General features: G+C 63.9%; 44 protein-coding genes and 1 pseudogene (1 of these 45 running past the window's edge). 22 read left to right on the forward strand and 23 right to left on the reverse strand.

Annotated features, from left to right (window positions below; all coding sequences use genetic code 11):
- Positions 1-262: pseudogene (locus YUU_RS60855) on the forward strand (IS481 family transposase); the annotation flags it as partial.
- 149 nt (positions 263-411) lie between these two features.
- Here YUU_RS60855 and YUU_RS0123795 read toward each other — a convergent pair.
- The 4 genes from YUU_RS0123795 to YUU_RS61305 all read right to left on the reverse strand — a co-directional run bounded on the left by YUU_RS0123795 (position 412) and on the right by YUU_RS61305 (position 5,861).
- Positions 412-1,956, reverse strand: a complete 1,545-nt coding sequence (locus YUU_RS0123795) for a SpoVR family protein (protein WP_027524654.1) — start codon at positions 1,954-1,956, stop codon at positions 412-414.
- Positions 1,953-3,230, reverse strand: a complete 1,278-nt coding sequence (locus YUU_RS0123800; RefSeq protein ID WP_027524655.1) for a YeaH/YhbH family protein — start codon at positions 3,228-3,230, stop codon at positions 1,953-1,955. Before YUU_RS0123800 ends, YUU_RS0123795 begins: the two co-directional genes overlap by 4 nt.
- A 13-nt stretch (positions 3,231-3,243) precedes the next feature.
- Positions 3,244-5,187: a PrkA family serine protein kinase gene (locus tag YUU_RS0123805; RefSeq protein ID WP_027524656.1), complete on the reverse strand. Its 1,944-nt coding sequence runs from the start codon at positions 5,185-5,187 to the stop codon at positions 3,244-3,246.
- 302 nt (positions 5,188-5,489) lie between these two features.
- Entirely contained in the window at positions 5,490-5,861 is a 372-nt protein-coding gene (locus YUU_RS61305) for a hypothetical protein (RefSeq protein WP_245288076.1), read from the reverse strand.
- A gap of 581 nt (positions 5,862-6,442) precedes the next feature.
- On the opposite strand from YUU_RS61305, the gene YUU_RS0123815 reads away from it, so the two are divergent.
- The 7 genes from YUU_RS0123815 to YUU_RS0123845 all read left to right on the forward strand — a co-directional run bounded on the left by YUU_RS0123815 (position 6,443) and on the right by YUU_RS0123845 (position 15,209).
- Entirely contained in the window at positions 6,443-9,292 is a 2,850-nt protein-coding gene (locus YUU_RS0123815) for a bifunctional transaldolase/phosoglucose isomerase (protein ID WP_027524657.1), read from the forward strand.
- A gap of 14 nt (positions 9,293-9,306) precedes the next feature.
- On the forward strand, positions 9,307-10,308 hold the full coding sequence (gnd, locus tag YUU_RS0123820) for a phosphogluconate dehydrogenase (NAD(+)-dependent, decarboxylating) (protein ID WP_027524658.1): 1,002 nt from the start codon (positions 9,307-9,309) through the stop codon (positions 10,306-10,308).
- A 13-nt stretch (positions 10,309-10,321) separates the two neighbouring features.
- On the forward strand, positions 10,322-11,836 hold the full coding sequence (zwf, locus tag YUU_RS0123825) for a glucose-6-phosphate dehydrogenase (protein WP_027524659.1): 1,515 nt from the start codon (positions 10,322-10,324) through the stop codon (positions 11,834-11,836).
- A complete protein-coding gene (gene pgl, locus YUU_RS0123830; RefSeq protein WP_027524660.1) occupies positions 11,836-12,585 on the forward strand; it encodes a 6-phosphogluconolactonase in 750 nt (249 codons plus the stop codon). The genes zwf and pgl overlap by 1 nt, the downstream gene beginning before the upstream one ends.
- The gene (locus YUU_RS0123835; protein ID WP_027524661.1) at positions 12,572-13,114 is read left to right on the forward strand and encodes a gluconokinase; all 543 of its coding nucleotides are present in this window, start codon (positions 12,572-12,574) and stop codon (positions 13,112-13,114) included. The genes pgl and YUU_RS0123835 overlap by 14 nt, the downstream gene beginning before the upstream one ends.
- Positions 13,111-13,923 (forward strand): Cof-type HAD-IIB family hydrolase, encoded by an 813-nt coding sequence (locus tag YUU_RS0123840; RefSeq protein WP_027524662.1) that lies wholly within the window; start codon positions 13,111-13,113, stop codon positions 13,921-13,923. The genes YUU_RS0123835 and YUU_RS0123840 overlap by 4 nt, the downstream gene beginning before the upstream one ends.
- Before the next feature lie 233 nt (positions 13,924-14,156).
- Entirely contained in the window at positions 14,157-15,209 is a 1,053-nt protein-coding gene (locus YUU_RS0123845; RefSeq protein WP_027524663.1) for a medium chain dehydrogenase/reductase family protein, read from the forward strand.
- A 22-nt stretch (positions 15,210-15,231) separates the two neighbouring features.
- Here the strand turns inward: YUU_RS0123845 and YUU_RS0123850 are convergent, their stop codons facing one another.
- Complete coding sequence (locus tag YUU_RS0123850; protein WP_027524664.1) at positions 15,232-17,037, reverse strand: glycoside hydrolase family 15 protein; 1,806 nt, start codon at positions 17,035-17,037, stop codon at positions 15,232-15,234.
- A gap of 37 nt (positions 17,038-17,074) precedes the next feature.
- Complete coding sequence (malQ, locus tag YUU_RS0123855; protein ID WP_027524665.1) at positions 17,075-19,030, reverse strand: 4-alpha-glucanotransferase; 1,956 nt, start codon at positions 19,028-19,030, stop codon at positions 17,075-17,077.
- A gap of 204 nt (positions 19,031-19,234) precedes the next feature.
- Between malQ and YUU_RS0123860 the strand changes: the two genes are divergently transcribed.
- Genes YUU_RS0123860 through treY form a run of 6 tightly spaced genes read left to right on the forward strand, consistent with a single transcriptional unit; the run spans position 19,235 to position 33,236 of the window.
- Positions 19,235-21,175, forward strand: a complete 1,941-nt coding sequence (locus tag YUU_RS0123860) for a maltotransferase domain-containing protein (protein WP_027524666.1) — start codon at positions 19,235-19,237, stop codon at positions 21,173-21,175.
- Between the two features lie 11 nt (positions 21,176-21,186).
- Positions 21,187-24,480, forward strand: a complete 3,294-nt coding sequence (gene treS / locus YUU_RS0123865) for a maltose alpha-D-glucosyltransferase (RefSeq protein WP_027524667.1) — start codon at positions 21,187-21,189, stop codon at positions 24,478-24,480.
- Complete coding sequence (glgB, locus tag YUU_RS0123870) at positions 24,473-26,620, forward strand: 1,4-alpha-glucan branching protein GlgB (RefSeq protein WP_027524668.1); 2,148 nt, start codon at positions 24,473-24,475, stop codon at positions 26,618-26,620. Before treS ends, glgB begins: the two co-directional genes overlap by 8 nt.
- 3 nt (positions 26,621-26,623) lie before the next feature.
- Complete coding sequence (gene glgX, locus YUU_RS0123875; RefSeq protein ID WP_027524669.1) at positions 26,624-28,699, forward strand: glycogen debranching protein GlgX; 2,076 nt, start codon at positions 26,624-26,626, stop codon at positions 28,697-28,699.
- Positions 28,696-30,450, forward strand: a complete 1,755-nt coding sequence (gene treZ, locus YUU_RS0123880; RefSeq protein WP_027524670.1) for a malto-oligosyltrehalose trehalohydrolase — start codon at positions 28,696-28,698, stop codon at positions 30,448-30,450. The genes glgX and treZ overlap by 4 nt, the downstream gene beginning before the upstream one ends.
- 2 nt (positions 30,451-30,452) lie before the next feature.
- Positions 30,453-33,236: a malto-oligosyltrehalose synthase gene (treY, locus tag YUU_RS0123885; protein ID WP_027524671.1), complete on the forward strand. Its 2,784-nt coding sequence runs from the start codon at positions 30,453-30,455 to the stop codon at positions 33,234-33,236.
- A gap of 9 nt (positions 33,237-33,245) precedes the next feature.
- Here the strand turns inward: treY and YUU_RS0123890 are convergent, their stop codons facing one another.
- On the reverse strand, positions 33,246-33,563 hold the full coding sequence (locus YUU_RS0123890) for a polyhydroxyalkanoic acid system family protein (RefSeq protein WP_027524672.1): 318 nt from the start codon (positions 33,561-33,563) through the stop codon (positions 33,246-33,248).
- 173 nt (positions 33,564-33,736) lie between these two features.
- Between YUU_RS0123890 and YUU_RS56540 the strand changes: the two genes are divergently transcribed.
- The gene (locus YUU_RS56540; protein WP_084801522.1) at positions 33,737-33,898 is read left to right on the forward strand and encodes a DUF3309 family protein; all 162 of its coding nucleotides are present in this window, start codon (positions 33,737-33,739) and stop codon (positions 33,896-33,898) included.
- A 161-nt stretch (positions 33,899-34,059) separates the two neighbouring features.
- Here the strand turns inward: YUU_RS56540 and ligD are convergent, their stop codons facing one another.
- Positions 34,060-36,711, reverse strand: coding sequence for a DNA ligase D (gene ligD, locus YUU_RS0123900; protein WP_027524673.1), 2,652 nt, complete (start codon positions 36,709-36,711; stop codon positions 34,060-34,062).
- A 120-nt stretch (positions 36,712-36,831) separates the two neighbouring features.
- Between ligD and YUU_RS0123905 the strand changes: the two genes are divergently transcribed.
- Complete coding sequence (locus YUU_RS0123905) at positions 36,832-37,716, forward strand: Ku protein (protein ID WP_027524674.1); 885 nt, start codon at positions 36,832-36,834, stop codon at positions 37,714-37,716.
- 69 nt (positions 37,717-37,785) lie between these two features.
- On the opposite strand, the gene YUU_RS0123910 is transcribed toward YUU_RS0123905, so the two are convergent.
- The 6 genes from YUU_RS0123910 to YUU_RS51535 all read right to left on the reverse strand — a co-directional run bounded on the left by YUU_RS0123910 (position 37,786) and on the right by YUU_RS51535 (position 46,000).
- Positions 37,786-38,475, reverse strand: a complete 690-nt coding sequence (locus YUU_RS0123910; RefSeq protein ID WP_027524675.1) for a response regulator — start codon at positions 38,473-38,475, stop codon at positions 37,786-37,788.
- Positions 38,472-41,195, reverse strand: a complete 2,724-nt coding sequence (locus tag YUU_RS0123915; protein WP_027524676.1) for a sensor histidine kinase KdpD — start codon at positions 41,193-41,195, stop codon at positions 38,472-38,474. The genes YUU_RS0123910 and YUU_RS0123915 overlap by 4 nt, the downstream gene beginning before the upstream one ends.
- Positions 41,196-41,235: 40 nt before the next feature.
- A complete protein-coding gene (locus YUU_RS0123920) occupies positions 41,236-41,838 on the reverse strand; it encodes a K(+)-transporting ATPase subunit C (protein ID WP_027524677.1) in 603 nt (200 codons plus the stop codon).
- A gap of 102 nt (positions 41,839-41,940) precedes the next feature.
- Positions 41,941-44,055, reverse strand: a complete 2,115-nt coding sequence (kdpB, locus tag YUU_RS0123925; RefSeq protein WP_027524678.1) for a potassium-transporting ATPase subunit KdpB — start codon at positions 44,053-44,055, stop codon at positions 41,941-41,943.
- Positions 44,056-44,094: 39 nt separating this feature from the next.
- Positions 44,095-45,798, reverse strand: a complete 1,704-nt coding sequence (gene kdpA, locus YUU_RS0123930) for a potassium-transporting ATPase subunit KdpA (RefSeq protein ID WP_027524679.1) — start codon at positions 45,796-45,798, stop codon at positions 44,095-44,097.
- Positions 45,799-45,910: 112 nt separating this feature from the next.
- On the reverse strand, positions 45,911-46,000 hold the full coding sequence (locus YUU_RS51535) for a K(+)-transporting ATPase subunit F (RefSeq protein ID WP_018454042.1): 90 nt from the start codon (positions 45,998-46,000) through the stop codon (positions 45,911-45,913).
- A 431-nt stretch (positions 46,001-46,431) separates the two neighbouring features.
- Here YUU_RS51535 and YUU_RS0123950 point away from each other — a divergent pair, with 431 nt between their 5' ends.
- The 6 genes from YUU_RS0123950 (at position 46,432) to YUU_RS0123980 (ending at position 50,271) form a co-directional block, all read left to right on the forward strand.
- The gene (locus tag YUU_RS0123950) at positions 46,432-46,899 is read left to right on the forward strand and encodes a hypothetical protein (protein ID WP_027524680.1); all 468 of its coding nucleotides are present in this window, start codon (positions 46,432-46,434) and stop codon (positions 46,897-46,899) included.
- A 33-nt stretch (positions 46,900-46,932) separates the two neighbouring features.
- Positions 46,933-47,136, forward strand: coding sequence for a hypothetical protein (locus tag YUU_RS0123955; RefSeq protein WP_027524681.1), 204 nt, complete (start codon positions 46,933-46,935; stop codon positions 47,134-47,136).
- A 132-nt stretch (positions 47,137-47,268) separates the two neighbouring features.
- Positions 47,269-47,661, forward strand: a complete 393-nt coding sequence (locus YUU_RS0123960; RefSeq protein ID WP_027524682.1) for a hypothetical protein — start codon at positions 47,269-47,271, stop codon at positions 47,659-47,661.
- Positions 47,662-47,770: 109 nt separating this feature from the next.
- Positions 47,771-47,899 carry a hypothetical protein gene (locus YUU_RS62380; RefSeq protein WP_256375295.1) on the forward strand — a complete coding sequence of 43 codons (129 nt, stop codon included), beginning with the start codon at positions 47,771-47,773 and terminating at the stop codon, positions 47,897-47,899.
- Positions 47,900-48,029: 130 nt separating this feature from the next.
- Positions 48,030-48,665, forward strand: a complete 636-nt coding sequence (gene upp, locus YUU_RS0123975; protein WP_027524683.1) for a uracil phosphoribosyltransferase — start codon at positions 48,030-48,032, stop codon at positions 48,663-48,665.
- Between the two features lie 34 nt (positions 48,666-48,699).
- Entirely contained in the window at positions 48,700-50,271 is a 1,572-nt protein-coding gene (locus YUU_RS0123980; protein WP_027524684.1) for an AMP-binding protein, read from the forward strand.
- Between the two features lie 6 nt (positions 50,272-50,277).
- Here YUU_RS0123980 and YUU_RS0123985 read toward each other — a convergent pair whose 3' ends face one another.
- The 9 genes from YUU_RS0123985 to fliD all read right to left on the reverse strand — a co-directional run.
- Positions 50,278-51,189 (reverse strand): flagellin, encoded by a 912-nt coding sequence (locus tag YUU_RS0123985; protein WP_027524685.1) that lies wholly within the window; start codon positions 51,187-51,189, stop codon positions 50,278-50,280.
- Positions 51,190-51,204: 15 nt separating this feature from the next.
- Positions 51,205-52,980: a flagellar hook-associated protein FlgK gene (gene flgK / locus YUU_RS0123990; RefSeq protein ID WP_027524686.1), complete on the reverse strand. Its 1,776-nt coding sequence runs from the start codon at positions 52,978-52,980 to the stop codon at positions 51,205-51,207.
- Between the two features lie 22 nt (positions 52,981-53,002).
- Complete coding sequence (locus tag YUU_RS0123995) at positions 53,003-53,458, reverse strand: hypothetical protein (protein ID WP_027524687.1); 456 nt, start codon at positions 53,456-53,458, stop codon at positions 53,003-53,005.
- A gap of 19 nt (positions 53,459-53,477) precedes the next feature.
- On the reverse strand, positions 53,478-53,735 hold the full coding sequence (locus YUU_RS0124000; RefSeq protein WP_027524688.1) for a hypothetical protein: 258 nt from the start codon (positions 53,733-53,735) through the stop codon (positions 53,478-53,480).
- Between the two features lie 3 nt (positions 53,736-53,738).
- The gene (gene flgE, locus YUU_RS0124005; RefSeq protein ID WP_027524689.1) at positions 53,739-55,004 is read right to left on the reverse strand and encodes a flagellar hook protein FlgE; all 1,266 of its coding nucleotides are present in this window, start codon (positions 55,002-55,004) and stop codon (positions 53,739-53,741) included.
- A gap of 18 nt (positions 55,005-55,022) precedes the next feature.
- Positions 55,023-55,688, reverse strand: a complete 666-nt coding sequence (locus tag YUU_RS0124010; protein ID WP_027524690.1) for a flagellar hook assembly protein FlgD — start codon at positions 55,686-55,688, stop codon at positions 55,023-55,025.
- Positions 55,689-56,131: 443 nt separating this feature from the next.
- Positions 56,132-56,401, reverse strand: coding sequence for a hypothetical protein (locus YUU_RS0124015; protein ID WP_027524691.1), 270 nt, complete (start codon positions 56,399-56,401; stop codon positions 56,132-56,134).
- 190 nt (positions 56,402-56,591) lie between these two features.
- Complete coding sequence (gene fliS, locus YUU_RS0124020) at positions 56,592-57,020, reverse strand: flagellar export chaperone FliS (protein ID WP_027524692.1); 429 nt, start codon at positions 57,018-57,020, stop codon at positions 56,592-56,594.
- A protein-coding gene (gene fliD, locus YUU_RS0124025) for a flagellar filament capping protein FliD (protein ID WP_027524693.1) crosses the window boundary here: on the reverse strand, positions 57,020-57,671 show its 3' end. 1,049 nt of this gene lie beyond the right edge of the window; the window shows 652 of its 1,701 coding nt (coding positions 1,050-1,701); its start codon lies beyond the right edge, outside the window; its stop codon occupies positions 57,020-57,022. Before fliD ends, fliS begins: the two co-directional genes overlap by 1 nt.

Here is a 57,671-nt window from a genome sequence, read left to right on the forward strand (position 1 = left end):
CGCGCGCGTTCCGCAGGTCGAGTATGACAGCAGCGAGACCGTGCGCAGGGTCTCATCGACGAGACCCTACATCTCATTCAAGGGACGGTTCTGGAAAGTCCCCCAGGCCTTCGCTCGCGAGCGCCTGGCCATCCGCCCCCTCGATCGCGATGGCCACTACGGAATCTTCTTTGCCAGCTGGCAGGTCGCAGCAATCGACTTGACCAATGGCCAACCTGTCAGTGATGTGTCCGAACAGGTGTCAGCCATGTCCCCGGACTAAACACTTGACCGGGCGATCCAGTATTCCAGAGGCGCAGAGATTCAGCCGAGAAGCCGCGGCGTGCTGGATGCCCCGGTCAAGCCGGGGCATGACGGCGAAAATGGGGACGCGGCTTGCCGGAATCGCCGTGTACGCTTCACGCATGAGCGTTACGCCGCCGCGGGGATCGGCCGCGGGCTGACTACGTACTCCCGCAAAACCTTGTCGTTGGCATCGACCTCGATCAGCGACACGTCGTAGGTCCAGAGATCGGCGAGATGCTGGAGCACACGCTTGGCGTCGGTCTCGTTGAGCTGCGAGCCCTTGATGACGTGGTGGTGCAGGATCAGCCGGCGGTCGCCGGCGAGGTCGACGTCGACCACCTCGATATTGGCGTCGATGAAGCCGACATCGTGCTGCCGCGCGAGCTCACGGCGGACACGGCGGAAGCCGCGCTCGTCGTGGATGGCGTCGACCCGGATGCCGGCGCGCTCCTCGGGATCGTCGTGGAGATGGAACATGCGCAGGTGCCGCATCAGCCTGGGGCTGAGGAACTGCCCGATGAAGCTCTCATCGCGGTAGTTGGCCCAGACGTCGCGTAGCACGCCCGTGGCGTCGCCCTTGCCGGCAATGTCCGGGAACCACTCGCGGTCCTCGGCCTCGGGATTCGTAGCGATCCGCTCGATATCCTGCATCATCGCAAAACCGAGCGCATAAGGATTAAAGCCGGAGAAGCGCGGATCGTCGAACTCGGGCTGGAACACCACGTTGGTGTGTGACTGGAGGAATTCGAGGAAGTTGCCGTCGGTGATACGGCCCTGCTTATGCAGGGTCGACATGATGCGATAGTGAACGTAGGTCGCCGTCCCCTCGTTCATCACCTTGGTCTGGCTCTGCGGGTAGAAATACTGTGCGATGTGGCGGACGATGCGCAGCAATTCACGCTGCCAGGGCGCCAGCCGCGGCGCGCTCTTTTCCAGGAAGTAGAGCAGGTTTTCCTGCGGCAGGCCAAGCAGCTTGCGACGCCGCTCGATGCTCAGCACCGACCGGCTCTTGCTCGGACCTGTCGGCACGGTGCGCCAGAGGTCGTTGAAGACTTCCTCCTCGTGCTGGCGACGGCGGCCGGCGCGCTTTTCCTCAGCCCGCAGATCGATATTCTTCTTGCCGGGATACCGGTCGATGCCGTGCGACATCAGCGCATGCGCCGCGTCGAGCGTGCGCTCGACCTCGACGCGACCATAGCGCGCCTCGCATTGCGAGACGTAGTTCTTGGCGAAGTCGAGATAGTCCAGAATGCCGTCGGCATCGGTCCACTGCTTGAACAGGTAGTTGTTCTTGAAGAAGTGGTTGTGGCCGAACGCGGCATGCGCAATCACCAGCGTCTGCATCGTCGCCGTGTTCTCCTCCATCAAATAGGAGATGCAGGGCGAAGAATTGATCACGATCTCGTAGGCGAGGCCCATCAGGCCCTTGCGGTAGGAGGCCTCGTGAAACGCAAAATGCTTACCGAAGGACCAGTGCTTGTAGAACAGCGGCATGCCGACGGAGGAGTAGGCGTCCAGCATCTGCTCGGCGGTGATCACCTCGATCTGGTTCGGATAGACGTCGAGGCCGAGCTCCTTCTTCGCGACGTCCTCGCAGGCATCGTGGATACGCTGCAAGGTGAGGAAGTCCCAGTCCGCGCCTTCGAACAATCGCCCGGTCTTGTCCGTCATGGAGCGGCCTTCTCCTGATTTTCGCGGCGCTGGAACAGGTCGTGGAACACCGGGAAGATTTCGCTGCGCTCGCTGACCTTGCGCATCGACAGCGGCGCGCCGCTATTGCGCAGACGCTCATAGAGTGTCCAGAGCGAGGAGTCGGAGAGATCGAAGGCGCTGCCGCCGGACTCGCCGACCTCGAGATAGGCGAAGAACTGGCAAACGGGGAGGATCTTCTCGGTCAGAAGCATGCCTGCGAGCTCGCCGTCGGAATAGGAGTTGTCGCCGTCGGAAGCCTGGGCTGCATAGATGTTCCAGTCCGATGGATTGAAGCGCTCGCGCACGATCTCATGCATCGCCTGGAGCGCGCTCGACACCAGCGTGCCGCCCGAGGCCGGACCATAGAAGAAGGTCTGCTCGTCCACCTCCTCCGCGCGGTCGGTGTGACGGATGAAGACGATCTCGACGTGCTTGTAGCGGCGCTTCAGGAAGACGTAGAGCAGCATGTAGAAGCGCTTGGCCAGGTCCTTCATGTGCTCGGACATCGAGCCGGAGACGTCCATCAGGCAGAACATCACCGCCTGCGCCACCGGTTTCGGCACCGTCTCGAAGCGGCGATAGCGGATGTCGAGCGGATCGATGAAAGGGATGCGCTTGGATTTCGCCTTCAGCCTCTCGAGTTCAGCGACGAGCGCCGCGCGCTCGTCTTCGTCGGTGCATTCGGCAATCCTGGCTTCCAGCTCATCCATCTCGCTCTTGCGCGGACGGCGCAGCGCGATACGGCGAGCGAGCGCGAGCTGGACGGTCCGGTTGACGGAGATGTTCGCAGGTGAGCCAGACGTGGTGTAGCCGGCGCGCTGGAGGCCCTCGCTCTCGGTCTGGGTGATCTTACGCTTGGCGAGATCGGGAAGCTCGAGATCATCGAGGAAGAGATCGACGAACTCGTCGCGGCTCAAGACGAAGCGAAAGGCGTCCTCGCTGTCGCCTTCACCGGGACCGGAGTCCTTGGCGCCGCCCTGCCCCGAACGCTGCAGATAGTCGCCCTCGATGAACTTCTTGTTCCCGGGCAGCACCATGTCGCGTGTGCCGCCTTCGCGGCGGAAGCGCGGCTCGTGCATCCCGTCGAGGGGGATCGTGACCTCCCCTCCCTCCAGGACGTCCTTGATATCGCGTTCCTGCGAGGTCTTCTTGACGGCGCCCTGCACCAGGGATTTGGCTCGACGCAAGAACCGCTGGCGGTTCTCAAGACTCTTGCCGCCCGGATTCAGGCGCCTGTCAATAATGTGGGCCACGTTCTCATCCGCCTCAACCGGCCTGCTTCACACGCATATACCACTCGACGAGCCGGCGAACCTGACGCTCGGTGTAGCCGCGCTCCACCATACGTGCGACAAACTCGCCGTGCTTCTTCTCGGTCTCGCCGTCCTTCTTCGACCCGAACGAGATCACCGGAAGCAGGTCCTCGACCTGAGAGAATATCCGCTTTTCGATCACGTCGCGAATCTTCTCGTAAGAGGTCCAGTTCGGATTCTTGCCGCTATTCTGAGCCCTGGCCCGTAACGAGAATTTGACCACCTCGTTCCGGAAGTCCTTCGGGTTGGCGATGCCGGCGGGCTTCTCGATCTTGGTCAACTCCTGGTTCAAGAGTTCGCGATCCAGGAGCTGTCCCGTATCGGGATCCTTGAAGTCCTGATCCTCGATCCATGCATCGGCATAGTCCACGTAGCGGTCGAACAGGTTCTGGCCGTAATCCGAGTAGGATTCGAGATAGGCCTTCTGGATCTCGTTACCGATGAACTCGGCGTAACGCGGCGCAAGCTCGGCCTTGATGAATTCCAGGTAGCGTTTCTCGGTCTCCTCGGGAAGTTGCTCGCGGCGGATCGCCTGTTCCAGCGCGTACATCAGATGCACGGTATCGGCTGCAACCTCCTGCGGATCGTGGTTGAAGGTCGCGGCCAGGATCTTGAAGGCGAAGCGAGTGGAAACGCCGTCCATGCCCTCATCGACACCGGCGGCATCACGGTATTCCTGGACGCTGCGCGCCTTGGGATCGGATTCCTTCAGGCTTTCGCCATCGTACACCCGCATCTTGGCAAACAGCGTGGAATTTTCATGCCTGCGCAGACGTGACATCACCGAGAACCGCGCCATCGTCTCCAGCGTCGCGGGCGCGCAAGGTGCCGAGGCAAGCTCTGAGCCCTGGATCAGCTTTTCGTATATCTTCTGCTCCTCGGTGTATCGCAGGACATAGGGCACCTTGATCACGCAGATGCGGTCGATGAAGGCTTCGTTGTTCTTGTTGGACTTGAAGCTCGCCCACTCGGCCTCGTTCGAGTGCGCGAGGATGATGCCGGTGAAGGGGATCGCGCCGATGTTCTCGGTGCCGATATAGTTGCCCTCCTGCGTCGCGGTGAGCAGCGGGTGCAGCATCTTGATCGGCGCCTTGAACATCTCGACGAATTCGAGGATGCCCTGGTTGGAGCGGTTGAGGCCACCGGAATAGCTGTACGCATCGGGGTCGTTCTGCGCGTAGGTCTCCAGCTTGCGGATGTCGACCTTGCCGACCAGCGAGGAGATGTCCTGGTTGTTCTCGTCACCGGGCTCGGTCTTGGCGATCGCGATCTGGCGCAGCCGCGACGGCTGGATCTTGGCGACGCGGAATTGCGAGATGTCGCCGCCGAAGGCTTCCAGCCGCTTGTAGCACCACGGGCTCATCAGGCCGGTGAGACGGCGGCGCGGAATGCCGTACTTCTCTTCCAGCATCGGCCCGAGCTGATCGGGATCGAACAGGCTGAGCGGGCTTTCGAACACCGGGCTCAGTTCATCGCCGGCCTTCAGCACATAAATGGGTTGCACTTCCATCAGCGACTTGAGCCGCTCGGCGAGCGAGGATTTGCCGCCGCCGACCGGGCCGAGCAGATAGAGGATCTGCTTGCGTTCTTCGAGGCCTTGCGCGGCATGACGGAAGAAACCAACGATGCGCTCGATCGTTTCTTCCATGCCGTAGAAGCCGGCGAACGCTGGATAGGTGCGGATCGTGCGGTTCAAAAAGATTCGGCCAAGGCGTGGGTCCTTGGCCGTGTCAATCGTCTGGGGTTCACCGATCGCAGCTAGTAGTCGCTCGGCTGAATTCGCGTATTTCATGGGATCGCTTCGACACGATTCCAGATATTCCGCCATCGACATGTCGAGCTGGCTTCTCGCCTCGAACGACCGAGCGAAAGCGTTGAACAAAGAATCGTTGTACATGATCCCTCTCCGCGTGATTTCCGCTTACCCAAGCTGAAACGAAAGCAGTTGCTGGACCGTTCCTCAGCGCCCGTTTCGAATCAGCGTGAGCACATGACGATCATTGGACACCCGGGCGCCTTCTCGGCGCAACGCACTACGTAGGCACCGGGTGAGTTACGAACAGGCACTTGCCTGTTATTTATGCGAATCTATACCCGTACTCGCTAATTTCCAGCAAATGTCGCCCCACCGCAACATCCGGGCATTACCGGGGATGTGTCCATCCGGCAGCGCAGCATAGCCGCCCGCCGACGGCAAACTTATGACGCTTTGACGGCGAAGCTTTGAGCGTCGTGACGGCTCTTCTGTTGCAATGCGGTGCGCCGCTCGCTCGCGTCGTGACAAGCCTGACAGGCTCGCAGGAGCGTCGCGAGGTCCGTCGCCAGCCCGGCCGGATCGATGACGATGAAATCCGTATCGCTCTGTGGCGAGATCGCGCGTCTGCTCCTGACGCAGCGAAGTTGCTGCCGCAGCGCCGGCGTCGGCGTCAGCACAACGGCTCTACATCCGCGGCTTTCGCGCACCGAAACGTCTTCGATCGAGTCCCAGAGCAGGAATTCATTGCCGATACGCAAGTCGCGGATGCCGTAACGGCTGACGATGACGGCCGGCCCCCGCTCGGCCGGCAACATCCATATCAGCCGGCAGGTGACGAGCCCGAACAGCAGGACACCCGCGCAGCCTGCCGCCCGTTCATAGGCGCCGAGTCCACCCCACAACTCGAAGGCAAGCCAGCGCTGAGAAGGGTCATGACAAACCCCAGCGCGATCAGCCCTCCGAGGCGGGAAAAGCTATGGCCGATCTCGAGATCGTCGGACGCTTCAAGCCCGGCAGGAGAGGCCGATCCACGCGGCGTGACGGCAATCGCACGGCCGCCAGAATTTGCGTGCATGCTTATCCCCCAGCATGGCAGTTCATGAATGAACTAACGCCACCCGCCCAACGGACAATGCTTGAGCCCGCGAGACAAAACTCCGTTCAGCGAAGGCTGACGCTACGCTACAGACTCTGGCCGAAACGCTTACGGCCAACGACTTTCACGCAACCGGACAACCAATCGGCTGGATCGCTATGATCTCAACAGAGTTATGCCGAGAGTAGGACGCAACTACCCTTGATTGGTTCCCTCCCAGGGTCATGTTAACACACCATAGCGCGTCAGGACCGGCGCTGGAACCCCTCGCCCGCCACCGGCTCGGAGAAAAGAGAGACCATGAATCCCGTCAAAGAACTGGAAAAGCACGGACAGGCCGTCTGGCTGGACTTCCTGGCCCGCGGCTTCATCGCGAAGGGCGACCTGAAGCAGCTGATCGAGACCGACGGCGTCAAGGGCGTCACCTCCAACCCGTCGATCTTCGAAAAGGCGATCGGCAGCTCGGACGAATATGACGCCCCGATCGGCAAGGCGCTGAAGCGCGGCGACCGTCCGGTCGCCGACCTCTTCGAGCAGCTCGCGGTCGAGGACATCCAGAATGCCGCCGACGTGCTGCGCCCGGTCTATAACCATCTGAAGGGCCAGGACGGCTTCGTCAGCCTGGAGGTGTCGCCCTATCTGGCGATGGACACCAAGGGGACGGTCGCGGAAGCCCGGCGGCTCTGGAAGGATGTCGATCGCAAAAACTTGATGATCAAGGTGCCGGCGACGCCGGAGGGCCTGCCGGCCATCGAGCAGCTCATCGGCGAAGGCATCAGCGTCAACATCACCCTGTTGTTCTCCAAGGAGGTCTATCTGGAGGTTGCCGAGGCCTATCTTGCGGGCCTTGAGAAGTACGTGGCCGGCGGCGGCGATCCGTCGCATGTCGCAAGTGTCGCAAGCTTCTTCGTCAGCCGGATCGACACCGTGGTCGACAAGCAGCTCGACGACAAGATCGCCCGCGCCAATGACCCGAGCGAAAAGGAGCGCCTGTCGGCGCTCAAGGGCAAGGTCGCGATCGCGAATGCAAAACTCGCCTATCAGGACTACAAGCGCCTGTTCTCCGGGCCACGCTGGGACAAGCTCGCCGCCAAGGGCGCGAGGCCACAGCGGATGCTGTGGGCCTCCACCGGCACCAAGAACAAGGACTATAGCGACGTCCTCTATGTCGAGGAGTTGATCGGCCCGAACACCGTCAACACCGTGCCGCCGGCGACGCTCGATGCGTTCCGCGACCACGGCAAGCTGCGCGACAGCCTCGAGGAGAAGGTCGAGGAGGCTGCCCGCGTGCTGGAGGAGCTCGAGCGCTCCGGCATCTCCCTCGCCGAGATCACCGAGGAACTCGTCAAGGACGGCGTGAAGCTGTTTGCCGACGCCGCCGACAAGCTCTATGGCGCGGTCGCCTCCAAGCGCGCCACCGTGCTGGGGACCGCGATCGACCGCCAGCACCTTGCCCTCGGCGAGGGCCTCGGCAAGGCCGTGACCAAGAGCACCGAAGAGTGGCGGGCCTCGGCAAAGATCCGCAGGCTCTGGCAGCACGACAAATCGGTCTGGACCGGCGCGGATGAGAATAAGTGGCTCGGCTGGCTCGACTCTGCGGTGAAGGCCGACATCGCCGACTATGCGGATTACGCTGGCCGTGTGAAGGGCCAGAAATTCTCTGACGCCGTCGTGCTCGGCATGGGGGGATCGAGCCTCGGGCCCGAAGTGCTGGCCGAGACGTTTGCGCGGAAGGCGGGCTTCCCGAAGCTGCATGTGCTCGACTCCACCGACCCGGCGCAGGTACGGGCGATGGAAGCCAAGATCGACATCGCCAACACCGTGTTCATCGTATCCAGCAAGTCCGGCGGCACCACTGAGCCGAACGCGATGAAGGACTATTTCTACGACCGTGTCGCGCAAGCGGTCGGCTCCTCCGTCAAGACCGGCCATCGTTTCATCGCGGTTACCGACCCCGGCTCGTCGCTGGAGAAGGCCGCCAAGACGCTGAACTATGCCCGCATCTTCTACGGCGAGCCCTCGATCGGCGGACGCTATTCGGTGCTCTCGCCCTTTGGCCTCGTGCCGGCCGCGACTGCCGGCATCGATGTCGGAAGCTTCATCAAGCACACGCTCGCCATGGTGCGCTCCTGCGGACCGGACGTGCCGCCGCATGAAAATCCCGGCGTGCAGCTCGGCCTTGCCATGGGGCTCGCCGGCCTCGAGGGCCGCGACAAGGTGACCATCTTCTCGTCGAAGAGGATCGCTGATTTCGGCGCCTGGGCCGAGCAGCTCATCGCGGAATCGACCGGCAAGGAGGGCAAGGGTCTGATCCCGATCGACGGCGAACCGCTCGAAGATCCGCACGTTTACGGCAACGACCGCTTCTTCGTCGATATCCGAACCGAGAGTGAGACAGACGCGGCTCACGACGAGAAGCTCGCCGCGCTCGAGCGCGCGGGTCACCCCGTGGTGCGTATTGTCATGAAGTCGGTCGACCATCTCGGCCAGGAGTTCTTCCGCTTCGAGATGGCGACCGCAGTCGCGGGCTCCGTCCTCGGCATCAACCCGTTCGACCAGCCGGACGTGGAAGCAGCCAAGATCAAGACCCGCGAGCTCACCGCCGCGTTCGAGAAGACCGGCGCGCTGCCGCCCGAAAAGCCGGTCGTCAGCACCGCGGACGCCGATCTCTACACCGACGACACCAATGCGGCGGCGCTCCGTGCCGCCGGCGCGAACGGCGACCTCACCTCGTGGCTGAGAGCGCATCTCGGCCGCTCGGGGCAAGGCGACTATGTCGCGCTGCTCGGCTATATCGCGCGCGACAAGGCCACGATCGAGGCCTTGCAGGCGATGCGGACGGAGGTGCTCGAAAAGCGCCATGTCGCCACCGCCGCGGAATTCGGTCCGCGCTTCCTGCATTCGACCGGACAGGCCTACAAGGGCGGGCCCGACAGCGGCGTATTCCTGCAAATCACGACCGACGACGCCAAGGACCTTCCGGTGCCGGGCCAGAAGGCGAGCTTTGGCGTCATCAAGGCGGCGCAGGCGCGCGGCGACTTCGACGTGCTCACCGAGCGCGGACGGCGCGCGCTCCGCGTGCACCTGAAGGGCGGGCTGAAGAAAGGCCTTGCCGCGCTGAACGCCGCGCTCTCGCAAGCGTTGAACTGAAAGAGGATACGTCAATGCAGCTCGGCATGATCGGCCTCGGCCGGATGGGCGGCAACATTGTCCGACGGCTGATGCGGAATGGCCATTCGGCCGTGGTCTATGACAAGGACGCCAAGGCCGTCGCCGATCTTGCCGCCGACGGCGCGCAAGGCGCGAGCACGCTGGAAGAGTTCGTCGCCAAGCTCGACAAGCCGCGCACCGCCTGGGTGATGCTGCCCGCCGGCCGCATCACCGAGACGACGATCGAGACGCTCGCAAAGCTGATGCAAGCCGGCGACGTCATCATCGACGGCGGCAACACCTTCTGGCAGGACGACGTCCGCCGCGGCAAAGCGCTCAGGGAGCGTGGCATCCACTATGTCGACGTCGGGACCTCCGGCGGCGTCTGGGGGCTTGACCGCGGCTATTGCATGATGATCGGTGGCGACAAGGCCGTCGTCGACCGGCTCGATCCGATCTTCGGCACGCTGGCGCCGGGCGCAGGTGACATTCCGCGCACGCCGGGACGTGAGGGCCGCGATCCCCGCATCGAGCAAGGCTACATCCATGCCGGGCCGATCGGCGCCGGTCATTTCGTCAAGATGATCCACAACGGCATCGAGTACGGCCTGATGCAGGCCTATGCCGAGGGTTTCGACATCCTCAAGAACGCTGACATCGAGGCGCTGCCGGCGGATCATCGTTTCAATTTCGATCTCGCCGACATTGCCGAGGTGTGGCGGCGCGGCAGCGTGATCCCGTCCTGGCTGCTCGACCTCACCTCGACCGCGCTCGCCGACAGCCCGGCCCTGACCGAGTATTCGGGGTTCGTGGAGGATTCCGGCGAAGGGCGCTGGACCGTGAATGCGGCCATCGACGAGGCGGTGCCGGCCGAAGTGCTGACCGCGGCCTTGTTTGCCCGCTTCCGCTCACGCAAGGAGCATACCTTTGCGGAGAAGATCCTCTCCGCCATGCGTGCCGGCTTCGGAGGGCACAAGGAGCCGAAACAACCGGGTGCATCCAAGCCCAAAGCCTGAAGGCCGGCCATTCGTGACAAAAGATCCGCAGCCCCAACGCAAACCCGAAAATTGCGCCTTCGTCATCTTCGGCGTCACCGGCGATCTGACCCATCGCCTGGTGATCCCGTCGCTCTACAATCTCGCCGCCGAGAACCTGTTGCCGGAGAAATTCTGTGTCGTCGGCGCCGCCCGCAAGGGTATGTCGAATGACGAGCTGCGCGACGGCCTGTTGAAGGGCCTGCGCGAGCATGCCACCCGTCCGGTGGACGACGTCGTCGCCCAGCAACTCCTGCAATGCGTGACCTTCGTCGAGGCGGACCCAAAGGATCCGCCCTCCTTCGACGCGCTGCGCGAGCATCTGGACGCGCTCGAATGCTCCCGCGGCACCGGCGGCAACCGGCTGTTCTATCTCGCGACCCCGCCGGCGGCGTTTGCACCGACCGCGCGCGAGCTCGGCCGCACCGGACTGATGAAGGAAGACAACGGCGCCTGGCGGCGACTCGTGGTCGAAAAGCCCTTCGGCACCGACCTCGCCTCGGCGCGCGCGCTGAATGCCGAGCTGCTGAAGATCATGGAGGAACACCAGATCTACCGAATCGATCACTACCTCGGCAAAGAGACGGTGCAGAACATCCTGGTGCTGCGCTTTGCCAACGGCATGTTCGAGCCGATCTGGAATCGCAACCATATCGATCACATCCAGATCACCGTGGAGGAACGGCTCGGCGTCGGCCATCGCGGCGGCTTCTACGATTCGACCGGCGCATTGCGCGACATGGTGCCGAATCATCTGTTCCAGCTCTTGTCGCTGGTTGCGATGGAGCCGCCAACGCGTTTCGAGGCGCGCGCGGTGCGCAACGAGAAGGCCGAGGTGCTGGCAGCAATCCAACCGCAGAGCGAGGCCGAAGCACTGAAGAACTCGATCCGTGCGCAATATGTGGGAGGCCGTGTCGGCAGCGAGGAGCTTTCCGACTATCGCGGCACTCCCGAGGTCAATCGGGACAGCACCACCGAGACCTTTGTCGCGCTGAAGCTCGCCATCGACAATTGGCGCTGGGCCGGCGTCCCTTTCTATCTGCGCACCGGCAAGGCACTCGCCAGCAAGCGCACGGAAGTGGCGATCAAGTTCAAGCAGGCGCCGCTCGCGATGTTCAGCGGCACGCCGATCGATCGGCTGTCGCAGAATTTCCTGACCATCGGTATTGCCCCGACCGAAAGTATCGAGCTGCAGTTCAACGCCAAGCTGCCTGGCCCCAGCGTTTCGATCGACGGCGTCGAGATGAAATTTCGGTACGGGGACTATTTCAAGGCCGAGCCTAGCACCGGCTATGAGACGCTGATCTACGACTGCATGATCGGCGATAACATCCTGTTCCAGCGTGCCGACGCCATCGAGGCGGGATGGCGGGCGGTGCAGCCGCTACTCGATGCATGGAGGAAGGCGGGCGCCAGTGGCCTCGAACTCTACCGCGCTGGAAGCGAAGGCCCGCTCGGCGCCGACGAATTGCTCAGGCGAGACGGGCGAAGCTGGCGGAAGTTCACCTGATGGCACCTGCTGACCAGCCCAGGCTGATCGTCGTCGCTGATGGCGAGGCGCTCGCGCGTGCAGCTGCCGAACGGGTGATGACGCGGATATCGGCCAATCCGGGCCGCATCGCGATCTGCCTCACCGGCGGATCGAGCCCGAAGCAACTCTATCAGTTGCTCGGAAGCGACGCGTATCGCAGCCAACTTCCGTGGGAGCGCGTGCACTGGTTCATCGGTGACGAGCGCTTCGTGCCGGACAGCGATCCCCTCAACAACATGAACGTTGCGCGCGCGGCGTTTCTCGACCGCGATGCACCGCCGGCCAACATCCATCCCATCCCGACCACGGCCGGTGGACCGGACGAGAGCGCGGCCGCCTATGCGCGGGAGCTGCAGACGTTCTACGGGGCCGACCGTCTCGCCCCGTCCAAGCCGCTGTTCGACCTCGTCCTGATGGGCGCGGGTCCCGACGGCCACACCGCGTCGCTGTTTCCCGGCTACCCCGCGATCGAGGAAGCCGACCGCTGGGTGGTCGGCGTGCCCAAGGCCAATGTCGCGCCCTTCGTGCCGCGGGTGACCCTGACATTGCCGGCGCTCGCCTCCTGCCGCGAAATGCTGTTTGAAATCGAAGGCGCCGGCAAGCGGCCGATCTTGACGCGCCTGCTCAATGGCGAGAATCTGCCCGCAACACGCGCGCGCTCTAACGGCGAGACCGTCTGGCTGGTCGACGAAGCCGCGCTTCCGGAGGACCTTCGTGGCGGGCACTGAACTACCCTGCGCATTAATCGTCATGGGCGTCTCGGGCTCGGGCAAGAGCACGGTCGCGGAGGCACTCGGCAAGCGTCTCGGCTGGCGTTTCGCGGACGGCGACAGCTTTCACCCCGCGAGCAATGTCGCGAAAATGGCCGCCGGTCATCCGCTGACCGATGAGGACCGCTGGCCGTGGCTCAATGCCATCGCCGACGAGATCGAGCGCACCTGCAAGGCGGACGGTCATGTCATCATCGCCTGCTCGGCGCTGAAGCACACCTATCGCGACGTGCTCCTGCGCGGCCGCGACGACGTTCGTTTCATTTTCCTGAAAGGCACCCAGGAGCTGATCGCCGACCGGCTCGCCCACCGCAAGGGCCATTTCATGCCACCCGAGTTGCTCACCAGTCAGTTCAAAACACTGGAGCCGCCGGAAGCGAGCGAACACGTGATCACGGTCTCGATCGACGAGACCGTCGAGACGATCGTGGATGGCGCCTTGCGACAGTTGAAATTCGGCAGCGAGAAGCACAAGGCCATGTCATGACGCCCATCTCACTCGTGGTTTCCGACGTCGACGGCACGCTGCTGACCAAGGACAAGACGCTGACCGACCGCGCCAGGGCCGCGGTGCAGCGGCTGCACAAGGCCGGCATCGGTTTCACCATCACTTCGAGCCGTCCTGCGATCGGCATGCGGTTTTTGATCGAGCCGCTCGCGATCACCCTGCCGGTCGGTCCGTTCAACGGTTCCTCGATCATCGATCCACAGATGAAGCCGGTCGAGCAGCACCTGATCCCGAAAGCGGCGGCCGAGCGCTGCCTGCAGATACTCCGCGAGTTCGGCGCCGACATCTGGGTCTTCACCGCCGACAAATGGCTGATTGACAATCCAAAGGGCGCTTACGTCGCGCACGAGCAGCACACCATTCGGTCCGACCCGACCGTCGTGGCGGATTTTGCGCCATACCTCGCGAACGGCTGCAAGATCGTCGGCGCGAGCGCCGATGCGGCGGGCCTTGAGCGTTGCGAGAAGGTGATGCAGGAGGCACTCGGCGACGAGGCGACCGCGGTCCGCTCGCAAACCTATTACCTCGACATCACGCCGCCCGGTTTCAACAAGGGCACCTTCGTGCAGGCGATGGCCAAACGCCTCGGCATCTCGACCGACGCGATCGCCACCATCGGCGACATGCAGAATGACCTCGCGATGTTCCGCGTCAGCGGCCTTTCATTTGCCATGGGCAATGCCTCCGACAACGTCAAGCAGCAGGCGTTGCACGTGACCGCGACCAACGAGCAGGAAGGCTTCGCCGGCGCGATCGAGATGATCCTGAAGCGGAACGGGATCGGCTAAGGCGCTTGCCCATTATCCTTGAAGCAATTCCCGAGACGTCCGCTCTGCTGCCGAGAAGTCCATTGAAGCGACCGATCGCGATGTCTGGTATGGGCCCACGAGCGGAATTGATCTGTATCAATTACAAGACCCGATTTCGAGCTGATTCTTTCCAAGAGACCTGAGGGTGTCGGACTATCAAATTGCAATACTCGTGACGCAGTTTTCGAATCTGAGTTTGCAGGGATCGGCGTGTGATCGAACCGCGCAACCGCGTTGTTCAGCTTCGCCGCTTTGGCGGACCTGAGGAGCTGGAAGTCGTCGACGCCCCGCTGCCGACGGCTGGAGCGGACGAGGTGCGGGTCCGTGTGCTCGCCTCGGGGCTTGAATACACCGATACTCTGATCCGACGGCATCTCTACCCGCAAACCGCCTCCCGTCGGCCACCGCTGGTCATGGGCTACGATGTTATTGGGGAAATCGATCAGCTCGGCGATCGCGTGAGCGGATTTCAGCTTGGCGACCGTGTGGCCGACATGACCGTGCTCGGATCGAATGCTGCCTATCGCACGCTCCAGGCGCGCCACCTGACCCGCGTGCCAGTGGGCATAGATTCGGCGCAAGCGGCCGCACTGATCCTTAGCTGGATGACAGCATATCAGCTCCTGCACCGCGCCGCGCGGGTGCAACCGGGGCAGCGCGTGCTGGTGCATGGTGCTGCCGGAGCGGTCGGACAAGCTCTTCTCGTACTCGGTAGCATGGCCGGACTTCAGCTGTGGGGCGGAGCCCATGGAAGGCACGCAGCGCTGATCCGCGAGCTCGGGGCTAGGCCGATTGATTATCAGCGCGAAGATTTCACGCACGTCCTGCCAGGCGGATTTGATGTTGTCTTCGATGGCATCGGGGAGGATGGCTATCGCCGATCATTTTCAGCGCTCAAGCGCGGCGGTCTGCTCTGCGCCTATGGCTACTCGGCGGGCGTGCAGGATCGGCGACGGATGCTCACCATGCTGATGTGGATCGCGCGGCTCTATCTCTGGCGGTGGTTGCCCGGCGGCAGGCGTGCCTTCTTCTACTCGATCAACGCGATGCGGCTGCAGCATCCTCAATGGTTTACGGAAGACCTGAAGCGCCTGTTCACTCTGCTGGCCAGTGGCGCCATCCAGCCGCGCATTGCCGCGCGGATCTCGCTGGATGAAGTTGCCGAGGCGCACCGACACCTCGAAGCCGGTGGCCTAGAGGGCAAGCTCGTGCTGTGCCCGGATCTCGCGCCACAGACGTCCGGCATGACAAGGCCTGCAGCCTGAATTTCGACAGGAGGCACGGCAGTCACTGCGACCGCTGCACCGCCGGCTTCTCGCTGCGCGTCCGCGCTGCCGACAAATTGTGTGCCGTATTGATCAGCGCGATGTGGGTCAGCGCTTGCGGGAAATTGCCGGTCTGGCGTCGCGCCAGAGAGTCGTATTCCTCCGCTAAAAGTCCGACGTCGTTGGCGATGCCGACCACGCGATCGAGCAGAACTTGCGCCTTGTCGAGGTCGCCGGCGAGCGCATGGGCGTCTGCAAGCCATAGGCTGCAGGCGAGAAACGCACCCTCGATCGGCTGGATCTCCTCGGACACTTCGCGGGGATCATGCCGCAGCACAAATCCGTCGCGCATCAGGTGCTGTTCGACCGCCGCGATGGTACCGCGGACGCGCGGGTCGTTTGTCGGAAGAAAACCGACGGCGGGCAATAACAGCAAGCTGGCATCGAGCAGTTTCGAGCCGTAGGATTCGACGAAGCTGTTCAACTGCGCATCAAAGCCCTTCTGGCATACATCGCGGTGGATGGCATCGCGCAAGGTACACCAGTGCAATACCGGCGCCTTGAAGCCGAAGGTCTCGGCGCTCTTGATACCACGGTCGAAGGCAACCCAGGTCATCACCTTCGAGAAGACGTAATGCTTGGGCTTATCGCGCCGCTCCCAGATGCCGTGGTCGGGATGGTCCCAGACCTCGGCCAGGTGCTGAAGCACGGTGCATTCCAGCGCCCAGCTCTGGTCGTCAAGCTTCAGCTTCGCCACGCGCGACTGGTGGAGCGCGTCGATCAGCTCGCCATAGACGTCGAGCTGCAATTGCGCGTGCGCGGCATTACCGACGCGAACCGGCTTCGCGCCCTCATAGCCGTCGAGCCATTCCGCCTCCCATTCGAGCAGCCGCCTTTGGCCCCAGATTCCGTACATGATCTGCATGCGGTCCGGCGCACCGGCGGCCGCGCGCAGCAGCCAACTATGCCAGGCGGATGCTTCCTCGGTATAGCCCGAGTTCATCAGCGCGAGCAGCGTGAAGGTCGCATCGCGCAGCCAGCAGAAGCGGTAGTCCCAGTTTCTGGCGCCACCGAGCTTCTCGGGCAGCGAGGTCGTGGGCGCCGCGACGATGCCGCCGGTCGGAGCGAAGGTCAGCGCCTTCAACGTGATCAGCGAACGCATGATGAGATCGTGATACTCGCCGTCGCGATTGCCGTGGCTGCACCAGTCCTTCCAGAAGGCTTCTGTCTCCGCGAATGCGCGCTCGGGGTCAATCGCCTCGGGCGGCGAGAGATGCGACGGGCCATAGGTCAGCACGAACGGAACTGTCTCGCCCGCGTTGACCTCGAACTCAGCCACGGTGGTCAGATCCTCGCCGCGAGTCTCAACGGGCGTGCGGAGCACCGTCATGTCCTGCCCGCAGATCGCAAGCACGGCGGATCGATCCTCGGTCCGCCTGACCCAGGGAATATCGACGCCGAAGCCGAAGCGGATGATGAGCTCCATCCTGAGCTTGACGCGGCCTTTCAGGCCGCGTACCAGCCGCACGATGTCGGACGCCTTGCCGCGCAGCGGCATGAAGTCGATCAAGGCGACAGAGCCGCCGGCCGTTTCGAAACGGGTCTCAAGGATCAGCGTGCTGCCGAGATAGCGGCGGGAGCGGGCCGTGAGTGCTTCGCTTGGGGCAATCTGCCAGCGCCCGTTCCTTCTGGTGCCGAGGATCGCAGCAAAGCAGGCGTCGGAATCGAAGGCGGGCCAGCACAGCCAGTCGATCGAGCCGTCGCGGCCGACGAGGGCCGCGGTCTCGCAATCGCCGATCAGCGCATAGTCTTCGATCTTCTGTGACAATTCCGTGTGACCCACCTGAAATTGTCGTTGCCGGACTCTAACGGTGCGAGCGCTCCCGCGTTGCTGCTTTCAGAGCGGCGCGATCGATGCTCGACGCAATCTTGTCCAGCACGACCGGCAGCCGCTGGCGCCAGTTGGGGTGCTCGTCGATCGTGCCGGGGATGTTGGGCTGGTCGACCACGCCAAGGAGATCTTCGAGCGACACCGCGAGAAGGCGCGATGGCGTCCGGGACAGGAAGGCCAGCACAGAATAGAGATCATTGGCTTGAATGGAGTTGAAGCGCAGGATCTCGTCGAGCATCCCGAGGGCGTGCCAGCGCGCCTCCTCGTTCTCGCCGGGATCGAGCCCGAGCGAGAGCTTCATCTTGAGATCGCTGAACGAGCGCCAGCCGGCATAGGTACAGAGATCATGCGTGTTCAACGTGACCAGCGCGTTGGAACGGTAATGATCGAGATTGCGGAAGCGGCCGGCGTCATCGCGCTCGAACATCATCACGAGATAGGACCAGATGCCCCAGTCCTGCATGGTCTCGCGAAAACCTTCGGGCACGGTGCCGAGGTCCTCGCCGATCACGATACATTTGTGAGCGGCGCTCTCACGCGCGACCGCCGCCAGCAGCGCCTCGAACGGCATCTGCACATAGGCGCCGTTATCCGGCTTGAAACCGCGCGGCACGAGGTAGAGCCGCTTCAGCCCGAGCACGTGATCGAGCCGGATCGCGCCGGCATGGCGCATCGAGGCGGCCACCATGTCAGCGAACGGCACGAACGACTGCGCCTCGAGGCCGCCGGCATTGAAGCCGGCGAGGCCCCAATCCTGGCCCACCGTGTTCAGCACATCGGGCGGCGCGCCGACCGCGAGATGGCGGGAGATTGCGCCCTGCTCGTTCCAGGCGTCGAACCCATCGGACTGCACGCCGACGGCGACGTCGAGATAGAGCCCGACCTTCATGCCGAGCTGGCCTGCGAGCTCCTTGGCCGCCTGTAGCTGCCGATCGGCCGTCCATTGCACGAACTCGACGAACTCGACCTCGTCGTGATCGGAGCCTGTGCGCAGCTCCGCGCATTTCGTCTCGTCCGGCCGCTGCCACTCCGACGGCCATTCCCACCACGGTCGTCCCGTGAAGCGATGGCGCAGCACCTCGAAACAGGCAAAGTGCGACAACAGGGGACCCCGCTCGAGGCGGAAGGCATCGAATGCCTGGCGCCGCCCGGGACCGGCCTTGGCCTTGAACGCCTCGAACGCGGCGCGCAGGCCGCGCCATTTCAGTGGCCCTGCCTCGCGATACCGGACGCGGTCGCCTTCACGCAAGGATGCCGCGGTCGCGCGCGCCTCCGGCAGCAGCTCGGGCGAATACTCCGGAATCTCCTCGACGTCGATGTAGAGCGGATTGAGGAACAGCCGGCTGTTCGGCGAATAGGGGCTGCAATCGGACGGCCGGTCGTCGAACAGCGTATGCAGCGGGTTGAGGCCGACGCCATCGGCGCCGAGCTCGTTGGCAAGCGCAACGAGATCGGCCAGGTCCGTGAAATCGCCGATGCCCCAATTGCGCGCGGAGCGGACGCTGTAGAGTTGCACCGCAAGGAGCCAGCCGCGGTCGAAATCACCGGCGAAAGCGCGCTCGGGCGCCACGATCAGCGGCACCTCTTCCTCGGCCCCGGACGCATCGACGAGTTTCAGCCGATGGTAGCCCGACGGCAGATTGTCGGGCCAGACAATGACGCGCTCGCGCGCCTCGCCCTGCGCGACCAGCACGGTGCCATTGGCGACGGACCAACGCAGCGGGGCCTCGGCAGCCTCGGTGAGGTCGGTGCATGACTGCCGGCCGGTGCGAACCACGACAGCACCGCTGACGAAGAGGTAGGCGCGCTTCTCCGGCAGGGCATTGAGGATCGACGCGAGGGCATCGGGCGCCGTGACCCGCAGCTTGCCCAAGGCATCCACGAATTCGGACTGGACGCCCTTGGTTCCGGCTTCAGCTAAATGATCCATTCGGCACGCAGTTTGCAGGCCACCAAGAGCGGGCGGCATTCATTTTTGTGAGACGGAGGAATAGGATAGTCCAGATTAACGCGCTGACAGCGGCTATCGTTCCTGACGGGAACTAATGACACACAAGAGGCTTTCTATATAGGTACCAAGCGTCGGTTCCCAGCAAGGGAAACGAGACGCTGGTTTGTTGTCAATGGCATCACCGTGAACAAGACAATTCAAACTGTCGGGAGTGTCGCAGCCGGCGGCACTTTCCTTATTGAAGACGTCTATCCGCTGGTCGATGGCGGCCGCTTTCCCGTCAAGCGGGTCGCAGGCGAGCGCGTCGACGTCTGGGCGGACATCTACCGCGGCGGCCACGACGCGGCCAGCGCCGCACTGCTCTGGCGCCGCGAGCAGGATCGGGAATGGCAGCGCACGCCCATGCTCCATCACGGCAATGACCGCTGGGTCGGCGCGTTCACTCCGCCCGAGCCGGGCCAGTATGTCTACGCCATCGAGGCCTGGACCGACGAATTCGGAACCTGGCGTCACGGGCTCACACTCAGGCAGCGATCCGGAGCAGATGTCACGCTCGATGCAATCGAGGGCGCGGCCCTCCTGACCAAGTCCCATGGCACAGACGATGAAGCCACCGCGATCATCCTGCGGCAATGCGAGGATTTCCTGCAAACCGGCGAGATCACCCCGCTGATGGCGGATGAGCTGAGGGATGCCATGGCCAACAGCCAGTCGCGGCCCGACCTCACCCGCTCGCCCCTCTTCCCGCTGATCGTCGACCGCGAGGAGGCACGCTTCAGCACCTGGTACCAGATGATGCCGCGCAGCCAGGGCAAGGGTACGGGCCAGCACGGCACGCTCAGGGATTGCATCGCCCGTGTCCCCGACATCGCCGCGATGGGTTTCGACGTGCTTTATTTCACGCCGATCCACCCGATCGGTCGCACCCGCCGCAAAGGCCGCAACAATTCCCCGGTCGCCGCTGCAGGCGATCCGGGCTGCCCCTACGCCATCGGCGCGCCTGAGGGTGGCCACGACGCACTGCATCCGGAGCTCGGCACCATCGAGGATTTCCGTGCGCTGGTTGCGACCTGTCTGGAATACGGCGTCGAACTCGCGCTCGATTTCGCCGTTCAGTGTTCGCCCGATCATCCCTGGCTGACTCAGCATCCGGAATGGTTCAAATGGCGGCCAGACGGCTCGATGCGGACAGCGGACTATCCCGACATCGTCGTTCCCGATTTCTCCTGCCTGACCCGAAGCGAATTGTGGAACGCCTTCCGCGACATCATGCTGTTCTGGATCGACCATGGCGTGACCATCTTTGCGATCGACAATCACGACACGGCGCCCTTCAGCTTCTGGGAGTGGCTGATCCGCGACATCCGCCGCCAGCATCCCGAGGTGATCCTGTTCTCCAAGACCTACACCCGGCCGAAACCGCTGAAGGGACTCGCCAAGCTCGGCTTCGCCCAGTCCTTCAGCTATTTTCCGTGGCGAACGCAAAAATGGGAACTGGAGCAATATTTGGCTGAGATGACCGGCTATCCCGAGCGCGACTTCTGCCGCCCCAACCTGTTCGTCAACACGCCTGACGTCTTGCCGTATCATCTCCAGAGCGGCGAGCCCTGGATGTTCAAGTCGCGCGTCGCGTTGGCGGGCACGTTGTCCGGCAGTTACGGCATGTATAGCGGCTTCGAGCTGCTCGAACACCAGGCCGTTCCCGGGCTCGAGGAATATCTCGATTCCGAAAAATACGAGATCAGGGTTCGCGACTGGGACCGGCCTGGCAACATCAAGTCCTATGTCGCCGAGCTCAATCGCATCCGGCGCGACAACGAGGCGCTGCAGCAGACGTCGAATTTGCGCTTTCTCGGCATCGACGATGGCGACGTGATCGCCTTCATCAAGGAGTCGATTGACCATACCAATACCGTCCTCGTGGCCATCGCGCTGTCGCCCAACGTGCGCGAGTTCTGGCTCCCGCTTGGCGGCGTCACGACCAGCGTGAACGGGGAACGTCGCCACATTGCGCGCGTTGAGAACCTTCTCACCGGCGAGCAGTCCGCAATTGAATGGGGCGGAATCCGGCTGCGCATCGATCCCTATCGCGATCCGGCGCTCTTGTTCCGCTGCCTGGCGTGAGGATCCACGGCATGAACGTTCTTTCCTCCGTTGACGAGAAGAAGGTCGAAGCTGCCGAGGTCGTGGACGAGCTCTGGTACAAGGACGCGATCATCTACCAGCTCCACGTCAAGGCGTTTGCCGACAGCAATCATGACGGCATCGGCGACTTCGCCGGGCTGACCGAAAGACTGCCTTATTTGCAGGATCTCGGCGTCACCACGCTGTGGCTACTGCCGTTCTATCCCTCGCCCGGCCGCGACGACGGCTACGACATCGCCGATTACGGCTCGGTCAATCCCGATTTCGGGACGATGAAGGATTTCAAGCGTTTCATCCAGGAGGCACAGCGGCGCGGCTTGCGGGTGATCACCGAGCTCGTCGTCAACCACACCTCCGACGAGCATAGGTGGTTCAAACGCGCCCGCCGCAGCCCGCCCGGCTCGAGCGCCCGCAACTGGTACGTCTGGAGCGATACCGACCAGAAATATCAGGGTACGCGGATCATCTTCACCGATACCGAGAAATCCAACTGGACCTGGGATCCGGAGGCCGGCGCGTTCTACTGGCACCGCTTCTTCTCACACCAGCCTGATCTCAATTTCGACAATCCGCGGGTGGTCAGCGCCATCATTCAGGTGATGAAGCGCTGGCTCGACGCCGGCGTCGACGGATTCCGGCTCGATGCAATCCCCTATCTCTGCGAGCGCGAGGGCACCTCGAACGAGAACCTTCCCGAGACGCACGCCATCATCAAGCGGCTGCGCCAGGAGCTCGACGCCTACTCCAAGGGCAAGCTGCTGCTGGCGGAAGCCAATCAATGGCCGGAGGACGTGCAGGAATATTTCGGCCGCGGCGACGAATGCCACATGGCCTATCACTTCCCGCTGATGCCTCGCATCTACATGGCGATCGCGCAGGAGGACCGCTTTCCGATCACCGATATCCTGCGCCAGACGCCCGACATTCCGCAGAGCTGCCAATGGGCGCTGTTCCTGCGCAACCATGACGAGCTGACGCTGGAGATGGTCACCGACGTCGAGCGCGACTATCTGTGGTCGACTTATGCCAACGATCCGCGGGCCCGCATCAATCTCGGCATCCGCCGGCGACTCGCGCCGCTGATGGACAACGACCGGCGCAAGATCGAGCTGATGAACTCGCTCCTGCTGTCGTTCCCGGGCACGCCGATCATCTACTACGGCGACGAGATCGGCATGGGCGACAACATCTATCTCGGCGACCGCAACGGCGTGCGCACGCCGATGCAGTGGAGTCCGGACCGCAATGGCGGATTCTCGCGCTGCGACCCGGCACGCCTCTACGCGCCGCTGATCATGGACCCCGTCTACGGCTATGAGGCGGTCAACGTGGAGGCGCAGTCGCGCAGCCTTTCCTCGCTGCTCAGCGCCACCAAGCGCCTGATCTCGGTGCGCAAGTCGACGCTCGCCTTCGGCCGCGGCAGCATGACCTTCATACGACCGGCCAACCGTTCCGTGCTGGCTTATGTCCGGCAATATCGCGACGAGGTCATCCTCTGCGTCGCCAATCTCTCGCGCGCAGCACAGGCGACCGAGCTCGATCTGTCGCCGTGGAAAGACCGGGTCCCGCAGGAGATGCTTGGCCGCACGCGCTTCCCTGCGATCGGCGAGCTGCCTTACATGATTACGCTGGGGCCTTACGGCTACTACTGGTTCCAGCTCCGCGAGCGTGACAAGTCCGAGCCGGTGACGCCGCGCGCGGTGCCCGAATTCGAGACGCTGGTCGTGCCGGTCAACTCGACCTGGGTCTCGCTTGCGCGCGAGCGCGGCGTCTTCGAGCGCGACGTGCTGCCGGGATTCTTGTCGCGGACCCGCTGGTATCCGGAGCGCAGTCCCACGCAGATCCGGCCGACCCTGACTTCGGCGGTCCCGTTCTGCGACATCGGCGACAACCGGCCCTGGCTCGCATTCTTCGAGGCGACGCAGCGCGGCGTCACGTCGCGCTATGTGATGCCGATGCAGATCGAATGGGTTCGCTTCGACCGCGAACGCTTCAACCCGAGGGCGCTGGCCGCGGTGCGCCAGGGCGCGCGCGAAGGAACGCTGCTCGACGTCGCGACCGACCAGATCTTCATCGGCCTGTTCCTGCGTAATCTCAGCCAGTCCCTGATCGTCGAGGAAAACAACCTTCGGCTGGACTTCAAGCCGACCAGCCGCTTCGGTGCGGACACCGTCAAGCAGCCGGAGCAGATCCGCGCCGTCGAGCAGGCCAACAGCACCGCGCTGGTCGACAATCGATATGTCACCAAGATCTATCGCCGGCTCGAAACCGGCACCAACCCCGAGATCGAGCTCGGCCACTACCTCACCGAGGTCGCCCAGTACGCCAATGCGCCCGCGCTGCTTGGCAGCGCCGAGCTGGTGGAAGGTAATGGGCGGAGCGCCGTCGGCGTCGTGCATGCCTATGTCGAGAACCAGGGCGACGGTTGGGCGGTGACGTCGGGCTATCTGGATCGCTACATCGACGAGCAGCGCCTGCTCGCCGCAAGCGAAGCCCCGCGCGAGAACCAGGACCAGGTGCCCTATCTGCATTATCTCGCCCAGACCGGCCGGCGCCTGGCTGAGCTGCATATCGCGCTCGCCAGGGCCGAGGGCGCCGATCTCGCGCCCGAGCCGGTCACCTCTGCGCACGTCGCCCAATGGGCCAAGGATCTCCACCAGCGCGCCGAACGTACCTTTGAAACGCTGGCCCAAAGCCGCAACGGCTTGCGAGAGGCCGATCGCCCGCTGGTCGACCTGCTCATGGACCGGCGTTCGACCCTTCCCGACTTGCTCACGAAGCTATTGCCATCCGACATCGGCGGGTTGAACATCCGTCATCATGGCGACTTCCGCCTCGGGCAGATTCTGATCGTGAAGGACGACATCTTCATCATCGACTTCGATGGCAATCCCCATCTCCCGCTGGCCGAGCGAAGGCGCAAGGCGCCCGCGGCGCGCGACGTCGCGAGCCTCGTCTGCTCGATCGACCTTGCCGTGACCGCGGCGGTGGACCGCGCGCTCAAGGGCGCGGCGGACGAACGAGGACGGCTCGCGACCGCGCTCGGCGAATGGCGTGAGCGCGCCACGGCGACGTTCCTCACCGCCTATCGCGAGGCCATGACCGACCAGCGCCTGCAGACAAATGATCCGCATTCGGCGGACGGCCTGTTAAGATTTTTCCTGCTTGATAAATCGTTCGATGAGGTGGAGTACGAACTGTCGCACCGGCCGGAGGCGCTCAATGCGCCGCTGACCGGGCTGCTTCGCATTCTGTCCAATGCGGAGAGCGAAGCACATGCCTAAATTATCTGCCGAAGCCTATGCGATCATCGAGGGGCGCCACTCCGATCCCTTCCACTATCTCGGGCTCCATCCCGAGGGCGACAAAAGCGTGGTGCGCGCCTTCTTGCCCGAGGCCTCCAAAGTCGAGGCAGTCGGCGAGCATGGCGAGGTGGCGAAGCTCGACCGCATCCACGAGTCCGGTCTGTTCGCAGGCGCGCTGCCCAATGGCGCCAAGCGCTACCAGTTGCGCGCGACGTTCGGCGGCAATGTCGTCGAGCTCGAAGATCCCTATCGCTTTCCGCCGATCCTGACCGATTTCGATCTCTATCTGCTCGGTGAAGGCACGCATCAGCGGCTCTATGACAAGCTCGGCGCGCATCCCATGACGCTCGACGGCGTCGACGGTGTCGGTTTCGTCGTGCTGGCGCCCAATGCGCGGCGGGTCAGTGTGGTCGGCGACTTCAATTTCTGGGACGCGCGGCGCCACCCGATGCGCGTGCGCGGCGTCGGCTACTGGGAGCTGTTCATCCCGCACGCAAAGGCTGGCGATCACTACAAGTTCGATATGGTCGGACCGCACGGCCACAATCTGCCACTGAAGTCCGATCCGTTGGCGTTTGCCGCCGAAGTGCGGCCGAAGACGGCGTCGATCGTGTTCGACGAAGCGCATCTGCCGCGCCCACAGCCGGCGCCCGAAGGTATCAACGCGCTCTCGGCGCCGATGTCGATCTACGAGGTGCATCTCGGCTCCTGGCGGCGCAAGGGCGACAACGAATGGCTGACCTATCGCGAGCTCGCCGAGCAGCTTCCGGCCTATGCGCGCGACATGGGCTTCACCCATCTCGAATTCCTTCCCGTCAGCGAGCATCCCTTTGACGGCTCCTGGGGCTACCAGCCGACCGGCCTCTATGCGCCGACCAGCCGCTTCGGCTCGCCGGAGGATTTCGCCGCGCTGGTCGATGCCTGCCATCGCGAGGGCATCGGCGTGCTGCTCGACTGGGTGCCCGGACATTTCCCCGACGATCCGCACGGGCTCGGCCATTTCGACGGCACGGCTCTCTACGAGCATGCCAATCCGCTACAGGGTCGCCATCTCGACTGGGGCACGCTGATCTACAATTACGGCCGCACCGAAGTGACGAACTTCCTGGTGTCGAACGCGCTGTTCTGGCTGGAGCGCTACTCCATCGACGGCCTGCGCGTCGACGCGGTCGCCTCGATGCTCTATCTCGATTACAGCCGTCCTGCGGGCGCCTGGATCCCGAACCAGTATGGCGGACGGGAGAACATCGAGGCGATCGCTTTCCTGCGGCGCTTCAATACGGAAGTGTTCGCGCGCTTTCCGCAGGCCACGACCGCCGCGGAGGAATCCACCGCCTGGCCGCAGGTTTCCCGGCCCGTCGAATATGGCGGCCTCGGTTTCGGCTACAAGTGGAACATGGGCTGGATGCACGACACGCTGACCTACATCAGCAAGGATCCGATCTACCGCAAGCACCATCACGGCGAAATCCTGTTCGGCCTGCACTACGCCTTCTCGGAAAATTTCATCCTGCCGCTGTCACACGACGAGGTCGTTCACGGCAAGCGATCGATCCTTGGCCGCATGCCCGGCGACGAGTGGCAGCGCTTTGCGAACCTGCGCGCCTATTACGGCTTCATGTTCGGCCATCCCGGCAAGAAGCTGCTGTTCATGGGCGGCGAGTTCGCGCAAGGCAAGGAATGGAATCACGACCAGTCGCTCGACTGGCATCTGCTCGAAGACAAGAACCATTCCGGCATCCAGTCGCTGGTCCGCGATCTCAACCGGCTTTATCGCGCCGTGCCAGCGCTGCATCAGATGGATTGCGATCAGGCCGGCTTCGAATGGCTGATTACTGATGATGCCAACCGCAACGTGTTCGCCTGGCTGCGCAAGGGGTTCGACGCCCGCGCGCGCTGTCTCGTGATCGTGAATTTCTCGCCGAACGTCTATCGCAACTACCGCGTCCGGGTGCCGTTCGCCGGCAAATGGCACGAGGTCCTCAATTCCGACTCCGCTCACTATGGCGGCAGCAATGTCGGGAACGTCGGAGAGGTGCAGGCGGTTGACGGCAAGACGCCGGAGCTCCGCCTGACCATTCCGCCTCTGGCTGCGATCTTCCTCGTTCCGGAAAGCTGACGCATGCGACTGACCGCCGGAACGCCCGCACGCCTCGGTGCAAGCTGGGACGGACGCGGCACCAACTTCGCGCTGTTCTCCGCCAACGCGCAGAAGGTCGAGCTGTGCCTGTTCGACAGCCAGGGACGGCGCGAGCTCGAGCGCATCGAATTGCCCGAGCGCACCGAGGACGTCTGGCACGGCTATCTCAACGACGTCTCGCCGGGTCAGCTTTACGGCTACCGCGTGCACGGCCCCTACGAGCCCGAGCACGGCCACCGTTTCAATCCCAACAAGCTCCTGCTCGACCCCTACGCCAAGCGGCTCGCCGGGCGGCTGGTGTGGAGCGACGCGCACTTCGCCTATCGCACCGGCAGCCCGCGCGAGGATTTATCCTTCGACCGGCGCGACAATGCGCGTGGCATGATCAAGGCCGTCGTCGTCGACGAGACCTTCAACTGGGGCCGGCGCGAAATCCGCCCGAACATCCCCTGGGACGAGACGATCATCTACGAGGCCCACGTCAAGGGGCTGACGCAGAGGCGCGACGACGTGCCGCCGAACCTGCGCGGCACGCTTGGCGGACTGTCCTCGCCTGCAATGATCGAGCATCTGAAACGGTTAGGTGTGACCACCGTCGAGCTGCTGCCGATCCACGGCTTCATCGACGACCGCGTGCTGGTGGAGAAGAAGCTCGCCAACTACTGGGGCTACAACACCCTCGCCTTCTTCGCGCCGGAGCCACGCTACGCGCAGGACAATCCGCTGGACTCCTTCCGCACCACCGTGGCGCGCCTGCACGACGCCGGCATCGAGGTGATGCTCGATGTCGTCTATAACCATACCGCGGAAGGCAACCATCTCGGCCCGACGCTGTCCTTCCGCGGCATCGACAACGCCTCCTATTACTGGCTGAACCGCGAGAACCCGCGCTACTACGACGACTTCACCGGCTGTGGCTCGTCGGTGAACCTCACCCATCCGCGCGTGCTCCAGATGGTGACGGATTCGCTGCGTTACTGGGTCGAGGTCTGCCATGTCGACGGCTTCCGGTTCGATCTCGCTACCACGCTCGCGCGCGGACCGAACGGGTTTGATCGCGGCAGCTCGTTCCTGACCGCGGTCCGCCAAGATCCGGTGCTCCAGGGCGTAAAACTCGTCGCAGAACCCTGGGACCTCGGCCTCGGCGGCTATCAGGTCGGCGCGTTTCCCTCGCAATGGTCGGAATGGAACGACCGCTACCGCAGCGCCATGCGCCGCTACTGGAGTGGCGAAGGCAGCCTGATCGGCGACATCTCCAGCCGCATGACGGCGTCATCCGACCTGTTCCACCATGACGGCCGCAAGCTGCGCGCCAGCATCAACCACATCACCGTGCACGACGGCTTCACCCTCGCCGACCTCTTCAGCTACAACCAGAAGCACAATGAGGCCAATGGCGAGGACAATCGCGACGGCTCCAACGACAACCACAGCAACAATTGCGGTGTCGAGGGCCCGACCGACGACCCGCAAATCCTGTCGCTGCGCCGCCAGCTCCGCAAGAACGTGCTCGCCTGCCTCATGCTTGCGCAGGGCACGCCACTGCTGCTCGCCGGCGACGAGGTCGGCAACACCCAGTCCGGCAACAACAATGCCTATTGCCAGGACAATGAGGTGGGCTGGGTGCTCTGGGACAATCTCGGCAACAACGGCGAGGACATGGTCGAGTTCGTCGGCCAGCTCGCCGAGATCCGCCGCCGCTTCTCGCAGCTCCGCAGCCAGCGCTGGCTCGACGGCCGCCGCGCCGACGGCTCCTACGGAGTCCTGTGGCTGACACCGGCGGCCGAGGAGATGAAGGAGAGCGACTGGAATTTCCCGGAAGGGAGATTTCTCGCCTATGTGCTCGGCCCGCTGGAACCCGGCGTGCCCGCGATCTTTATTGTCCTGAACGCCGCACCGGAAGAGATCGGATTCAAATTGCCCAAGATGGCCGAATACAAGAGCTGGCAGCAGATCCTGAATACGACCGGCGCCAAGCTGAACACGGTCGACTTCCTGCCCGGCACCGACAGCAAGGCGCCGCCGCGCTCGGTGCTCGCCTTCGCGGGCGCGCTATGAGGCCATCCTTCGGCGCCAAGGCAAGCAAGGAGGGCGTGTCGTTCCGGCTCTGGGCACCCGGCGCGAGGCACGTCGACCTTGTGCTCGACAAGCGCCATGCCATGCAGCGCCGAGAGGACGGCTGGTATGTGGCCGATATTGCCGGGCTGAAGGCGGGCGCCCGCTATCAGTTCAGGATCGACGACGAGCTTGACGTGCCGGATCCCGCCTCGGCTTTCCAGCCCGAGGACGTGTTCGGGCCGAGCGAGGTGATCGACCACGACAGTTTTGAATGGCGTGCCAGAGATTGGCGCGGCCGCCCGTGGCAAGAGACGGTGCTGCTGGAATCCCATGTCGGCACCTTCACGCCGCAAGGAAGCTATCGCGCCATGATCGACAGGCTCGATCATCTCGTCGCGACCGGGATCACCGCGCTGGAGTTGATGCCGCTGGCGGACTTCGCAGGCAAGCACGGCTGGGGCTATGACGGCGTGCTGTGGTACGCGCCCGACAGCGCCTATGGCCGGCCCGAAGACTTGAAGACGCTGATCGACGAAGCGCACCTGCGCGGCCTGATGGTCTTTCTCGACGTGGTCTACAACCACTTCGGACCCGAGGGAAACTATCTCGGCCGTTACGCGCCGAACTTCTTCACCGATGCGCATACGCCGTGGGGAAGCGCGATCGATTATCGCGTGCCGCAGGTCCGCGCCTTCGCAGTCGAGAACGCGCTTTACTGGCTCAGCGACTTCCGCTTCGACGGACTGAGGCTGGACGCCGCCAATCACATCATGGCGTTCCCCGGCGAGCAGTCGGTGCTGCACGATCTCAGCGTCGCCGCCGGCCAGCTTGCGGCGGCGACCGGGCGGCACATCCATCTCGTGCTGGAGAATGGCGACAATCGCGCGAGCCTGCTCGATCCCACCGAGGAGCCGCCGAACGGAAAATATCGCGGCCAGTGGAACGACGACTATCATCACGTCTGGCACGTGATGCTCACGCGCGAGTCCTCCGGCTATTATGGCGACTATCAGCGCTCGCCACTTGGCGACCTCGCCCGCGCGCTGGCGTCAGGCTTTGTCTACCAGGGCGAGGTCTCTGCGTTCTGGGGCAACAAGCCGCGCGGCGAGCCGAGCCGGCAGCTTCCGCCGGACACTTTCGTCAATTTCCTGCAAAACCACGACCAGATCGGCAACCGGCCATTCGGCGATCGGCTGGAGCGCATTGCTAGCCCCCAAGCGATCGAGGCGGCGCTCGCCGTCACCTTGCTCGCGCCGATGGTGCCGATGCTGTTCATGGGCGAGGAATGGGGCTCGAACAAGCCGTTCCCGTTCTTCTGCGATTTCCATGGCGATCTCGCCAATGCCGTCCGCAAGGGACGGCGCCAGGAATATGCCTGGGCCTATGCAAAGTATGGCGACGAGGTGCCCGATCCGCTCGATCCGGCGACGCCGCAATCTGCCGTGCTCGATTGGGAGTTCCGCACGCCCGAGGAAGACGCACGGCTGTCGCTGGTGCGCGAGCTCCTGCAGATTCGCCGCGAGGCGATCATGCCACGGCTTGCGGGCGCTGCCTTTGGTGAGGCCAAGGCTGAGGAGAGCGGCCTCTTGACCGCGCATTGGCGCATGGGGGACGGCGCGACGCTGCGCCTGACCGCCAACCTGTCCGATCGCCACGTCACCTCACCAAAATCGACCGGCACGCCGATCTGGGGCGGCGAGCCCGGTGACCGACTTGCGCCCTGGTCGGTGGTCTGGCGCGTTGAGAGGTGAGCATGCCTCCCTCAATCCCGCTCGCCACCTATCGCCTGCAATTCGCCGCCGATTTCAACTTCGACGACGCTGCAACCGTCGTCCCCTATCTCCGGGCGCTCGGCATCACGCATGTCTACGCCTCGCCGCTGATGAAGGCGCGCAAGGGCTCGACCCATGGCTACGACATCGTCGACCACAGCCAGTTCAATCCAGAGCTCGGCGGCGAAGCCGGCTTCGTCCGTTTCAGCGACACGCTGAAGCAACATGACCTCGGCCTGATCATCGACTTCGTTCCGAACCACGTCGGCGTCCACTTTGCCGACAATCCGTACTGGCTGGACGTGCTGGAATGGGGACCGGCATCGCCGCACGCAGCTTCCTTCGACATCGACTGGGACCAGTTGCCGTATCGCGCCCGCGGCGGCGTACTGCTGCCGATCCTCGGCTCGGCTTATGGCGAAGCGCTGGAGCGCGGCGAGATCGAGCTGCGCTTTGATGCGGTCGAAGGCAGCTTTTCGGCCTGGTACTTCGAGCATCGCCTGCCGATCGCGCCGGAGCGCTATGGCGAAGTCCTGCGGATGATCGTCAAGGAGGCGGATGCTACCGAGAGCGACGCGGGAAGGCGCCTGTTGGCGCTCGCCGAACGCTACAAGGGGCTACGTCATCCCAACCGCGAGGAAGCGCCGGCGTTCAAGGCCGAACTAAAGGCGATCGCCGGCGCTCCCGAAATCATGGAGCGAGGCCTTGCCGCCTATCGTTCGGCCAAGGACCGCCCGACGCAAACGCTTGCCCTGCATCACCTGCTCGAGCGCCAGCACTACAAGCTCGGGCACTGGCGGCTGGCCTCCAGCGACATCAACTATCGCCGCTTCTTCGACGTCAACGGTCTTGCCGGCCTGCGGGTCGAGGACGCGAGCACGTTTGCGGCCACACACCGGCTGGTCAAGCAAGTGGTCGCGGACGGCAGGCTGCAGGGCATCCGGCTCGATCATATCGACGGCTTGCGCGATCCCGCGCAATATTGCCAGCGGCTGCGCCGGATCGTCCGCGACGCGCAAGGCCCCGCAAAGCCGTTTTACACCGTGATCGAAAAGATCCTGTGCGAGCACGAACGGCTGCCGCGCTTCGCCGGCGTTCACGGCACCACCGGTTATGAATGGATGAACGTCATCACCCAGGTGATGGTCGATGCCAAGGGGCTCGACGCGCTCGACGAGACCTGGCGGCAACTCAGCAACCGCTCGCCGCGGCTTGCTCCTTATCTCACGGAAGCCAAGCGGCGCGTGCTGGACACGCTCCTCACCAGCGAATTCACCGTGCTATCGCGCCTGCTCGCCCGCATCGCCAATGGGCACTATTCGACGCGGGACTTTTCGGCCGACAGTCTGCGGCAGGCGCTCGAGCTCTACGTGCTGCATTTCCCGGTCTACCGCACCTACATCACGACGAGCGGACCAACCGCACACGACCGCAAGCTGATCGAAGACACCATCGCGCGAGCCCGCGCGGAATGGTTCGCGGCCGACGAGGGCATTTTCGACTTCCTGCACGACGCCCTGACCATGGACCTGCTCAAGCCGGATCGGCCGCCGCACAGCACCCCGCGCGTGCGCCGCTTTGCGCTGAAGGTGCAGCAGTTCACCGGGCCGATGCTGGCGAAGTCCCTGGAGGATACGACCTTCTATCGCTATCACCGCCTGCTCGCGCTGAACGAGGTCGGTGGTGATCCCGCCGCAAAGGCTCTCGCGCTATCGATGTTTCACGAGGCCATGAAGGCGCGCGCCAGGGAATGGCCGCACGGCATGACAGCCACGGCCACGCATGACACCAAGCGCGGCGAGGACGCGCGAGCGCGGCTTGCCGCACTGAGCGAGATCCCGGGCGAATGGACCAGCGCGGTGGCACGCTGGAAGGTGCTGAACGCGCCGCACATCACGACGCATGGCGAGATGCGCACGCCGTCGGCGACGTTCGAATACATGCTCTACCAGACGCTGCTTGGCGCATGGATGTCCGCGCCGCCTGACGCGAGCTTCGTCGACCGCATCCAGGCCTATGCGCTCAAGGCTGCCCGCGAAGGCAAGGAGGAGACGAGCTGGCTCAATCCGAACGAGGCCTACGAGCAAGGTTTGCGGAATTTCATCGCGAAAGTCCTCGACCCCACAGTCTCCGCCGAATTCCTGGACGCGCTCCAGACCCTCGCCCGGCGCCTCGCCCTGCTCGGCGCGCTCAATTCACTTGGCCAGCTCACTCTGAAGGCGACACTGCCGGGCGTACCGGATTTCTATCAAGGCACCGAATTCTGGGATCTGTCGCTGGTCGACCCCGACAACCGTCGTCCCGTTGATTTTTCCGCGCGAAGTGATGCACTCGCTTCGCTCAAAAGTCCGGATTGGGACAGCCTCGCCAAGCATTGGCATGATGGCCGGCTCAAGCTCGCCTGGACGCGGCGGCTCCTCGAACTGCGCACCGAGCTTGCCGATGTCTTCACCCGTGGCGACTACCAGCCGCTCGAGGTGAGCGGGCCGCACGGCGACCACGTCATCGCCTTCGCGCGGCGCCACGGCCGCGATGCCGCGATCATCGCGGTCGGACGGTTATTCGCTCCGTTTACCCAAGGTGGCCGTGAATGGCCGAGTGCGCAAGCATTCGACGCGAGCGTCAACGTGAAGGGGTACGCGATCGCAGGGCACGACGGTGATGAGCTGCGGCTCTCGCTGGCATTTCGCGCACTCCCCGCAACAATGCTCAAGGCGCGCGTTGCGAGCGCAGCAAGGCTCGCGCGCCCCCGCGGGCAAGCCTGACGACAAGACCTACTTTCCGTCGCCTTTGGTCAGAAGCAACTGACCACGCTTGCGAATGGTGGCCTGCGCCAACTCGGCGAAGCGCTGCAACAGCCAGGGCAGCGTCACCTCGACCCGCACCTGATCCTCGCCAACGTCCACCTGGCCGGCTGCGACCTGACCGAGCGCGCGGATGCGGAAATTCATGCGGTCGCCCTCCCAACGCTCTTCCTCGACCTGCATCACCGGAATGCTGGCCGCTGCACGGCCAAGCCCGGACTTCAGACGACGCGCTGCCTCCTCGCGACCGAGCCGGTGCGGGATCGAAACGACGAGCGGTGCTGACATGGCAATGTCCTCTGCCCACTGATGTAAATCGGGCCGCGTCAGAACACAAAGGTTCCGCTGCGTGGTGCCTTCTTATCACGATCCGCGCGAGGAACTTTCACTATGACGGCAAGTTGCCCCGACGAAAATCGGAAGACAACGACCCTTCTTTGAGAGGGCGGGAGGAGATTTGCATGTCCATTACCATCATTCTGATCATTTTGGTCATAGCCCTGCTCGGCGGCTTCAGTGGCATCGGCGGCGGTCCGTTCTATGGCACCGGCTATTACGGTGGCGGCGGACTGGGACTGATCATCGTCATTCTGCTGATATTGCTGCTGATGGGAAGGATCTAGCCGCGCACACGCTTTGGTAGGGTGGGTTAGCTCTGACTTCGGAGGGTGGGCAAAGGCGCGAAGCGCCGTGCCCACCTTTTCTATTTCAATCCGCGGAACGATGGTGGGCACGCTCCGCTTTGCCCACCCTACGGTTTCCGCATCTGCGGCGAATAGTGTGACTACTTCGCCTTCCCCGCCAGCTTCTTGATCGCGGCCTTGATCGATGCCGCCGCGTCATCATAGCCATCCCACGCCTTTGATCGCGCCAGAAGTCCCGGCACGGTGCGCAGCGTGTAGCGCCTCGGATCGAGATCGCTCTTCGCCTGCGCCCAGGTCAGCGGCATGGACACCGTCGCGCCGTCGCGGGCACGCGGCGACAGCGGCGCCACGGCCGTCGAGAGGCGATCGTTGCGCAGGTAGTCGAGGAATATCTTTCCGTTGCGCAGCTTTTTCGACATGTTGAGCAGATATCGCTCCGGATCGTCGTCAGCCATCCATCGGCATACGCCCTGCGCAAAGGCTTTCGCCTCCTTCCAATCGACCTTGTCCCGCGCGCCGTGAAGCAGCGGCACGACGACATGCATGCCCTTGCCGCCGGTGGTCTTGCAGAAGCTCTCCAGGCCGACATCGGACAGACGCTGCCGCATCTCCCTGGCCGCCTCGACCACATCGGGGAACGCTACGTCCGGCGCGGGATCGAGATCGAACACCAGCCGGCCCGGCGTGTCATAGGCGTAAGGCGCGCAATTCCAGGGATGCAGCTCGACGCCGCCGATCTGCGCCACCGCCGCAAGCCCCTCGATCCGATCGACCTGCAAATATGGCTTGCGATCGCCGGAGACCTTTGCGAGCTCCAACAAATTCGACGTGCCCTGCATGGCATGGCGCTGGAAGAATTTCTCACCTTTGATGCCGTCGGGCGCGCGAATGAGCGAGCACGGCCGCCCCTTCAGATGCGCAATCATCCATTCGCCAACCGCCTCGAAATATCGCGCGAGATCGAGCTTGGTGACCGGATCGCCATCCCCGCCATCCGGCCACAGCTCCTTGTCGGGCTTCGAGATGACGACGCCCATCACTTCGGCCGCGCCGGACTCCTTCTGCCGCCGACCTGCCTTCGCCTTGCTCGTCCGCGGCAACGGCTCGGCAAGCTCCGTCTTCGCCGGCCTCTCGGCTTCGACCTCCTCGGCCGGCTTGTCCTGCCGCAGGCCCTTGAACGCCGCCTGACGGATGTTGCCGTCGGCGGTGAAGCCCGCGAACTCGATCTCGGCCACGAGCTCGGGTTTCAGCCAGTGCACGTCGCGGGTCTTCTTCGGCGCGTTCTTGCCGCCGAACGGGCTCTCTTTGGCCTCCGCCGCCTTCAGAAGCGGCGTGATGCGCTTGACCTTGTCGGCACCAAAACCGGTGCCGACGATGCCGACAAAGGCAAGATCATCGCCGCGGTGCACGCCAGCCATCAGAGAGCGGAATTTTCCGTTGGTGGTCTTGTAACCGCCAATCACGACCTCATGGCCGGCGCGACATTTTGCCTTGGTCCAGCTTTCGGTGCGCCCCGAACGATAGGGTGCGTCGAGCTTCTTCGAGACCACGCCTTCGAGCTCGAGCTTGCAGGCCGATTGCAGCACCGCATCGCCACCGCTCTCGAAATGCTCGACATAGCGGATCTGGCTCGACTTCTTCTTGCGCGCGCCCAGCAACTTCTTAAGCCGCGTCTTGCGCTCGCCGAGCGGCAACCGGCGCAGGTCAAGGCCGTCGGCAAACAGGAGATCGAAAGCAAAGAAGATGAGGTCATCGGTCTTGCCGTCCGAAAGCGCCGCCTGGAGCGCGGAGAAGCTCGGCGCTCCGTTGTGGTCGAGGGCGACGATCTCGCCGTCGATCAGCACGTCCGGCAGCGCGCCGCCCTCCTTGGCGATTGATGCGAACTTTTCGGTCCAGTCGAGGCCTTTGCGGGTCTTGAGCGTCGCTTCGCCATCCTCGACGCGAAGCTGCACACGGTAGCCGTCGAACTTGATCTCGTGGCACCAGCCCTCGCCCGGGTGCGGCCGCTCCACCGGCGTGCAGAGCTGCGGCGCGACGAAGTCGGGCATCGCCGACACCTTCTTCGCGGTCGTTGCTGTCGTCGCCCTGCCCTTCTTCAGGGCCGCGCGCGGCGCAGGCTTGATGGTGCGCGTCTCTTGCTCGGCGCGATTGGACTGCCAGACCGCATCGGCCTGGCCCTTGGTGCCCTTCGCCAGCATGAACGGCTTTGGTGCGCGCCCTTTGCCTTCGGCGATCTGCTCCATCGCCCGGCCGGAGGCGACCGACTTGTCCGCGTCCGGGATGTCATTGCCCTTGCCTTCGCGGGCATAGTCGTCGCGGTGTTTGATCAGCAGCCAGTTGGTGCGTTTTTCGCTGCCGCTGTTGCGCATGCGCACGAGTACCCAGCTTCCATGCAGCTTGTCGCCGTGCAGCGTGAACTTCAGGTCGCCCTTCTTGAAGCCGCGCTCGGGATCTTCAGACTCCCAATAGCCGCGGTCCCATAACATCACCGTGCCGCCGCCATACTGGCTTTCCGGTATGGTGCCTTCGAAATCGCCGTAGTCGAGCGGATGATCCTCGACCTCGACCGCGAGCCGCTTGTCATGCGGGTCGAGCGAAGGGCCCTTCGTCACCGCCCAGGACTTGAAGACTCCGTCGAACTCCAGCCGGAGATCGTAATGAAGCCGGGTCGCGTCGTGCTTCTGGATTACGAAACGCCGCTGTTTCGACGGCGCTACCCTCGTCTCGCCTGATGGCTCCGGGGTGATCTCGAAGTCCCGCTTTTTCCGATAGGTGGAGAGGTTTCTCAGCACGACCGGTCCCGCATTTTCGTAAGTGCATTCGAGCCTATCACGGCCAAAGCCGCATCAGGAACCAAAACCCATAGCATTGGTTGGAGTTCCTAAAACACCTTGAAAACGCTGGAGATTGCAATGGCTCCCCGCGCCTATTGGAAAGGAACGTTGAAGCTGTCGCTCGTCACCTGTCCGGTCGCGCTCTACCCCGCGACCACCTTCGCCGCGAAGACGCGCTTTCACATGATCAACCGCGAGACCGGCAACCGCCTGAAGCAGCAGATGGTCGATTCCGAGACCGGCGACGTCGTCGAGGATGGCCAGAAAGTGCGGGGCTATGAGCTGCGCAAGGGCAAATATGTCGAGATCGACAAGGAGGAGCTCGAAGCCGTCCAGATCGAGAGCAACCACACGATCGAGATGGAGAGCTTCGTGCCGCGAGATGAGATCGACCAGCGCTATCTCGACCGTCCCTATTACATCGCCCCTGAAGGCAAGGCCGCGGTCGAAGCCTTTGCCGTGATCCGCGACGCACTGAAGGACCAGGACCGCGTGGCGCTCGCCAAGATCGTTCTGACGAACCGCGAGCACGTCATGACCATAGAACCGCTCGACAAGGGCCTGCTCGGCACGACGCTGCGCTACCCCTATGAGCTGCGCGACGAGGACCAGTTCTTCGACGACATCAAGAGCCCGAAGATCACCAAGGACATGGTCGAGCTCGCCGGCCATATCCTGCACACCAAGGCTGCGCATTTCGACCCCAGAAAATTCAAGGACGAGTATGAGGACGCGCTGAAGGCGCTGGTAAAGCGAAAAGCGAGCGGCAAGAAGATCGAGCTGCCCGAGCCCGAGGAGCGGCCAAGCAACGTCATCAATCTGATGGACGCGCTGAAGCAAAGCTTGAAAGGACGAGGCAGGGGACGGGCGTCGGCGCGCTCCCATCCACGGCGGAGCACGAGCCGGCATCGCAGCACGCGTAAGACACATCGCGCGGCGGCGAGGCATCGGAAGGCAGGTTGATAGCCTGCGCAACGCGCATCGCCCTAACCCCTCATGGTGAGGAGGCAGGGTGACGCCCGGACAGCGAGCTCAATCCCCCGCCTTCAACCGATACCCGATCCCCGTTTCGGTCAGCACATATTGCGGCCGCTCGGGATCGGCCTCGATCTTCTGGCGAAGCTGGCGGACGTAAACGCGTAGGTATTGCGCATCGGTTAGCTCGTCCCATAGCTCCTTCAACAGGAACCGGTGCGTCAGCACCTTGCCGGCGTGCTGCACCAGCACGCGCAGGAGATCGTATTCCTTCGGCGACAGCTTTATCTCGCGCTCGCCGACCTTGACGATACGGCGAACGAGATCGACGGAGAGATCGCCGGTGCGGAACACCGGACGCTCGCCCTTGACCTGGAGCTGGTGCCGCAGCGCGGCCCGCAGCCGCGCCAGAAGCTCGTCCATGCCGAACGGTTTTGTCAGATAGTCGTCGGCACCGAGATCGAGCGCCTGCACCTTGCCGGCCTCGTCGCCGCGGCTCGAGAGCACCACGATCGGCACGCTCTCGTTGCGCGCGCGGATGGTGCGGAGCAGCTCATGGCCCTGGATATCGGGCAGGCCGAGATCGAGGATGATCAGCGCCGGCTCCTCGGTGAGTTTTTCCAGCGCGGTCCTGCCGTTCGGCGCTTCCAGGATGTCATAGCCCTGTGTCGTCAACCCCATCCGCAGCAATTTGCGGATCGGCGGTTCGTCGTCGATGACCAGAACCTTGATCGATGGTGTGCTCATGCGGCGGTGTCCAATGCGTTGGTCTGCGCCGGGATCGGCAGGCGAATGGTCAGCACCGCACCGCTGCGATCCTCGCGGTTCGCAGCCGTGATCGTGCCGTGCATCGCCTCGACGAAGCCGCGGGAGATCGCAAGTCCGAGCCCGGTGCCGGGCCGGACATGATCGCCTTTCTGCACGCGATAGAACTTGTCGAACACGCTCTCGAGCTCGCCCGGCGGGATGCCCTCGCCTTCGTCGGCCACCTCGAGCACGACACAGTCCTTGTCGCGCTGGCTGCGGATTGCGATGGTGGTATCCGCTGGCGAATACTTTGCCGCGTTGTCGAGCAGATTGAACAGCACCTGCTCAAACAGCACGGCGTCGAGCTCGAGCATCGGCAGGTCGGCCGCGAGCCGGAGATCGACCCTGTGGCGCGTCAGGATCTTGCTCGTGCGCCTCAGCGCACTACCGACGATTTCGCTGACGTCGTGCAGCGCCGTGTTCGGCACGATCGCGCCGGATTCGAGCTTGGTCATGTCGAGCAGATTGGCGATGAAGCGATTGAGCCTCTCGGATTCGTCGATCACGGTTGCCAGCAGGTCGCGCTTCTCGGTATCGGACAGGGCGCCGGCGAGGTCACGCATGGTCGAGGCCGCGCCAAGAACGGAGGCGAGCGGCGTCTTCAGGTCGTGCGAGATCGAGGTGAGCAGCGCCGAGCGCAGCCGCTCGGATTCGACCGTGCGCTTGACCCGATCCATGTCTTCGACCAGCAGCACGCGCTCGATCGCGAGCGCGCCCTGGTCGACCAGCGCATCGAGCAGCCGGCGCTGATCGGGCGTCAGCAGCGGACCGGTGCGGTCGTTGTCGATGCCGATGACGCCGATCGGGCCACGCCCAGTGCGCATCGGCAGGAACAGGCGCTTTGCGCCGGGCAGCGTGTCGGAGCCGCGGCCGGCAGAGCGGTCGTTGCTCCAGGCCCAGTTGGCGGCGGCAAGGTCAGCCTGGTCGAGCTCATCCTCCGGCGGATAGCCCGACTTCACCGTCAGCAGTCCCTCCTCCGGCAGCAGCAGCACGACGCGAACCTTCAGCATCAGAGCAATCTGGTAGGCGGTCGCCCACAAGACATCGTCGAGGGTCGCGGTGCCCGCCAGCTTGCGGCTGAAGGCATGGAGCTGCTCGGTCATCCTGATCCGGCCGATCGCGGTATCGGCCTGGGTACGCACGCGAGCCGCGACATTGGATACCAGCATCGCAACCACCATGAACAGCACGAAGGCCGCGACGTTGGTCGGATCTGTGATCGTGAACGTATAGATCGGCGGCAGGAAAAAGAAATTGTAGCAAAGCGACGCTACCACCGTGGCAAGCAGCGACGGCCAGAGGCCGTAGCGCACCGCAACAGCGACCACCGCCGTCAGCAGCACGAGATCGACATTCTCGATGCCGAAATAGGGCTGGATCAGCTCGGCGGCGCCGAGTCCAAGCAGGGCGATTCCCAGCGCCTTGAGATAGGGACGCGGATCGAACGGTTCCGTGCGGGCCGCCGTCTGCACCACTGTTTTCGGCGCCGCCTCGCCGGGCAATTCGTCACCGGAAATGACGTGCACGGTGATGTTGCCGGAGCGGCGCACGAGGTCATGCACCACCGAGCCGCGCGTGATCTCGAACCAGCGCGAGCGCGTCGATTTTCCGATCACGATCTGCGTGACGTTGTTGCCTTGTGCGAAGTTGATGACGTCGTCGGCAATTCGACGGCCGACGCCGGGAATTGTCAGCGCCTCACCGCCAAGGGACTCGGCAAGTCGCAGCGTGTCGGCGAGCCGATCCCGCTCCGTGTCCGAGAGCTGGAGCGATCGCCGCGTCTCGATCGAGATCGCGGTGAATGGCGCGTGCAACCGGTCGGCGAGACGCTTGGTGTAGCGCACGAGGCCTGCCGCGCGCGGATCCTCGCTGACGCAAACCAGGATGCGCTCGCCCGCGGCCCAGGGGCCCGCGATGGCATTGGCCTGCATATGGGTGAGGAGCTGCTCGTCGACGCGCTCGGCGGTGCGGCGCAACGCCAACTCGCGCAGCGCCGTGAGATTGCCCGGCGAGAAATAATGCTCCAGCGCCCGCTCGGCCTGCTTGGGCACATAGACCTTGCCCTCCTTCAGCCGCTGGATCAGATCGTCGGGCGTGAGGTCGATCAGCTCGATCGCATCCGCGCGATCGAACACCGAATCCGGCACGGTCTCGCGCACCCGCACGTGGGTGATTTGGGCAACGACGTCGTTCAGGCTTTCGATATGCTGGATGTTGACGGCGGTGTAGACGTCGATGCCGTTCGAGAGCAGCTCCTCGACGTCGAGATGGCGCTTGGGATGGCGGCTGCCGGGCGCGTTGGTGTGGGCGAGTTCGTCGACCAGGGCGATTTGCGGCCGGCGAGCGATCACCGCATCGAGGTCCATCTCCTCCAGGACCTGCCCGCGATAGTCGAGTTTCCTACGCGGGACGACTTCGAGCCCGCGAAGCAGCGCTTCGGTCTCCGCGCGGCCATGGGTCTCGACGAAACCGACGACAACGTCGATACCCGCCTTACGCTTGGCGTGCGCGCTTTGCAGCATCTCGTAGGTCTTGCCGACGCCGGGGGCGGCGCCGACGAAGATCTTGAGCTTGCCGCTCGCGCTCTCCTCCCGGCGCGCCGCTTCCAGCAGCGCCTCGGGCGAAGGACGTTGTTCTGGATCGCGGCGCTCTCTGACCATCAGCGCATTATAATCATCCGGCCACGGGGAGCCTAGGCCGCTACTTGGCGGCGCGGTCGAGCGCGAGGTTCAACGCCAGCACGTTGACCCGGGGCTCGCCGATCAGGCCCAGCAGGCGGCCCTCGGTGTTGGCGGCCACGATCTGCCTGAGCGTCTCCTCCGGCATGCTGCGCGCCTTGGCCACGCGCTGCACCTGGAATTGGGCGGCTTCCGGCGAGATGTGCGGGTCGAGACCGCTGCCGGACGTCGTGACCAGGTCGAGCGGCACGGGCTGGCCCGGGTTATCCGCCTTCAGCTTGTCCACATCTTCATTCAGCCGGTCGGCCAGCGCCTTGCTGGTCGGGCCGAGGTTGGAGCCGCCGGAATTGGCAGCGTTGTAGGGCGCGGACACGGTCTTGGTCGAATCATTCGGATCCGGCGCGACCGTCGCCGACAGGCGGCCGTGGAAGTATCTGTCATCCCTGAACTCCTGCCCGATCAAGGCGGAGCCGATGACCTTGCCGTCCTTCACGATCAGGCTGCCTTGCGCCTGGCTTGGGAAGAGCACGCCGGCAATGCCGGTCATCGCGAGCGGATAGGCCAGTCCCGTAATGACAGTGAGCGCGACCAGCAGGACGATGGCGGGGCGGATTTCTCTGAGCATGTTGCGTCTCCTAATTCTCCGTCATTGCGAGCGAAGTGAAGCAATCCAGGCTGTTGCCGAAGGATCTGGATTGCTTCGTTGCTCCGCTCCTCGCAATGACGATTAAGCAAGGTGCAGGGCGGTAACCACGAGGTCGATCGCCTTGATACCGATGAAGGGAATGATGATGCCTCCAAAGCCGTAGACCATCAGGTTACGGCGCAGGAGCGCGCCGGCACCGACGGCGCGGTAGGCAACCCCCTTCAGCGCCAGTGGAATCAGCGCGATGATGATCAGCGCGTTGAAGATGATCGCAGACAGGATGGCGCTCTGCGGGCTCGTCAGGTTCATGACGTTGAGCACGTTGAGCTGCGGGTAGAACGCCAAGAACATCGCCGGGATGATCGCAAAATATTTCGCGACGTCGTTGGCGATCGAGAACGTCGTCAGCGCGCCGCGCGTCATCAACAACTGCTTGCCGATCTCGACCACCTCGATCAGCTTGGTCGGGTTGGAGTCGAGATCGACCATGTTGCCGGCCTCGCGCGCGGCCTGTGTACCCGTGTTCATGGCGACGCCGACATCGGCCTGCGCGAGCGCCGGCGCGTCGTTGGTACCGTCGCCGCACATCGCTACCAGCTTGCCCTTGGCCTGCTCGTCGCGGATCAGCTTGAGCTTGTCCTCGGGCGTTGCCTGCGCAAGGAAGTCGTCGACGCCGGCTTCCGCCGCGATCGCGGCCGCCGTCATGGGGTTGTCGCCGGTGATCATGATGGTGCGGATGCCCATGCGGCGCAGCTCCGCAAAACGCTCGCGGATGCCGCCCTTGACGATGTCCTTGAGCTGGACGATTCCCAGCAGGCGACCGTCCTTGGCAACCGCCAGCGGCGTACCGCCCGATTTCGACACCTCATCCGCGATCGCCTGGATCTCGCGTCCGACCTCCGAGAGCGCGGACGGTTGCACGGCACGCATCGTGTTGCCGGAGGCGACCGCCTGCGGCGCGCCGCCGCCGATATAATTGAGCATGGCATCGATAGCGCCCTTGCGCACCGATACGCCACCGGCATCGACGCCGCTCATGCGAGTCTGCGCCGTGAAGGGGATGAAGGTGGCGCCAAGCTCGGCCATGTCGCGGCCGCGTATGCCGTATTTCTCCTTCGCCAGCACGACGATGGAGCGGCCCTCCGGGGTTTCGTCGGCGAGCGAGGCGAGTTGCGCCGCATCCGCGAGCTCCTGCTCGGTCACCCCGCGCACGGGACGGAACGCGGTCGCCTGGCGGTTGCCGAGCGTGATGGTGCCGGTCTTGTCGAGCAGGAGCGTGTCGACGTCGCCGGCGGCCTCGACAGCGCGGCCGGACATCGCCAGCACGTTGAAGCGCACCAGGCGGTCCATGCCAGCGATCCCGATCGCCGACAGCAGCGCACCGATCGTGGTCGGGATCAGCGTCACGAACAGCGCGACCAGCACGATCACCGAGATCGAGCCGCCGGCATAGGCCGCGTAGCTCGGAATGGTGACGGTTGCGAACACGAAGATGATGGTGAGGCCCGCAAGCAGGATGTTGAGCGCTATCTCGTTCGGCGTCTTCTGCCGCTCGGCGCCCTCGACCAGCTTGATCATCCGGTCGATGAAGGTCGAGCCCTGGGCCGCGGTGATGCGGACGCGGATCCAGTCGGACAACACCTGCGTGCCGCCCGTCACCGCGGAACGGTCGCCGCCGGATTCACGGATCACCGGCGCGGATTCGCCGGTGATGGCGGCTTCGTTGACGGAGGCGACGCCCTCGATCACCTCGCCGTCGGATGGAACCGTATCGCCGGCCTCGACCAGCACGATGTCGCCAACCTTCAGGCTCGTGCCCGGCACGAGCCTGAAGCTACGATCGGAGCCGGTCAGCAGCTTGGCCTGGCTTTCGGTGCGGGTCTTGCGCAGCGATTCGGCCTGGGCTTTGCCGCGGCCTTCGGCAACGGCTTCCGCGAGATTGGCGAAGAGCACAGTGAACCACAGCCAGAGGATGATCTGGAAGGTGAATCCAAGGTTCGTTCCGCCGGTGAGGAGGTCGCGCAGGAAGATGACGGTCGTAAGCGCGGCGACGATTTCGACCACGAACATCACGGGGTTCTTGATCATCAGCCGCGGATCGAGCTTGACGAAGGAAGCGCGGATCGCAGGCAGGACGATCTTCGGATCGAGCATCGCCGACATCGGAGCACGTTTTTGCAGTTTCATCGTTTCCATGGAGGTCGCTCCAGACAATTCGATCAGAAGACTTGTTGATCAGAAAACTTGGCCGGCGTTCATCGCGAGGTGCTCGACGATCGGGCCGAGCGCGAGCGCCGGGAAGAAGGTCAGGCCGCCCATGATCAGGATCACGCCGACGACGAGACCGACGAATAGCCCGCCGGTGGTCGGGAACGTGCCCATCGACGGCGGGATCGACTTCTTCTCCGCCAGCGATCCTGCGATCGCCATGGCCGGCACGATCATGAAGAAGCGGCCGACGAACATCGAGACGCCGCCGGTGACGTTGTAGAACAGCGTGTTGCCGGTGAGCCCTGCGAAGGCCGAACCGTTATTGCCGGTCTGCGAGGTGTAGGCATAGAGCGCCTCGGAGAAGCCGTGCGGGCCGGCATTGGCCATCGAGGCCACCGCCGAGGGCAGCACGACGGCAACGGCCGTCCAGCCGAGGATCATCAGCGGCAGCACCAGGATGGCGAGCATCGCCATCTTGACCTCGCGCGCCTCGATCTTCTTGCCGACATATTCCGGCGTGCGTCCGACCATGAGGCCGGCAACGAAGATCGCGAGAACGACGAACAGCAGCATGCCGTACATACCGGCGCCGACACCGCCGACGATGATTTCGCCGAGCTGGATGTTGATCAGCGGGATCATGCCGCCAAGCGCGGTAAAGCTGTCGTGCATGGCGTTGACCGCGCCGCAGGAGGCAGCCGTCGTGATCACGGCAAACAGCGAGGAGGCAACGATGCCGAAGCGAACCTCCTTGCCTTCCATGTTGCCGCCGGTCAGTCCCAGCGCCTGGAGCGTCGAGGTGCCGCTGGCTTCCGCCCAATAGGTAATTGCAACACCGGCGAGGAACAGCACGCCCATCACAGCCAGGATCGCCCAGCCCTGACGCTGGTTGCCGACCATGCGGCCGAACACGTTGGTCAGCGCGGCGCCGAGCGCAAAGATCGAGATCATCTGCACGAAGTTGGACAGCGCCGTGGGGTTCTCGAAGGGATGCGCCGCGTTGGCGTTGAAGAAGCCGCCGCCATTGGTGCCGAGCATCTTGATCGCCACTTGCGAGGCGACCGGGCCAACCGCGATGGTCTGCTTGGCGCCTTCAAGCGTGGTCGCCTCGACATAGGCCCCGAGCGTCTGCGGGATACCGTCCCAGACCAGGAACAGCGTGTAGATGATGCAGATCGGGAGCAACACATAGAGCGTGCAGCGGGTGACATCGACCCAGAAATTTCCGACAGTCCGCACCGATGCGCGCGCAAAACCGCGGATCAGCGCAAGCGCGAGCACGATGCCGGTGGCGGCCGACAGGAAGTTCTGGTGCGTCAGGCCGACCATCTGCACCAGATAGGACAGCGTGCTCTCACCGCCGTAGTTCTGCCAGTTGGTGTTGGTGATGAAGGAGATCGCGGTATTGAAGGAGAGATCCTCCGCGACCGCGGACTGACCGGCCGGGTTGAACGGCAGAACGGCCTGAAGCCTCATCAGCCCGTAGATGATCAGGAAGCCACCGACGTGGAACAGCAGCATGGAGACCGTATAAGTCAACCAATGCTGCTCGCGCTTCTCGTCGACACCGGAGATCCAGTAGAGCCCGGTCTCGACCGGGCGCAGTACCGGGGACAGGAAGGTGCGCTCGCCATTGAATACGCGCGTCATGTACCAGCCGAGCGGCTTTGCCAGCGCGAGGATGATGACGCAAAAGAAAATGATCTGGAGCCAACCGATAACAGTCATGGCATTTGGTCCTTGAGAACCGGCCTTCCGCGCAGTAGCGGCAGAAGAACCGCGAGCAGCACCGCCACGAGGGCGGCGTCGGCCAGAAGCAGTTTGAGGAGCAGCAACACCCCTAGAACCGCTCGGGCCGCAGCAGCGCGTAGGTGAGGTAGAAGAGAAGGCCGAGCGAGACGGCACCGGCGAGCGAATAATCGAAGATCATGGCGTCGCTCCCGTCACAGCCGTTCGCAGGCGTAGGTGTAGCCGATCGCGAGCGCGAAGAAGGCGAAGCCCAGCGCCAGCATGATGATGTCGAGCATGAGAATGTCCTATGCAACCGGACGCGGCCGGAGTCGGATGCCGCGCTGTCGGGCCGAGACGTGCCACCCAAGGCATAGGTTTTCGAGAGGGAGGCTATGGCGACGATATAGGAATCTCATAAAGGCCGGGGGACGCGGATGCTTGGGAGACCATCCGGCTAACGCCACAGTTGAGGGTTGGGTGAGCGTTCCCCGCCCCTTCCGCAGCCCGCTCCGACCTTTATGAAATACCTATATTTCGCTCCCCTGCCCCATCTCGCTTTCAAATGCCCTTCCCGCGATCTTGATGGCGTCGGTTGCGGACCTGCGGCCGGCCCAAGATCGAGACGCCGTCATGTCTTCCGTTCTGCAAAACTTCGATCCGGTTTCGCTCGGCGAGCAGCTTCGCAGCGCGCACACGGTGACGCGGCCCCTGATGCTCGACCTCATCGACAAGGCCTGCCGCCGCTTCCCCTCGCTTGGACAGAGCGAACGAACCGCACGGCTGACGCGCCTGATCGATGCCGACGCCTGGACCGATGCTGCGCTCGCGCTGCTGGAACTGGAGCTGCCGCTGTGGCAGGTTCGCCGCATCGCCTATGACGAAGGCGAATGGTATTGCGCGCTCTCGCGCGAACGCGAGTTGCCGGATTGGCTGGAGAGCTCGGTCGAGGGACGGCATTCCGACCTCGCGCTCGCATTGCTCTCGGCCTTTGCCGAGGCGCAAGTGCTCACCGCCGAAGCCAGCCGGCCCAGCGTTCCATCGGTCCAGCAGACCGCGGGCCAGCTCTACCAGCCGGTCAACTGCGACCATTTCGGCTGACCGCAATACCCATCACAACAAGAGGATTTCATCATGTCGATGCTCACGCATCGCCTCGAACAGCCCTTTCATCCACCTGGAAGGAAGAGCGCTCCCGAAGCCTGGATCTCGAACGCCCACGCCGCGACCATCCGGCGCGTCTGCTTGCGCACGCTGGCGCTCCTGTCGATGGGAAGCGTGCTGACCGCGCTGGTCGCCTTGAAGACCGTGATCTATATGTCGGGATTCCACTACTGATCGGCCCGGCGGCAGATCGCGCCGCGGGAACCGCCTTTATGTCCATCCTATGCGATGCCGCCCTTGGTCCTCTCGCATTCCTATGGCCTCCCGGCGCACGATACGGCGAGCGAATTTCTCGAGGAGGCTGCCATGGCCGCAATCACCTTCAACGACGCCGGTCCGACCCGTCCGCGCCGCCGGAGGTGGGAGAAGGCGGATACAGCCGTGGTCGTGCACCCCAATCTTCAACCGCTCGATCCTGAAATCGTCAGCGCCGCCATTCCGGCTTTCTTCATCGGTCGCAACAAGGCCGGCCTATGGGTTGCGCGTGAAGCGCAGGGCCGCCTTGGCGGGCTCTTCCTGTTCAAGAGCTCGGCGGTCCATTTCGCCCATGCGCAGAGCCGACCTGCACGGTGCGCGCTGATCTTTCCGTCCGAAACGTTCGAGCTCGATATCGAGAACCGCGGCAATCCACTCGTTGGAGAACTCGCAAAGTGGATGGTCCGCGCGACGCGCCATCTGGCGCGGCTTACGACCAGGTAACCCTTGCGGGAGAGCACGCACATGATCGAACTCAAGATCATCGTCATGATCGCGCTGATGGGGACGCTGCTCATCGGCATGCGCGTCGGTGCGGCACCGGGCGACTAGCATGCAGCCCGCCAAGGCAAATCTCGAGCACGCGCTCACGGTCACCATCTTGACCATGACGCTGAGCCTGATCTGGGGCGGCATCCTGACGCTCGTGATCACGCTTATCGCGCGCGGATTGGGCGTCTAGGCCTAGCCTACGAGGCCGGCAACCGGGCCAGGACTGAGGTCGCGATGCCCGCCGGTTAGGCAGCTCATGCGCAGGGAAAACGCTGCGGCCGATCTGGCGAAAGCTCAGGGAACCGTGTAGAGCGGTTACCATGGGTAGCAGCAACGTCCACGTCGTCGATCACCCCCTGGTCCAGCACAAGCTCTCGCTGATGCGGGAAAAGGACCGCTCGACCAAGAGCTTTCGCGAAATCCTGAACGAGATCGGGATGCTCTTGTGCTACGAGGTGACGCGCGACCTGCCGCTGGAGCTTGTGGAAATCGAGACGCCGATTTCGCCGATGCAGGCGCCTAAAATCGCCGGCAAGAAGCTCACGCTGGCGCCGATCCTGCGCGCCGGCGTCGGCTTCCTCGATGGCATGCTGGCACTGATGCCCTCCGCCCGGATCGCCCATATCGGGCTCTATCGCGATCCCGCGACCCTGCAGGCCGTGGAGTACTACTTCAAGGCGCCGCAGGATCTTTCCGATCGCACCGTCATCCTGATGGACCCGATGCTGGCGACGGGCAACTCGGCTTGCGCAGGCGCGTCCCTGCTGAAAGCGCGCGGCGCCCGCGACATCCGCTTCGTCTGCCTGCTGGCCGCCCCGGAAGGCATTGCGCAGTTCCAGACGGAACATCCGGACGTGCCGATCTGGACCGCCGCGGTCGACGAGCGGCTCAACGACCACGGCTATATCGTGCCGGGCCTGGGCGATGCCGGCGACCGGATGTTCGGCACCAAGTAGACAGTTTTGCGCGATCGGGTTACTGCGGGTAGCCATGCGCCATAACGATCGCTCGCTGCAATCGCTGATCAGGATCGAGACCTTCGCCGATCCGGCGCTGGTGTTTGACGGCACGCCCGTTTCGCGCCCCGAGTTGTCAGGCAGGATCGACCAGACGGCAGCGTGGCTCGCCGCGCAAGGTATCGGCAAAGGCGATGTAGTCGCAGTCTGGCTGGTCAACCGCATCGAATGGATCGCGCTGCTGCTGGCCGCCGCCCGACTTGGCGCAATCATTGCCGCGGTCAACACGCGCTACCGCAGCGCGGAAGTCGCCCACCTCCTCCACCTCTCCGGTGCGAAGCTTCTGGTCATGGAGGCAGCGTTCCGCTCGATCGACTTTGCCGCGATTCTCGCTGGTATCGCCAAGAGCGATGTGCCGGCGCTTGAAAAGCTCGCCGTGGCCGGTGCGGATACGATTCCCGCACAATGGCCCTGCGTACGCTTCGACGCCTTCGAGAGAGCCTATCCGGCTACGCCACCACGCGGCGACGTCGATCTGCCCGTGCTGCTCTACACCACCTCTGGCACCACAAGGGGGCCGAAGCTGGTGGCGCATTCGCAAGCGACGCTGGCCACGCATGCGGACGCGGTCGCCGAGGCGCTTGCGCTGTCGCCGGAGCGCCATTCGCTGCTCGCGATGCTGCCCTTCTGCGGCACCTTCGGCATGACGGCCCTGCTCGCCTTTCTCGCAGCCGGCGTCACCATCCACGTGCTCGACGCGTTCGAGGCCGCGCCGGCGCTCAAAATCTTCAGTGAGTACAGGATCACGCATTCCTTCGGCTCGGACGAGATGTTTCGCCGTATCCTGGCGTTCACCGATGCGCCACGGCCGTTCGCACACGCCGAAGTGTTTGGCTTCGCCGCGTTCCAGCCGGGTTGGCGCGAGTTTGCGGTTGAGGCCGAGGCGCGGGGCTTGCCGCTGTTCGGCCTGTACGGCTCGAGCGAGGTGCAGGCCCTGTTCTCGATCGGCCGGCGGGGTACCGCTTTTGCCGACCGCATCGAAGGCGGCGGCTGGCCGATGTCGCCGGACGCCCGCGTGCGCATACGCGATACGGACAGCGGCGAGCTGGTGGGGCCCGGTGTCTCCGGCGAGCTCGAGATCAGCGCTCCCTCGCGCTTCCTCGGCTATTTCAACAATCCGCAAGCGACGCGCGAGGCGACCACGGCCGACGGCTTCTTCCGCACCGGAGACATCGGCCGGCTGCGGGGCGATGGCTCCTTCGTCTACGAGACGCGGGCGGGCGATGCCATGCGGCTCGGCGGCTTCCTGGTCGCGCCCGGCGAGATCGAGGATGAGCTGAAGTCCTGCGCCGGCATTTCCGATGCGCAGGTCGTCGCCGTCGATCTCAAGGGACAGGCCCGCTGCGCCGCCTTCGTGATCCCAACGGGAGAACCGCCGCGAGAGGCCGCGTTGATCGCGCGCCTGCGCGAGCGGCTGGCCGGATACAAGATCCCCGCACACATCTACTTCATCGACGCCTTCCCCGTCACCGACAGCGCCAATGGCGTCAAGATCCAGCGCGCTAGGCTGCGCGCCATGGCCATGGAAAGGATCGCCGCGGAATAGCGGGGTCTATTTCAGGTAGCTCGCAAGATTCATACTCAGGATTTTTGCGAGCGCCGAATAGGACGCGGTGAGCTGGGATTGATAGGTCGATAGCTGCGCCGTGACCGCCGCGACGTCAACGCTGGTGAGATCGCTTCCCAGCGTCTCGGCGTAGCTCTTGTAATCGCTCTGGCGCGCGCTGGCCGTCTCGATCTGCGAGGCCGAGCTCGACAGCTTCGCCTGCACGGCGGCGGTGTCGTCCAGCGCCGAGCTCGCCAGATCCAGCGCGCTGGTGATGTCGGACGACGACAGCGACGAGCTGTTGGCGACGAATTTGAGGACGCGCATCACCTCTTCGAACGCCGAATTGTCCGCGGTCACGCCGTAGGGCACGCTCTGGTCGGTCGCGACGCGGACCGAAGCGATCTCGCTGTCGCCGACATAATAGCTGGTATCAGCCGTCGTGGTGGATCCCGTGCCGGCGGAGAAGCTGGTGAGATCGACCGGCGCCGTCTCCGTCTTGCCGCCCGCAAACACGAACTGGCCGTCATATTGCGTGTTGAGCAGCGATCCCATCTCCTCGAGCATCTGCTGCGCCGAGGAAATCACGGAGTTGCCCTCCGTCGAGCTGCCGGTCGAGGCAGCGCTGAGCTGGGAACGGAGCTGGGTGATGATATCGGTCATCGAGCCCACCGCCGAATACATCACCTGAACCTTGCTGTCGGCGAGCGTCGCAGCGTCGATATAGGATTGCGCCCGCGTCACCGAGACCTGGAGATTGACCACGTGCTGCGCGGTCGAGCCGTAGCCGCCGAAATCGTTCGAGATGACGCCCGATGACTCCTGGATCTGCTCGTTGGCCATGACGGCCTGCACGCGCAGCGCGTCCGCGATCATCGTGTTCGACTGTGCGAAGGTGGCCACCCTCATCGCGACCATGGATCCGCTCCCGCCTTAGGACGACTGCACGGCGCTGAGCAGCGCCGAATACATGGTGTTTATGGCCTGGATCAGCGCGGAGGCCGCCGTATACTTGTTCTGCAGCGTGCTCAGGCGCGCCGATTCCTCGTCGAGGTTGACGCCCGATTGTGACGACAGCGAGCTGGCATAGGTCGACTGTGCGGTCTCCTTGGCGGTGTAGTTGGTGGAGGCCTGCGACGACTTGCTCGCGACGTCGGAGACGATCGCCGCGGTGTAGTCGGCGAACGAGCCGGTGGTCGCGGCCAGCCCGCCGGCCGACGCGAATGTCCGCGAGTCCGTCAGCGCGTCGTAGAAGTCGTTGACCACGGCTGCCGAGCCCGGCGTCAGCACCTGGCTGCCGACGGTCAGGCTGGATGAGGAATCCAGCGTCGCGAGCTGCAATTCATTGGTGCCGGAGAGAATGCTGCTGTTGACGGCGATATCCGATGCGCTCGTGCCGGTCACCAGATCGTTGAGACCAAAATACTCCGAGAATCCTTCACTGGCGCTTCCCACCGAGCTCGTCATCTCGTTGATCGCGACGCCATCGCTGGAGTCGGTCGACGTGATGGTCAGGTGGCCGTTAGAATCGATCGAAGCCGATAGCCCGGAGATGCCGTTGATGGCGGAGACGAGGTCACCGACTGTGGAATAGGATGAAAGGTCGAGATCGCTGTAGGAAACGAGGTTGCCGCTCTGATCGGTGACGGCAAGGCGCACCGTGCCCGTTGCGGACAGCGCCGTCGCGCTCGTCACGCTGGTCGTGCCGGTGAGGCTGGTCGGCGGCGGCACCGACGAGGCACTGTTGGAGACGCCGTTCATTGCCGAGGCGAGCTGCTGGGCAAGCTGGTCGAGCTGGGACTGCGCCGCCGGCAGGGTCTTGTCGCGGAGCGTGATGAGGGCACCGATGTCGCCACCGGTGATCTGCGAGGTGATGTCGACCCCGTTCACCGTGATGGCGCTGAAGCCGCTGGAGGAGGACCCGGCGGTGTAGATTGTCGATGAGGAGACATTGGCCGCGGTCGTGTAGCTGATCGTGTGCGCGGTGCTGTCGACCAGCGCCTGGCCGGACGTGGTGTAGATCTGGAGATCACCGTTCGAGGCCGTGTAGTAGCTGACATTCATCTTGGAGGCGACGTCCTGCAGCGCGGTGTTGCGCTGGTCCTCCAGGTCCGCCGTCGACTGGCCGGCCGCCGCGGTCTGCTTGATCTCGGCATTGAGCTCGGCGATTTGCTCGAGGTCGGTGTTAACGTCGTCGATCGACGAGGAGATGTCCTGGTCGGCGTTGGAGCGCAGTTTCTGGATGCCGCTCGAGGTCTCCCGCAACTGGCTCGCGACGTCGTCGAGCGCGCTGATGACGTTGGATTGCAGCGAGGCGCTGTTCGGCGTGCTGGCCAGCGACGACAATGCCGATTCCAGCGACGCGATCGAATTGGCAAGCGACGTTCCGGTCGACGATGAGTCCGAGCTGCTGGTCGAGCCGTAGAGCTTCTCGAGCGAGGCCCGGTACGTGTTGGTCGTGTCGGCCGAACCGAGGTCGGAGGTCGCAGAGATCAGCGACTTCAACAATAGCTTGTCGACGTTCGAGGTGATGCCCGTCACCGTGACCCCGGTGCCGACGCCATTGGTGACGCTGCTCGCTTGGCTTGCGGTCTTCTCGGTATAGCCCGTCGTGTCGGCGTTCGAGATGTTCGACGACGTCACGCTGATCTGCACCTGCGTAGCCGACAGCCCGCTGAAGGCGATCAATCGTGCGATATCGAGCGACACGGCGGCTGCCCTTTCCCTGCCCTCAGGCCTGACGAATGGTGCCGCTGGAGACCGCGCGCGCGGCGAGCCGGCCCGACGCGCCATAGGGCGACACCGCGGCGATCTGCTCGCGGATCGCCTGCATCACCGCCTCGATACGGCGGTTACTGGCCTCGATCGCCGCGCGCAGGCGCACCAGGTTCTCATCCATCGCCGCGCGCAGCTTCAGGATCCGCTCCATGAGCTGTTCGCGCAGGATCCGGTCGCGGACATGCAGGCTGGTCGAACCGGCGGCGCATTCCGCAACGGTCCTTTCGAATATTTCCGCCAGCCGGTTCTTCTCGTCGACCTGCTTCAGGCGCGAGGCCGGAAGCCCCTTGGCGAGCTCGGCGTTCTCTTCGGCGACCAGCGCGGTCAAGCCGTCGATCAGGGCGATCAGGGATTTGATGCGCGCGTCGCCCTCGGCGGCGCTGGTCCTGGTGATTTGAGCCTGTTTCATGTTCGCTGCTTTCGTGGTCTCAATTGTGCTGCCGGCCGCGGCCTATCTGGGCGCCGCGTAAATAGGCGCCGATCGCCGTGGTTCTCACGCTCGTCTGCCGCGTCTCGTCTTCGATTGCCTTGGATTCGCGGATCAGGCCGCGGCGCGCCGTCTCGATGTCGTCGAGCAGTGCGAGCAATTCTCCGCGTTCCCTGCCAGCCGCGCGGGCGCGCGCGATCAACCGCTGCAGTCGCAGCAGCAGCGCCTCTCCCGCGGCATAGCTCCTTTCCCCGCGCATCGCCTACCTCATCGCCGAGATCAGGGTGTCGTACATCTTGTTGACGGTCGAGATGACCTGTGAGGCGGCGGAGTAAGCCTGCTGCGCCGAGATCATGCTGGAGAACTGGCTCGAGGTGTCGGTGGTGGAGGATTCCAGCTCGCTGCCATAGACCGTGCCCGCACCATTCTCGCCGGAGGCCTGCAGCGTCGGATCTCCCGACGTGACGGTCGCCGAATACATCTGGTCACTGCTGGCGGAAAGACCGTTGGGATCGGCAAAGGTCGCCACCGCGATCTTGTAGATCGCGATCGTCTTGCCGTTGGAATAGGTGGCATCGACCACGCCATTCTTGCCGATGGCAATGCTCGACAGCGTTCCGTAGGACAGGCCGTCGGAGGTGATGCTGGTGACGTTGACGGACGGCGTGGTTTCACCTGACGCATATTGCGTCAGGCCGTCGGTGCCGCCTGCGGTGCCCATATCCAGCGTGATGGTGCTGTCGGCCGCGCCGTCGGTCCAGCCCGTCACCGAAATCGTCGCCGGGCTCGGGCTGGTGCTTGCCAGTGAGCCGTCGCTGTTGAAGGTGATCGCCACCGTGCCGCTGGTCGTGCCGGTCGTGGTCGAGGTGTCCGACGACGAGGTCGGATTGGCAAAGCTCGCGCTCCAGGTGTTGGTGGCGGTCTTGGTCCAGGTAATCTGGATCGAGTTCGCCGCGCCGAGCGAATCGTAGACCGTCATCGAGCTGGTATAGGTGTCGCCCGTGGCGGCATCCGACGGAAGGTTCGCCGCGATCGTCGTCTTGGTGGTCGCGCTGCCGCTGGTCGATGCCACCTGGGTGTTGATGGCCTCGAGATTGCTCGCCGATTCATTGCCCGTCACGTTGCCGTCGGCGTCGGTACGCCAGCCTTCGAGATAGTAGCCGTTGTTCTCGAGGTAGCCTGCGTTGTCGATGGTGAAAGCGCCGTTGCGGGTGTAGGACACGGTTCCGCCGGACGTCGCGTTGGTCGCCACGAAGAAGCCCGAGCCCTGGATCGCGACGTCAGTCGCGTTGGACGTCGCAGCCAGCAGGCCCTGTTGGGTGATATTGGCCCGGCCGGACACCGTGACGCCACCCGAGGCATAGGAGGTTGCGTTGCTCGATGCGGTGACGAGGTCATCGAACATCGCAGACGTCGTCTTGTAGCCGGTCGTGTCGGAATTGGCGATGTTGTCGCTGATCATCGACAAGGACTGGCTCTGCGCGCTGAGCGCCGAGATTGCCGAGGAAAGTGCGCCGCTGAGGCTCATGATCGAACTCCGAAAAAATCAGGACGTGACGCCGATGATGTTGGCGGCGCTGACCGAGACGCCGTTCACCGTGAGCGATGGCGTCGAGGTCGAGGTGTCGATGCCGGTCACCGTGCCAGTGACCGTCGTGTAGTTGAGGACCGAGTTGCCGGCGGAATCCGTTGCGGTCACCGAGATCGTGTACTGGCCGCCGTCGGTGAGCTGGTTGCCGCTGGAATCCTTGCCGTCCCAGGTGAAGGTGTTGGAGCCGGAATTGCCGGTGCCGGTTCCTGTCCACACCGTGTTGCCGGACGAATCCTTGACGGTGATAGACACGTTCGAAGCCGCCGAAGACAGCGAGTAGCCGAACGTCGCCGAGCCGTTGGTCAGCGTCGCGGTGTCGGTCTTCGCCTCTACCGTGTGGCCGATATAGTTGACCGAGTTCAGCGTCACGAGGCTCGAGAACGAGCTCGCGAGCGCGCTGAGATTGGTGTTGATCGACTGCTGCTGGCTGAAATTGGCGTAGGAGGTGAGCTGGTTGATGAAGTCCGTCGTCGAGGTTGCGTTCAGCGGATCCTGGTTCTGCAGCTCGCTGACGAGCAAGCTGAGAAACTCGTTCGACGTCAGCGATGAGGTGGATGAGGAACTCGACGACGATGTCGTCGTCGTTGCTGTCGAAGTGGACGTCGTCGCGGCAACGGTCATCGAAAACCCCGGTTCATGTGCAACGCGCGGCTAACGAACGCGTTCGGTTGCGCTTGAAATCTGTGTGCTGATGAAACGCGTGGGCGCGTGAATTCAGGCGGGGATTCGCGCGCTACGATGCGCTTTCCGAAGCGGCAAAATCTGCCGTGTGCGCGCGAGAAAGGAGAAGAGAGAGCAGAGAGAAGAATCGCGCTGTCGCGGCCACGGTGGTGCGCTCCCTCGCCCGTTCTTACGGGACCGCGACGAGCTACGCTCGCGCTGAGAGGGTTGGGGTGAGCGGCGTTTCCACAATCACGGTGACAGATCGACTCGCGGAGGCTCCCCCTCATCCGGAATCCGCGCTACGCGCGCATTCCGACCTCTCCCCGCAAGCGGGGCAAGGTAAGAAGCATCGAGCGTCCGGTTCGACGTTGACGCCGTTGGAAGTGAGTTGGAGAAGAGCCTCAGTTCCCCGCCGTCTCGCCCTCGGCGTGGGGCTCGGCGGGATCGGCCCTGCGCTTGGCGGCGGCGACGATGCGATCGGCAAGTCCGGCAGGCGCCCGCACAGGAGGAGTGGCCAGCGCATTGCGGAGCGCGTGCGCCGATTCGAGAAGGGCGCGGGCATCGGCGGAATGACCAAGCAGCTCTTCGGCGGACGAACGACGGTCCTCGGGCCAGAGGGACAAGTCCTCGCCCAACCGATCGATCAGATCCTCAAACTCGGTGATATCCATCGCCCGGGTCCCGCACCCCCGGGCCTGTCATAAAGCATTGCAGAGGCGCCGGAAACCGAATTCGCCTGTCCGGACGCGACAAGGAACGGCCATGCCGCGCGGAACAACCGCCGAAACCGCCGTCCTCCCGAGCGGAGAAATACGAGACGCCGGAACCCGGCCGTTCCAAGCGGAAACCGGCCCGAAGGCCTCAGCGCTTCTGCGCCGAATCGCCCGTCCCGGGCTTGGCCGTCCGCACGGTCGCATCGACGAATTCCCAGGCCTCGCGCAGCTCGGTGAGCCCTGCGATGATCCGCCGATAGCTCTCGCGTGCGTGCGGCCGGCCATAGGCGCGCAGGCTCGCCAGGATCATCGCATTGTAGGTCTGGTAGAGCCGCTCGGCCACCGCCCCACCCTTGGTGAAATCGAGATTGTGACTGAGCCCGCGCAGGATCGCGGTCGCCTTCATCAGATACTCGTGCCCCTCCTCGAAGCGCCGCGCCTCCTGCGAAGCCAGCGCCTTCTGAAGAAACGTAGTCGCGCCGCCAAGCAGCATCGACACTGCCTTGAGCGGCGGCACGGTGGTGGCCGCACCCCGATAGGCCTGATTGGCCATGTACGCCATCGGATTATGCATCATTAACTACTCGAGCTGGAGTTGAGCAAAGCCTTGAGATAGGTCAGCGTGTTGTTCGCGCTCTCGATCGCGGCCTGGTACTTCGCATATTGCGCTTCCAGCTGCGTCTGATAGGCCGACGCGGCACTTTGGATATCGTCGACCTTCTGCTGCAGGTCGTCGTCGCGCGTTTCCAGGTTGGTGATCAGCGTCTGCAGCGAGCCGGTGCTGGACGACGCATTCTTGGCGATCTGGTAGAGCTGCGTGGCGATCCCCGACGTCGACGTCACCGTGATCGATTGCGAGGTCGTCCCCGAATAGGTGAAGGCCATGCCGGCATAGGCCGTGCCGGCATTGCCGATGATGGTGGTGCCGCTGACGGTGAACAGCGAGGAGTCCCCGCCGACCGAGGCCGAGGAGAGATTTCCTGAGGAATCCACCGTCAGGTCCAGCGTGACGGATTGGGGCGAGGTTCCGGTATTGACGACGCTGAGCTGGCTCGACGAGGTCGTGGTCTGCGCCGACAGCAGCGTGGTCACGCCGCTGAGGTTCGTGCTCAGGATCTCCGAGAGCGTCGACGTGTCGAGCTCGAGCTCGTTCGAATCGTTGAACGACAGGCCGAGGTCGGCCATCGTCAACCCGCCCACCGTGCTGTTGAGCGCGGATTCGAGCTGG

The organism is Bradyrhizobium sp. Ec3.3, from assembly GCF_000472925.1.
In the GTDB taxonomy this organism is placed as follows: Bacteria; Pseudomonadota; Alphaproteobacteria; order Rhizobiales; family Xanthobacteraceae; genus Bradyrhizobium.

Bases quoted from the DNA above. Each gene is read 5' to 3' on its own strand.
- treZ (WP_027524670.1), top strand. From the start codon at position 28,696: ATGAGGCCATCCTTCGGCGCCAAGGCAAGCAAGGAGGGCGTGTCGTTC.
- YUU_RS0124010 (WP_027524690.1), bottom strand. From the start codon at position 55,688: ATGACCGTTGCCGCGACGACGTCCACTTCGACAGCAACGACGACGACA.
- YUU_RS0123955 (WP_027524681.1), top strand. From the start codon at position 46,933: ATGTCGATGCTCACGCATCGCCTCGAACAGCCCTTTCATCCACCTGGA.
- YUU_RS0123840 (WP_027524662.1), top strand. From the start codon at position 13,111: ATGACGCCCATCTCACTCGTGGTTTCCGACGTCGACGGCACGCTGCTG.
- fliS (WP_027524692.1), bottom strand. From the start codon at position 57,020: ATGATGCATAATCCGATGGCGTACATGGCCAATCAGGCCTATCGGGGT.
- YUU_RS0123915 (WP_027524676.1), bottom strand. From the start codon at position 41,195: ATGGTCAGAGAGCGCCGCGATCCAGAACAACGTCCTTCGCCCGAGGCG.
- YUU_RS62380 (WP_256375295.1), top strand. From the start codon at position 47,771: ATGCAGCCCGCCAAGGCAAATCTCGAGCACGCGCTCACGGTCACCATC.
- YUU_RS0123905 (WP_027524674.1), top strand. From the start codon at position 36,832: ATGGCTCCCCGCGCCTATTGGAAAGGAACGTTGAAGCTGTCGCTCGTC.
- flgE (WP_027524689.1), bottom strand. From the start codon at position 55,004: ATGAGCCTCAGCGGCGCACTTTCCTCGGCAATCTCGGCGCTCAGCGCG.
- YUU_RS0124015 (WP_027524691.1), bottom strand. From the start codon at position 56,401: ATGGATATCACCGAGTTTGAGGATCTGATCGATCGGTTGGGCGAGGAC.
- YUU_RS61305 (WP_245288076.1), bottom strand. From the start codon at position 5,861: ATGTTGCCGGCCGAGCGGGGGCCGGCCGTCATCGTCAGCCGTTACGGC.
- YUU_RS0123950 (WP_027524680.1), top strand. From the start codon at position 46,432: ATGTCTTCCGTTCTGCAAAACTTCGATCCGGTTTCGCTCGGCGAGCAG.
- pgl (WP_027524660.1), top strand. From the start codon at position 11,836: ATGGCACCTGCTGACCAGCCCAGGCTGATCGTCGTCGCTGATGGCGAG.
- YUU_RS0123805 (WP_027524656.1), bottom strand. From the start codon at position 5,187: ATGTACAACGATTCTTTGTTCAACGCTTTCGCTCGGTCGTTCGAGGCG.
- YUU_RS0123795 (WP_027524654.1), bottom strand. From the start codon at position 1,956: ATGACGGACAAGACCGGGCGATTGTTCGAAGGCGCGGACTGGGACTTC.
- YUU_RS0123995 (WP_027524687.1), bottom strand. From the start codon at position 53,458: ATGAAACAGGCTCAAATCACCAGGACCAGCGCCGCCGAGGGCGACGCG.
- YUU_RS0123980 (WP_027524684.1), top strand. From the start codon at position 48,700: ATGCGCCATAACGATCGCTCGCTGCAATCGCTGATCAGGATCGAGACC.
- YUU_RS0124000 (WP_027524688.1), bottom strand. From the start codon at position 53,735: ATGCGCGGGGAAAGGAGCTATGCCGCGGGAGAGGCGCTGCTGCTGCGA.
- treS (WP_027524667.1), top strand. From the start codon at position 21,187: ATGAACGTTCTTTCCTCCGTTGACGAGAAGAAGGTCGAAGCTGCCGAG.
- YUU_RS0123910 (WP_027524675.1), bottom strand. From the start codon at position 38,475: ATGAGCACACCATCGATCAAGGTTCTGGTCATCGACGACGAACCGCCG.
- YUU_RS56540 (WP_084801522.1), top strand. From the start codon at position 33,737: ATGTCCATTACCATCATTCTGATCATTTTGGTCATAGCCCTGCTCGGC.
- malQ (WP_027524665.1), bottom strand. From the start codon at position 19,030: ATGGATCATTTAGCTGAAGCCGGAACCAAGGGCGTCCAGTCCGAATTC.
- kdpB (WP_027524678.1), bottom strand. From the start codon at position 44,055: ATGGAAACGATGAAACTGCAAAAACGTGCTCCGATGTCGGCGATGCTC.
- kdpA (WP_027524679.1), bottom strand. From the start codon at position 45,798: ATGACTGTTATCGGTTGGCTCCAGATCATTTTCTTTTGCGTCATCATC.
- gnd (WP_027524658.1), top strand. From the start codon at position 9,307: ATGCAGCTCGGCATGATCGGCCTCGGCCGGATGGGCGGCAACATTGTC.
- YUU_RS0123890 (WP_027524672.1), bottom strand. From the start codon at position 33,563: ATGTCAGCACCGCTCGTCGTTTCGATCCCGCACCGGCTCGGTCGCGAG.
- YUU_RS0123815 (WP_027524657.1), top strand. From the start codon at position 6,443: ATGAATCCCGTCAAAGAACTGGAAAAGCACGGACAGGCCGTCTGGCTG.
- YUU_RS0123960 (WP_027524682.1), top strand. From the start codon at position 47,269: ATGGCCGCAATCACCTTCAACGACGCCGGTCCGACCCGTCCGCGCCGC.
- YUU_RS0123985 (WP_027524685.1), bottom strand. From the start codon at position 51,189: ATGGTCGCGATGAGGGTGGCCACCTTCGCACAGTCGAACACGATGATC.
- treY (WP_027524671.1), top strand. From the start codon at position 30,453: ATGCCTCCCTCAATCCCGCTCGCCACCTATCGCCTGCAATTCGCCGCC.
- glgB (WP_027524668.1), top strand. From the start codon at position 24,473: ATGCCTAAATTATCTGCCGAAGCCTATGCGATCATCGAGGGGCGCCAC.
- YUU_RS0123920 (WP_027524677.1), bottom strand. From the start codon at position 41,838: ATGCTCAGAGAAATCCGCCCCGCCATCGTCCTGCTGGTCGCGCTCACT.
- glgX (WP_027524669.1), top strand. From the start codon at position 26,624: ATGCGACTGACCGCCGGAACGCCCGCACGCCTCGGTGCAAGCTGGGAC.
- YUU_RS51535 (WP_018454042.1), bottom strand. From the start codon at position 46,000: ATGATCTTCGATTATTCGCTCGCCGGTGCCGTCTCGCTCGGCCTTCTC.
- upp (WP_027524683.1), top strand. From the start codon at position 48,030: ATGGGTAGCAGCAACGTCCACGTCGTCGATCACCCCCTGGTCCAGCAC.